General features: G+C 70.5%; 45 protein-coding genes, 1 pseudogene and 1 riboswitch. Of the genes and pseudogenes, 18 read left to right on the top strand and 28 right to left on the bottom strand.

Annotated features, from left to right (window positions below):
- Window positions 1-92: 92 nt before the first annotated feature.
- The 4 genes from ACWGST_RS10220 to ACWGST_RS10205 all read right to left on the bottom strand — a co-directional run bounded on the left by ACWGST_RS10220 (window position 93) and on the right by ACWGST_RS10205 (window position 5537).
- Window positions 93-1859 (bottom strand): dipeptide ABC transporter ATP-binding protein, encoded by a 1767-nt coding sequence (locus tag ACWGST_RS10220; protein ID WP_452046548.1) that lies wholly within the window; start codon window positions 1857-1859, stop codon window positions 93-95.
- Window positions 1856-2809, bottom strand: coding sequence for an ABC transporter permease (locus ACWGST_RS10215; RefSeq protein ID WP_452046547.1), 954 nt, complete (start codon window positions 2807-2809; stop codon window positions 1856-1858). The genes ACWGST_RS10220 and ACWGST_RS10215 overlap by 4 nt, the downstream gene beginning before the upstream one ends.
- On the bottom strand, window positions 2799-3728 hold the full coding sequence (locus ACWGST_RS10210) for an ABC transporter permease (RefSeq protein WP_452046546.1): 930 nt from the start codon (window positions 3726-3728) through the stop codon (window positions 2799-2801). Before ACWGST_RS10210 ends, ACWGST_RS10215 begins: the two co-directional genes overlap by 11 nt.
- 186 nt (window positions 3729-3914) lie before the next feature.
- Window positions 3915-5537, bottom strand: coding sequence for a peptide ABC transporter substrate-binding protein (locus ACWGST_RS10205; RefSeq protein ID WP_452046545.1), 1623 nt, complete (start codon window positions 5535-5537; stop codon window positions 3915-3917).
- 206 nt (window positions 5538-5743) lie between these two features.
- Between ACWGST_RS10205 and ACWGST_RS10200 the strand changes: the two genes are divergently transcribed.
- Entirely contained in the window at window positions 5744-6508 is a 765-nt protein-coding gene (locus tag ACWGST_RS10200) for a CPBP family intramembrane glutamic endopeptidase (protein ID WP_452046544.1), read from the top strand.
- On the opposite strand, the gene ACWGST_RS10195 is transcribed toward ACWGST_RS10200, so the two are convergent.
- Window positions 6454-6951 carry a hypothetical protein gene (locus ACWGST_RS10195; RefSeq protein ID WP_452046543.1) on the bottom strand — a complete coding sequence of 166 codons (498 nt, stop codon included), beginning with the start codon at window positions 6949-6951 and terminating at the stop codon, window positions 6454-6456. The two genes, ACWGST_RS10200 and ACWGST_RS10195, sit on opposite strands and share 55 nt — an antisense overlap.
- A 227-nt stretch (window positions 6952-7178) precedes the next feature.
- Here ACWGST_RS10195 and ACWGST_RS10190 point away from each other — a divergent pair, with 227 nt between their 5' ends.
- A complete protein-coding gene (locus ACWGST_RS10190; RefSeq protein WP_452046542.1) occupies window positions 7179-7400 on the top strand; it encodes a hypothetical protein in 222 nt (73 codons plus the stop codon).
- Between the two features lie 12 nt (window positions 7401-7412).
- Here ACWGST_RS10190 and ACWGST_RS10185 read toward each other — a convergent pair whose 3' ends face one another.
- The 3 genes from ACWGST_RS10185 to ACWGST_RS10175 all read right to left on the bottom strand — a co-directional run bounded on the left by ACWGST_RS10185 (window position 7413) and on the right by ACWGST_RS10175 (window position 9227).
- On the bottom strand, window positions 7413-7943 hold the full coding sequence (locus ACWGST_RS10185) for a COG4315 family predicted lipoprotein (protein ID WP_452046541.1): 531 nt from the start codon (window positions 7941-7943) through the stop codon (window positions 7413-7415).
- Window positions 7944-8022: 79 nt separating this feature from the next.
- Window positions 8023-8724: an anti-sigma factor family protein gene (locus tag ACWGST_RS10180; protein ID WP_452046540.1), complete on the bottom strand. Its 702-nt coding sequence runs from the start codon at window positions 8722-8724 to the stop codon at window positions 8023-8025.
- A complete protein-coding gene (locus ACWGST_RS10175; protein WP_452046539.1) occupies window positions 8721-9227 on the bottom strand; it encodes a sigma-70 family RNA polymerase sigma factor in 507 nt (168 codons plus the stop codon). The genes ACWGST_RS10180 and ACWGST_RS10175 overlap by 4 nt, the downstream gene beginning before the upstream one ends.
- A gap of 103 nt (window positions 9228-9330) precedes the next feature.
- Between ACWGST_RS10175 and ACWGST_RS10170 the strand changes: the two genes are divergently transcribed.
- Complete coding sequence (locus tag ACWGST_RS10170) at window positions 9331-9846, top strand: DUF2231 domain-containing protein (protein WP_452046538.1); 516 nt, start codon at window positions 9331-9333, stop codon at window positions 9844-9846.
- A 30-nt stretch (window positions 9847-9876) separates the two neighbouring features.
- On the opposite strand, the gene gcvP is transcribed toward ACWGST_RS10170, so the two are convergent.
- The 5 genes from gcvP to ACWGST_RS10145 form a co-directional block, all read right to left on the bottom strand.
- Window positions 9877-12795 carry an aminomethyl-transferring glycine dehydrogenase gene (gene gcvP / locus ACWGST_RS10165; RefSeq protein ID WP_452046537.1) on the bottom strand — a complete coding sequence of 973 codons (2919 nt, stop codon included), beginning with the start codon at window positions 12793-12795 and terminating at the stop codon, window positions 9877-9879.
- An 8-nt stretch (window positions 12796-12803) separates the two neighbouring features.
- Complete coding sequence (gene gcvH / locus ACWGST_RS10160) at window positions 12804-13175, bottom strand: glycine cleavage system protein GcvH (RefSeq protein ID WP_452046536.1); 372 nt, start codon at window positions 13173-13175, stop codon at window positions 12804-12806.
- Window positions 13176-13247: 72 nt separating this feature from the next.
- Window positions 13248-14459 carry a glycine cleavage system aminomethyltransferase GcvT gene (gene gcvT / locus ACWGST_RS10155; protein ID WP_452046535.1) on the bottom strand — a complete coding sequence of 404 codons (1212 nt, stop codon included), beginning with the start codon at window positions 14457-14459 and terminating at the stop codon, window positions 13248-13250.
- A gap of 162 nt (window positions 14460-14621) precedes the next feature.
- A riboswitch (glycine riboswitch) is annotated at window positions 14622-14757 on the bottom strand.
- Window positions 14758-14841: 84 nt separating this feature from the next.
- The gene (locus ACWGST_RS10150; protein ID WP_452046534.1) at window positions 14842-16797 is read right to left on the bottom strand and encodes a multicopper oxidase family protein; all 1956 of its coding nucleotides are present in this window, start codon (window positions 16795-16797) and stop codon (window positions 14842-14844) included.
- Window positions 16798-16840: 43 nt separating this feature from the next.
- Window positions 16841-17326, bottom strand: a complete 486-nt coding sequence (locus ACWGST_RS10145) for a DUF6220 domain-containing protein (protein WP_452046533.1) — start codon at window positions 17324-17326, stop codon at window positions 16841-16843.
- 220 nt (window positions 17327-17546) lie between these two features.
- On the opposite strand from ACWGST_RS10145, the gene ACWGST_RS10140 reads away from it, so the two are divergent.
- The 7 genes from ACWGST_RS10140 (at window position 17547) to ACWGST_RS10110 (ending at window position 25319) form a co-directional block, all read left to right on the top strand.
- On the top strand, window positions 17547-18314 hold the full coding sequence (locus tag ACWGST_RS10140) for an NUDIX hydrolase (protein ID WP_452046532.1): 768 nt from the start codon (window positions 17547-17549) through the stop codon (window positions 18312-18314).
- Window positions 18311-19744 (top strand): quinolinate synthase NadA, encoded by a 1434-nt coding sequence (nadA, locus tag ACWGST_RS10135; protein WP_452046531.1) that lies wholly within the window; start codon window positions 18311-18313, stop codon window positions 19742-19744. Before ACWGST_RS10140 ends, nadA begins: the two co-directional genes overlap by 4 nt.
- A gap of 1 nt (window position 19745) precedes the next feature.
- The gene (nadB, locus tag ACWGST_RS10130; RefSeq protein ID WP_452046530.1) at window positions 19746-21410 is read left to right on the top strand and encodes an L-aspartate oxidase; all 1665 of its coding nucleotides are present in this window, start codon (window positions 19746-19748) and stop codon (window positions 21408-21410) included.
- Window positions 21410-22264, top strand: coding sequence for a carboxylating nicotinate-nucleotide diphosphorylase (gene nadC, locus ACWGST_RS10125; protein WP_452046529.1), 855 nt, complete (start codon window positions 21410-21412; stop codon window positions 22262-22264). The genes nadB and nadC overlap by 1 nt, the downstream gene beginning before the upstream one ends.
- Complete coding sequence (locus ACWGST_RS10120) at window positions 22261-23421, top strand: cysteine desulfurase family protein (protein ID WP_452046528.1); 1161 nt, start codon at window positions 22261-22263, stop codon at window positions 23419-23421. The genes nadC and ACWGST_RS10120 overlap by 4 nt, the downstream gene beginning before the upstream one ends.
- Complete coding sequence (locus ACWGST_RS10115; protein ID WP_452046527.1) at window positions 23418-23561, top strand: hypothetical protein; 144 nt, start codon at window positions 23418-23420, stop codon at window positions 23559-23561. Before ACWGST_RS10120 ends, ACWGST_RS10115 begins: the two co-directional genes overlap by 4 nt.
- A gap of 300 nt (window positions 23562-23861) precedes the next feature.
- Window positions 23862-25319 carry a DHA2 family efflux MFS transporter permease subunit gene (locus ACWGST_RS10110; protein WP_452046552.1) on the top strand — a complete coding sequence of 486 codons (1458 nt, stop codon included), beginning with the start codon at window positions 23862-23864 and terminating at the stop codon, window positions 25317-25319.
- Window positions 25320-25392: 73 nt separating this feature from the next.
- Here ACWGST_RS10110 and ACWGST_RS10105 read toward each other — a convergent pair whose 3' ends face one another.
- A complete protein-coding gene (locus tag ACWGST_RS10105) occupies window positions 25393-27138 on the bottom strand; it encodes a VWA domain-containing protein (RefSeq protein WP_452046526.1) in 1746 nt (581 codons plus the stop codon).
- 235 nt (window positions 27139-27373) lie between these two features.
- Between ACWGST_RS10105 and ACWGST_RS10100 the strand changes: the two genes are divergently transcribed.
- Window positions 27374-28024: a phosphoribosyltransferase gene (locus ACWGST_RS10100; RefSeq protein ID WP_452046525.1), complete on the top strand. Its 651-nt coding sequence runs from the start codon at window positions 27374-27376 to the stop codon at window positions 28022-28024.
- Window positions 28025-28053: 29 nt separating this feature from the next.
- Here the strand turns inward: ACWGST_RS10100 and ACWGST_RS10095 are convergent, their stop codons facing one another.
- Window positions 28054-28881, bottom strand: coding sequence for a putative protein N(5)-glutamine methyltransferase (locus ACWGST_RS10095; protein ID WP_452046524.1), 828 nt, complete (start codon window positions 28879-28881; stop codon window positions 28054-28056).
- A gap of 219 nt (window positions 28882-29100) precedes the next feature.
- Here ACWGST_RS10095 and ACWGST_RS10090 point away from each other — a divergent pair, with 219 nt between their 5' ends.
- On the top strand, window positions 29101-31038 hold the full coding sequence (locus ACWGST_RS10090) for an anthranilate synthase family protein (RefSeq protein WP_452046523.1): 1938 nt from the start codon (window positions 29101-29103) through the stop codon (window positions 31036-31038).
- On the opposite strand, the gene ACWGST_RS10085 is transcribed toward ACWGST_RS10090, so the two are convergent.
- The 9 genes from ACWGST_RS10085 to ACWGST_RS10045 form a co-directional block, all read right to left on the bottom strand.
- Window positions 31016-31462 (bottom strand): nitroreductase family deazaflavin-dependent oxidoreductase, encoded by a 447-nt coding sequence (locus ACWGST_RS10085; RefSeq protein ID WP_452046522.1) that lies wholly within the window; start codon window positions 31460-31462, stop codon window positions 31016-31018. The two genes, ACWGST_RS10090 and ACWGST_RS10085, sit on opposite strands and share 23 nt — an antisense overlap.
- Window positions 31463-31510: 48 nt before the next feature.
- Window positions 31511-33184 (bottom strand): ABC-F family ATP-binding cassette domain-containing protein, encoded by a 1674-nt coding sequence (locus ACWGST_RS10080; RefSeq protein ID WP_452046521.1) that lies wholly within the window; start codon window positions 33182-33184, stop codon window positions 31511-31513.
- A gap of 49 nt (window positions 33185-33233) precedes the next feature.
- The gene (locus ACWGST_RS10075; protein ID WP_452046520.1) at window positions 33234-34022 is read right to left on the bottom strand and encodes a GNAT family N-acetyltransferase; all 789 of its coding nucleotides are present in this window, start codon (window positions 34020-34022) and stop codon (window positions 33234-33236) included.
- Window positions 34023-34114: 92 nt separating this feature from the next.
- Window positions 34115-34693, bottom strand: coding sequence for a GNAT family N-acetyltransferase (locus ACWGST_RS10070; protein ID WP_452046519.1), 579 nt, complete (start codon window positions 34691-34693; stop codon window positions 34115-34117).
- Window positions 34694-34739: 46 nt separating this feature from the next.
- Window positions 34740-35600: an Fpg/Nei family DNA glycosylase gene (locus ACWGST_RS10065; RefSeq protein ID WP_452046518.1), complete on the bottom strand. Its 861-nt coding sequence runs from the start codon at window positions 35598-35600 to the stop codon at window positions 34740-34742.
- A gap of 68 nt (window positions 35601-35668) precedes the next feature.
- A complete protein-coding gene (locus tag ACWGST_RS10060) occupies window positions 35669-37129 on the bottom strand; it encodes a hypothetical protein (protein WP_452046517.1) in 1461 nt (486 codons plus the stop codon).
- An 83-nt stretch (window positions 37130-37212) separates the two neighbouring features.
- Window positions 37213-37788, bottom strand: coding sequence for an RNA polymerase sigma factor (locus tag ACWGST_RS10055; RefSeq protein ID WP_452046516.1), 576 nt, complete (start codon window positions 37786-37788; stop codon window positions 37213-37215).
- A gap of 233 nt (window positions 37789-38021) precedes the next feature.
- Window positions 38022-38486 carry a hypothetical protein gene (locus ACWGST_RS10050; protein WP_452046515.1) on the bottom strand — a complete coding sequence of 155 codons (465 nt, stop codon included), beginning with the start codon at window positions 38484-38486 and terminating at the stop codon, window positions 38022-38024.
- Window positions 38487-38537: 51 nt separating this feature from the next.
- Window positions 38538-39383, bottom strand: a complete 846-nt coding sequence (locus ACWGST_RS10045; RefSeq protein WP_452046514.1) for a DNA-formamidopyrimidine glycosylase family protein — start codon at window positions 39381-39383, stop codon at window positions 38538-38540.
- A 75-nt stretch (window positions 39384-39458) separates the two neighbouring features.
- Between ACWGST_RS10045 and ACWGST_RS10040 the strand changes: the two genes are divergently transcribed.
- From ACWGST_RS10040 to ACWGST_RS10020, 5 genes are all read left to right on the top strand, one after another.
- Window positions 39459-39683 carry a hypothetical protein gene (locus tag ACWGST_RS10040; protein WP_452046513.1) on the top strand — a complete coding sequence of 75 codons (225 nt, stop codon included), beginning with the start codon at window positions 39459-39461 and terminating at the stop codon, window positions 39681-39683.
- Between the two features lie 55 nt (window positions 39684-39738).
- The gene (locus ACWGST_RS10035) at window positions 39739-40461 is read left to right on the top strand and encodes a hypothetical protein (RefSeq protein ID WP_452046512.1); all 723 of its coding nucleotides are present in this window, start codon (window positions 39739-39741) and stop codon (window positions 40459-40461) included.
- Between the two features lie 80 nt (window positions 40462-40541).
- On the top strand, window positions 40542-40886 hold the full coding sequence (locus ACWGST_RS10030) for a LysR family transcriptional regulator (RefSeq protein ID WP_452046511.1): 345 nt from the start codon (window positions 40542-40544) through the stop codon (window positions 40884-40886).
- A 33-nt stretch (window positions 40887-40919) separates the two neighbouring features.
- Window positions 40920-41357, top strand: coding sequence for a VOC family protein (locus ACWGST_RS10025; protein ID WP_452046510.1), 438 nt, complete (start codon window positions 40920-40922; stop codon window positions 41355-41357).
- 49 nt (window positions 41358-41406) lie between these two features.
- Window positions 41407-41856: a hypothetical protein gene (locus ACWGST_RS10020; protein ID WP_452046509.1), complete on the top strand. Its 450-nt coding sequence runs from the start codon at window positions 41407-41409 to the stop codon at window positions 41854-41856.
- Here the strand turns inward: ACWGST_RS10020 and ACWGST_RS10015 are convergent.
- On the bottom strand, window positions 41840-42205 hold the full coding sequence (locus ACWGST_RS10015; protein ID WP_452046508.1) for a zinc ribbon domain-containing protein YjdM: 366 nt from the start codon (window positions 42203-42205) through the stop codon (window positions 41840-41842). The two genes, ACWGST_RS10020 and ACWGST_RS10015, sit on opposite strands and share 17 nt — an antisense overlap.
- A 137-nt stretch (window positions 42206-42342) precedes the next feature.
- Window positions 42343-42543: pseudogene (locus ACWGST_RS10010) on the bottom strand (helix-turn-helix domain-containing protein); the annotation flags it as partial.
- 27 nt (window positions 42544-42570) lie between these two features.
- Here ACWGST_RS10010 and ACWGST_RS10005 point away from each other — a divergent pair.
- A complete protein-coding gene (locus ACWGST_RS10005; protein WP_452046551.1) occupies window positions 42571-43131 on the top strand; it encodes a tetratricopeptide repeat protein in 561 nt (186 codons plus the stop codon).
- Here the strand turns inward: ACWGST_RS10005 and ychF are convergent.
- Both ychF and ACWGST_RS09995 read right to left on the bottom strand, forming a co-directional pair.
- Complete coding sequence (ychF, locus tag ACWGST_RS10000; RefSeq protein WP_452046507.1) at window positions 43121-44194, bottom strand: redox-regulated ATPase YchF; 1074 nt, start codon at window positions 44192-44194, stop codon at window positions 43121-43123. The two genes, ACWGST_RS10005 and ychF, sit on opposite strands and share 11 nt — an antisense overlap.
- A 17-nt stretch (window positions 44195-44211) precedes the next feature.
- Complete coding sequence (locus tag ACWGST_RS09995; protein ID WP_452046506.1) at window positions 44212-44355, bottom strand: hypothetical protein; 144 nt, start codon at window positions 44353-44355, stop codon at window positions 44212-44214.
- Window positions 44356-44495 lie beyond the last annotated feature (140 nt).

The following is a 44495-nucleotide window of genomic DNA, read 5'->3' as shown; positions in this document are numbered from 1 at the left end:
CCGAACCTTTCACCGCGGCTCCGCCCGCGCGCGCCCGGCCTCCGAGTGATCGGATGCCGGGCGCTCGCGCTTGTTCGGTCGCCGGTCTGGCCCTACGCCCCGAGCTCGATGCTGGCGCCCGGAATCGCCGCGAGCAGATCCTTCGTGTACTGCTCTTGCGGGTGGTCGAACACCTCGTCGGTGGTCGCCGCCTCGACGATGCGGCCCTTCTGCATCACGCACACGTGGTCGGCGATGACGCGCACGACCGCGAGGTCGTGCGTGATGAAGAGGTACGTCAGGCCCAGTTCGGCCTGCAAGTCGGCGAGCAGACGCAGGATCTGCGCCTGCACGAGCACGTCGAGCGCCGACACCGCCTCGTCGAGCACCACGATCTCGGGCTTCAACGCGAGCGCACGCGCGATCGCGATGCGCTGGCGCTGGCCGCCCGAGAGTTCGTTGGGGTACCGGCTGATGAGGGTGCGCGGCAGCGAGACCTGGTCGAGCAGTTCGTAGACCCGCTCACGACGAGAGGCCTTCGTGCCGACCTTGTGCGTGAACAACGGTTCGGCGATGGTGTTGCCGATGTTGCGCAGCGGGTTCAGCGAACCGTACGGGTCTTGGAAGACCGGCTGCATGCGACTGCGGAGGTTGAAGAGCTCCTTGCCGGTGACGCTCGCGAGGTCGTGACCGCCGACGACGATCTTGCCGCTCGTGGTGTCTTCGAGCTTCAGCAGCATCTTCGCGACGGTCGACTTCCCCGAGCCCGACTCGCCCACGAGCGCCATGGTGGTGCCCTTGGGGATCTGGAACGAGACCTTGTCGACCGCGGTGAAGTCGCCCGATCCGCGGATCTTGAAGACCTTGGTGAGGTCTTCGACCACGATCGCCGGCGGCGCCTCGGGTGCGGCCGCGAGCGCCTCGGCACGAGCCTCGGCCGTGGCGATCAGATCGATCGTGTCGCCCGCGGGATCCACCGCACCATCGGTCGTCGACGACTCGGCCGCCGAGATCGAACCGGTCGCCTGGATGCGACGCGACGCGAGGCTCGGCGCCGCGGCCACGAGACGCTGCGTGTAGGGGTGCTGCGGGTTCTGCAGGATCTCGACCGACGGGCCCGACTCGACCACGCGGCCCTTGTACATGACCACGAGCTGCTCGGCGCGCTCGGCCGCGAGGCCGAGGTCGTGCGTGATGAACAGCAGGGTCGTGCCGAGTTCGCGAGTGAGCGATTCGAGGTGATCGAGGATGACCCGTTGCACCGTGACGTCGAGGGCCGACGTCGGCTCGTCGGCGATGAGCAGCTGCGGGTTCGCCGCGAGGCCCATGCCGATCAGCACGCGCTGACGCATGCCGCCCGAGAACTGGTGCGGGAACTGCCGCATGCGGCGGTCGGCATCGCCGAGGCCGGCCTGCTTCAGCACCTGGATCGCGCGTGCCTTGACCTCTTTGCGACCGGTCGCGATGCCGTTGGCCTTGATGGCCTCTTCGACCTGGAAGCCGATCGACCACACGGGGTTGAGGTTCGACATCGGGTCTTGGGGCACGAAGCCGATCTTGCGGCCGCGAATGGCCTCCATGTCCTTCTTCGACGCCTTCGTGAGGTCTTGGCCGTCGAGGAGGATCTGGCCCCCGGCGACGTGGCCCGTGCCCGGCAGCAGGTTGATGATCGCGTGAGCGGTCGTCGACTTGCCCGAGCCGGACTCGCCGACGATCGCGAGGCTCTGCCCGCGGTACAGCGTGATGTTCACACCGTCGACGGCCTTGACCACGCCGTCTTGGGTGTTGAACCCGACCTGCAGGTCTTTGATCTCGAGCAGTGGCCGTTCGGCGCTGCCGCGTTCTGATTGCACGTTCGATCCGTTCGAAGTCTCGCTCATCGCTGCGCCCTCGCCTTCGGGTCGAGCGCATCGCGCACGACCTCGCCGAGCATGATGAAGCTCAGCACGGTGACCGACAGCGCGATCGAGGGCAGGATCAGGGTCTGGGGCGCGGTGCGCAGCGAGGTCTGGGCCTGGCTGATGTCGTTGCCCCACGACATGATGTCGGTCGGCAAGCCGACGCCGAGGAACGACAAGGTCGCCTCGGCGACGATCGCGCCGGCGAGCGAGATGGTCGTGATGACGAGCACGGGTGCGATCGAGTTCGGCAGCACGTGGCGCAGCAGGATTCGGAACCGCGAGACGCCGAGCGCCGTCGACGCCATGACGAAGTCGGCGTTCTTCACCCGCAGGATCTCGGCTCGCAGGACGCGAGCCGTGGCAGGCCAGGCGAACAATCCGATCGCGAGCGAGATCACCCACACGTTCCGGTAGGCCGAGAGCACCGACATGATGACGACGGCGGCGAGGATGTAGGGAATCGAGAAGAAGATGTCGCCGAGGCGCGAGAGCACCGAGTCGAGCCATCCGCCGTAGAAGCCCGCGAAGGCGCCGAAGATGATGCCGAGCGACGCGACGAGGAACGTCACGATGAGGCCGACGGCGAGCGAGGTCGACGTGCCGTGGATGATGCGCGAGTAGATGTCGCACCCCTGCTTGGTGAACCCGAGCGGGTGACCCTCGGTCGGACCGCCGTTGCTGTTCGCGAGCAGGCAGTCGTTGTTCGGCGGCGTCTGCGTGAACAGGCCGGGGAACAGGGCGACGATCACGACGAGCAGGATCAGCAGTGATGAGATCCAGAACATCGGGCGCTTGCGCACGTCGTTCCACGCGTCGGTCCAGAGGTTCGAGGGCTTGCCCTCGGTCTTGACCGAGTCGATGGCGACGAGCGGCGTCTCTTCGAGCGGGGCGACGAAGTGCTGCTGGTCTGGTCTGGTGTTACTTGGCATAACGGATCCTCGGGTCGAGAACGGCGTAGAGAAGGTCTACCAGCAGGTTCACCACGAGGTAGATCAGCACCATGATCGTCACGAAGGAGACGACGGTCGGCCCCTCACCTCGGATGATCGCCTGGTAGAGCGTGCGGCCGACACCCGGCACGTTGAAGATGCCCTCGGTCACCGTCGCGCCGACCATGAGCGTGCCGAAGTCGACGGCGAGGTAGGTGACGACCGGGATGAGCGAGTTGCGCAGGATGTGCACGGGGACGATGCGATTGCGGGAGAGGCCCTTGCTCGCGGCGGTGCGAACGAAGTCCTGCCCGTCTGTGTCGATGACCGACGCCCGTGTCAGTCGAACGATCTGGGCGAAACTGATGCTGGCCAGCACGATGGCCGGCAATATCAAGTCTTGCGTTGGAGCACCTGTGCCCACCGTGGTTCTGAACCACCCCAGATAGATGCCGAAGAACCACTGCATCACGAACGCGAGCACGAAGATCGGCAGCGAGATGAGGATGAGGCTCACGACGAGTGCGCTCGCGTCGAAGATGCCGCCCTTGCGGAGGCCCGACACGAGGCCGATCGAGATGCCGGCGACCATTTCGATGAAGACCGCCATCGCCGCGAGGCGGAGCGTCACCGGGAACGTGGACATCAGGATCTCGGAGACGGGCTGACCCGAGAACGAGACGCCGAGGTCACCCCTGAAGATGTTGCCGAGGAAGATGAAGTACTGGACGATGAACGGCTTGTCCAGGTTGTACCGCTCGCGAAGGGCTTCGACGACCGACGGGGGCGGGGTCTTGTCGCCGAACAGCGCGACGATCGGGTCGCCGGGCATGGCGAAGACCATGAAATAGATCAAGAAGGTGGTGCCGAGCAGGACAGGGATCGCCTGCAGCAGTCGGCGCAGGATGTAGCCGGCCATGGATCAGGCCCTGCGTTCTGCGAATGTGGACATGTTGAAGAAACCTCACCGTTGTGCGAGTTCGATTCCACGATGCTACGCCGATCAGGCGAACACCGTGGATACGTGGGAGTGGGGCGGCAGCCTGCTCGGCTGCCGCCCCACGGGCGTCTCAGAGTCTAACCCCGAGCCGTCCTCGATCGAGAATTACTCGCTCTTGGTGATCTGGTAGTACAGCGGCACCGAGTTCCAGCCGAACTCGACGTCGTTGACCGACTCGCTCCACGCACCGTTGACCGTGGAGTACCACAGCGGGATGGCGGGGAGGTCCTGGAAGAGGATCTCCTGCGAAGCCTGGAACTTCTCGTTCGCGGCGGCGATGTCGGTCTCGGCGAGGCCCTCCTTGAGCAGCGCGTCGAACTCGGGGTTCGAGTAGTCGCCGTCGTTCGAGCCGGCACCGGTTCCGTAGAGCGGGCCGAGGAAGTTGAAGAGCGCCGGGTAGTCCGCCTGCCAGCCCGAACGGAAGGCCGTCTGGATGGTGCGGTCGGTGATCTTCGTGCGCGCCTCGGCGAACGTCGGGTACGGGTCGCCCGAAGCGTCGATGCCGAGCGTGTTCTTCAGGCCGTTCGCAACAGCGTCGACCCAGGCCTGGTGGCCGCCGTCGGCGTTGTACGCGATCTTGAAGGTGCCGTCCCACGGGGCGATGGCGTCGGCCTGAGCCCACAGCTTCTTCGCCTCTTCGGCGTTGAAGTCGAGGACCTCGGAGCCGGGGATGTCTTCCGAGTAGCCGTCGATGACCGGCGACGTGAAGTCGTGCGCCGGGGTGCGGGTGCCGGCGAAGATCACGTCGGTGATCTCGTCGCGGTTGATCGCCATCGAGAGCGCCTGGCGACGGAGGTTGCCCTCTTCACCCGAGAAGTGCGGCAGACGCGCCGGGATCGTGAACGACTGGAAGATCGCAGCGGCCTGGGTGACCGCGCGGTCGCCGAACTCGTCCTGGAAGGTGGCCAGAGCCGAGTCGGGGATCGCGTCGAGCACGTCGAGGTTGCCGCCCTGGAGGTCGGCGTACGCGGCGTCCTGCGAGGCGTAGAAGATGATGTCGAGGCCACCGTTGACGGCCGTCCGTCCACCGTCGTAGTCGGGGTTCACGACGAGGTCGATCTTCTCGTTGTGCTTCCAGGCGTCTTCGCCGTCGAGCATGTACGGGCCGTTGCCGACGGGGTTCTCACCGAAAGCGGCGAGGTCGTCGAAGGCCGACGCGGGCAGCGGGTAGAAGGCCGAGTAGCCGAGACGCAGCGGGAAGTCCGACTCGGGCTGGTTCAGCTCGACGGTGAACGTGGTGTCGTCGACGACCTCGAGGCCCGGAAGCTCGGGAACCGACTCGTCGTAGCTGAAGCCCTTGATGGACTCGAAGAAGTACTGCGAGAGCTGCTCGTTGGCAGTGTCGGCGCCGTAGTTCCACGCGTCGACGAACGAGGAGGCCGTGACGGGCTCACCGTTCGTGAACTTCTGGTCGGCCTTGAGCTTGATGGTGTAGTTCTGCGCGTCGTCGGTCTCGATGGACTCGGCGACGTCGTTGTGCGCTGCACCCTTGGCGTCGTAGTACACGAGACCTGCGAAGATCGCGTCGAGGATCTTGCCGCCACCGGTTTCGTTGGTGTTGGTGGGGATCAGCGGGTTCTGGGGCTCGGAGCCGTTGGTCGTGATGACCGCGGTGGCATCGCCGGCGGGAGCCGACGGGTTCGTGCCGCCGCTCGTGCAGCCCGACAGCGTCAATGCGCCGGCGGCAGCAAGAGCAATGGCTGCAACGCCGATTCTCTTGATCTTCAATGTTCCTCCTGTGAGATTTGCGACGTCAGCACGGCTCGTGGCCGCGCTGGAGCGCTGGTAGATCGAGACTATGAACCTGACCTTCGGTAAGCAAACCAGAAGGGCAAACCGTTACCGACGCGCAACCTAGCGACACGAGCGCCGCCGGATATCGTCGTGAATCCGCACGAATATTGCGTCTGCGCCCCACATGCGATGATTGCCGCATGTCTTCTGCACGACGGCTGCAGCTCGAGGTCGTCATCGTGCTCGGCCTCTCGCTCGGGGCGTCCGCCGTGTACTCGATCGTCTCGATCATCGCGAAGCTCACCGCCGAGACGCCGCTGGGCGAGCAATCGGTCGCCCTGAATCCCTCGCGCGCACCGCGCGAGTGGCTCGACTTCACCTACCAGTTCCTCGACGTGTTCTTCGGCCTCTTCGCGGTCGCACTCGTGCTGTACCTGTTGTGGGCGCCCGGCACGAACCCCTTCCGCCGTATCGGCCTCGACCTGACGAGACCGGGGCGGGACGCGGCATCCGGAGTGCTGCTGGTGGTCGCCATCGGCGTGCCCGGACTGGCGCTCTATGCGCTGGGTCGCGCGCTCGGCCTGACCGTGGCGGTCGAGGCGTCACCGGCCGACTGGCTGTGGTGGACGGTGCCGATCCTGGTGTTCAGGGCCCTCGAAGCCGCGCTGACCGAAGAGGTCATCGTCGTCGGGTATCTCTTCACGCGATTCAGGGAGCTCGGCGTCGGCCCGTGGGCGACGATCGCCTCGAGCGCGGTGCTGCGCGGCACCTACCACCTGTACCAGGGCTTCGGACCGTTCTTCGGCAACGTCGCGATGGGCATCGTGTTCGGCTGGTGCTATCAGCGTTGGGGTCGCGTGATGCCGCTCGTCATCGCGCACTGGATCCTCGACATCGCGTCGTTCGTCGGCTACCCGCTCGCGGTCGGCTGGTGGCCGGAGCTCTTCGCCGTCTCTGCCGATTGAGTCGAGGCCGATTGAGTCGAGGCCGGCTGAGTCGAACGCGCCGGTTGAGCGGTGCGAAGCGGATGCCGCGTGCGCGAGGTGTGCGGCACGTGCTCGCTTCGACCGAGCGCGACGACGGTCGTCGGCATCGGCGGCAGCGACTCCTCGGCGACTTCGACCCGCAGGTCGGCGTCGATGCCGCGCACCCGCGCCAGGTCGAGCCCGCTGCGCCGCGACGGCGAGCACACGGCGGAGTAGTAGCCCTCGTCGCCGAACACGCCGGTGCTCGCGAAGTCGGTGATCGACTGCGCTCGCCGGTAGGCCTCGGCGGTGGCGGGGTCGCGTCGTTCGAGAAGGCCGGCGCGCTTCTCGAGCCCGAGGCCGCGGCCTGAAAGCACGGACGTACCGACGAGGAACCCCACGAACCCGACGGTGGTCAGCACCGTGATGAGATCGATCGACATCTTGCCCCCTCTGCGTCGAGAGAACCCGGGCCTCTGACAGAACCCGTGGGTTATTTCGAGAGAACCTCAGTGTACTCCCGGGGGCGTTCTTCGGGGTCGCACTGATCCGCCGAATCGCGTAGCTCGCGACCATGGAGGCAGCCCTCGCACGAGGGCGCCGACCGGCATCGCCGGGCCGACCGCACCACCGGACACCGCGCGCCGGACACCAGAGACGGAACGGAACAATGTCACTCGCCGCAGCCTTCGGCGCAGGCCACCTCGCAGCCCGCGTCACCGACCGCCGCTTCCGCGCGACCGAAGCAGAGATCGCCGCGGCCCACGTTCGCGTCGCCGCTCGTCGCAGCGCCCTCATCGGGGTCACGGGCACCGCCGCGGTGCCCGCCGCGGTGCCCGCTCGTCGCGAGTACACGGAGCGCGGTCGCCACGCGGCACCGCGCCCCGCATAGACCGCCAGGCTGTCAGCCGCCGATCTTCTCCCCTGCGGGGCTCAGGACCCACCAGACGTTGTTCACGCCCTGGCCGTTCGTGTCGCCCGCGGCGCTGTCACCCGCGTAGGTGTAGAGCGGCCAGCCGTTCAGCGTCACCTGGGTCGAGCCGTCGACCCCCGTGATGGTGCCGACCTCGCCCGTGACGCCCTCGACCTTCGGGGCGGCCGAGTCGGTCGTGACGGCGGGCCAGTTGGCCGCGCACTGGCCGGCGCAGCTGCTCGCCCCGCTGCCCTGGGTGTCGGTGTCGAACATGTAGACGGTCATTCCCGTGCCGTCGACGACGATCTGGCCGAGCGACGAGTCCGTGACACCGAGCGCCGCACCCGTCGAGTCCGAATTCGAGCCCGAACTCGCGGCGGGCGTCTGGGCCGCGGTCGACGGCGCCGCGCCGTACCCCGATCCGCCGGACGAGCCGTCCGACCCACCGGACGTCCCCGTGCAGCCCGCGAGTGCGAGCGCGACGGCGATGACGGCGGCTCCTGTTGCAATGCGCAGTTTCATGCGAGTTCCCTCTTCTCCTGCTTCGGCCGCGGTCGCGACCTCTCCAGTAGCACGAGGCGCGGCCTCGAATGGTTCACGCTCAGTCGAACTCGCTCCGCATGAGCACGTCGCCGCTGCCGATCGCCCGGATCTCGAGCGACGCGATCTCGTCGAGGTCGAGAGCGGCGCCCGCAGAGAGCCGCGCCGCCGCCCCTGGACTCGCCCGCCAGCTCGAGACATCCGTGCGCTCGCCGTCGCGACCGACGACGACGAGCGCATACGGCCAGCCGCCGGCCGGGCCATCGGCCGCCTCGGCGTCGGCGTAGCGGCAGTCGAGCTCGATCCTCGTGCCCCACGCGACCTGGGTGAGCGTCGCGGTGGCCGAGAGCGGCACCTCGGCGACGGCCTCGAAGGCGACCGATTCGGAGATCACCGGTGGGCGGATGACCGCGAGAGGCACCGCGATCGCGACGATGACGATGACTGCCGCTGCCGCGGAGGCGACCCACCACGTGCGAGCGCGACGGCGGCGTCGCCGTCGATCCTCCAGCCGCACGACGTCGAGGAGGTCACTGCGCGGCGCCGGCGCGGAGCCGTCATCCGGTTCGCCGAGGAGCGCCTCGGCACGTTCGGGAGAGAGCCGTGCGAGCAGCCCCGGCATCGGGGTCAGCTCGGCGACCGATCGACGGCAGAGCTCGCACGACTCGAGGTGCTGCTCGAACTCGCCGCGCTCGGCGGGTGAGAGCGCGCCGAGCACGTAGGCGGAGTCCCAGTCGGCGAAGCGCGGGTGGTTCGGGTTCATCGCGTCACCCCTTTCTCCTGCAGCGCGAGCCGCAGGGCCCGAAGCCCGTAGTGCAACCGGGACTTCACCGTACCCTCGGGGATGCCGAGGCGTCGGGCGACTTCGGCCACGCTGCATCCGCCGTAGTAGGCGTGCACGATCACGGCACGGTGCTCCATGCTCAACGTCGCGAGCGCCTCCTCGACGAGCAGGCTCTCGAAGAGTGCGTCGGTCGCATCGTGCTCCGCGCGCTCCGGCGTCTCGGCGACGCCGATCTCGTGCCGGCGGCGTGCGCTGCGCGCCTCGTCGATCACGAGGTTCCGGGCGACCGTGATCATCCACGATCTCGTCGATGCGGGTTCCTGGGCCATGATCTTGGGGCTGCGCCATGCGCGGAGCAGGGTCTCCTGCACGATGTCGTCGGCGCCGGCGGCGTCGCCGGTGAGATGCACGACGTACCTCCACACCGACGGTCCGTGCGCGTCGTAGAGCGCGACCAGACGGCTGTCGTCATCGAGCGGCATCCATCACCTCCTGCTGTTCTCTTCCCTGAGAACGACAACGCGCTCGGAATGGTTCATTCGCAGCGCGGGTGAACTCGGGCGGCATCGGCGTCGTGTTCACGGTATGGATCCCACGAATCTCGCACCCATCGCCTCGGAGGACGTCCTCCAGATCGCGGGGCTGCCCCTGCACCCGCTCGTCGTGCACGCGGTGGTCGTGCTCACGCCACTCACGGTACTCGCCCTGCTGCTCGGCGCGTTCTGGCCGGCGGCCCGCCGGCGACTCGGCATCGTGACCCCGCTCGGCGCGGCAGCCGTGCTCGTGCTCGTGCCGATCACGGTCGCGGCCGGGCAGTCGCTCGCCGAACGGATCGGGCCGGTTCCCGCGGTCACGCGGCATCAGCAGTTCGGCGAGATGCTGCTGCCGTGGGCGATCTCGCTCTTCGTCGTCGCCGCGGCCCAGTGGGCGTGGTTCCGCTACGGCGACGAGCGGATGCGCCGCGGCTCGCCCGGCGCGGCACGGGCGGCGCGCATCGGGCTCGCCGCGGCATCCGTCGTCGTCGGGGCGGGCACCGCCCTGCTGCTCGTGCTGATCGGCGACTCAGGAGCCCGCGCCGTATGGGGCGGGCTCCTGAGCTGACCGGCTGTGTGTGCCGAGCCGAAGCGCTCCCTACGCGAACGCCTCGATCGGCGGGCAGGCGCACACGAGGTTGCGGTCGCCGTAGGCCTGGTCGACGCGGCGCACGGGCGCCCAGTACTTGTTGCGCACGAGCGAGTGCACGGGGTAGACGGCCTGCTCGCGCGTGTAGGGGTGGGTCCACTCCCCCGCGATGACCGACTCCGCGGTGTGCGGCGCGTTCACGAGCGGGTTGTCGTCGGCGGGCCACTCGCCCGCGGCCACCGCGTCGGCCTCGGCCTTGATGGCGACCATCGCCTCGACGAAGCGCTCGAGCTCGGCGAGGTCTTCCGACTCGGTCGGCTCGATCATGAGCGTGCCCGCGACGGGGAACGACATCGTCGGCGCGTGGAAGCCGTAGTCGACGAGGCGCTTGGCCACGTCGTCGACCGTCACGCCCGTCGCCGCCGTGAGCGGGCGCAGGTCGAGGATGCACTCGTGCGCGACGAGGCCGTTCTCGCCCGTGTAGAGCACGGGGTAGTGCTCGCGCAGGCGCGAGGCCACGAAGTTCGCGGCGAGCACCGCGGTCGCGGTCGCCTGCTTGAGGCCCTCGGAGCCCATCATGCGCACGTAGGCCCACGAGATCGGCAGGATCGACGGGCTGCCGTACGGCGCGGCCGAGACCGGTCCGCCGTCGTGCGTGACGCCGCCCGAGTGGTCGGCGCGCTGGGCCATCGGGTGGCCCGGCAGGTAGGGCGCGAGGTGGGCCTTCGCCGCGACGGGGCCGACGCCCGGGCCGCCGCCGCCGTGCGGGATGCAGAACGTCTTGTGCAGGTTCAGGTGCGAGACGTCGCCGCCGAAGTCGCCGAAGCGGGCGAAGCCGAGCAGGGCGTTGAGGTTCGCGCCGTCGACGTAGACCTGGCCGCCGGCGTCGTGCACGGCCTGCGTGATGGTCTTCACCTCGTGCTCGTAGACGCCGTGCGTCGACGGGTAGGTGATCATGAGGGCGGCGAGGCTCTCGGCGTGTTCGGCGATCTTCGCCCGCAGGTCGTCGAGGTCGACGTTGCCGAGCTCGTCGGTCGCGACGACGACGACGCGCATGCCGGCGAGCACGGCGGATGCCGCGTTGGTGCCATGCGCGCTCGACGGGATGAGGCACACCGTGCGCTCGGTCTCGCCGTTGGCGTGGTGATAGCCGCGGATCGCGAGGAGGCCCGCGAGCTCGCCCTGGCTGCCCGCGTTGGGCTGCAACGAGACGGTGTCGTACCCCGTGACCTCGGCGAGCCAGGTCTCGAGCTGCTCGATCAGGCCGAGCGTGCCGACCACATCGGCCTCGGGCGCGAAGGGGTGCAGGTTCGCGAACTCGGGCCAGGTGACCGACTGCATCTCGGTGGCGGCGTTGAGCTTCATCGTGCACGAGCCGAGTGGGATCATGCCGCGGTCGAGCGCGTAGTCGCGGTCGGCGAGGGTCTTCAGGTACCGCATCATCTGCGTCTCGGAGTGGTGCGTATTGAAGACGGGGTGCTCGAGGTAACCGCTCGTGCGCCGCAGCTCGCCGCTCGCGACGGCAGGCAATGACGTGAGGTCGATGGAGATTCCGGTCCCTGAGCCTGTCGAAGGGGGCAGCCCGAACGCCTGCGCGACGAGCGAGAGCTCGGCCTCGGTCGTCGTCTCGTCGACGGACACGTGCACGGTGGCGTCGCCTGCCTCCCACACGTTCACGCCGAGGGCGCGGGCGCGCTCGACGATGTTGCCGGCGAGACCGGGCACGTGCACCCGGATCGTGTCGAAGTAGCTGTCATGCGCGAGGGTCAGGCCGTAGCCGGTGAGCACCTCGGCGAGCGCGGTCGCCTTCGCCGCGGTCGAGACCGCGATGTGACGGATGCCGCGGGGCCCGTGGTACACGGCGTACATCGACGCCATGACGGCGAGCAGCACCTGCGCGGTGCAGATGTTCGACGTCGCCTTCTCACGGCGGATGTGCTGCTCGCGGGCCTGCAGGGTCAGGCGGTACGCGGGTGCGCCCACGGCGTCCTTCGAGACGCCGACGAGGCGGCCGGGCAGCTGCCGCTCGAGGCCCGTGCGCACGGCCATGTAGCCGGCGTGCGGTCCGCCGAAGCCCATGGGCACGCCGAAGCGCTGCGAGGTGCCGACGGCGACGTCGGCACCGAGCTCGCCGGGGCTCGTGATGAGCGCGAGCGCGAGCAGGTCGGCCGCGACGACGGCGAGGGCTCCCTGCGCCTTCGACGCCGCGATGACGGATGCCGGGTTCCACACGCGGCCCGAAGCGCCCGGGTACTGCACGAAGAGGCCGAAGTGCGAGCCTGCGGCGGCGACATCCGTGCCCTCGACGAGGTCGGCGACGACGAGCTCGATGCCCACCGCCTCCGAGCGCGACTCGAGGAGCGCGAGCGTCTGCGGCAGCACGTCGGCGTCGACGATGAACCGGTTCGACGTCGACTTCGAGGCACGGCGCGCGAGCAGCATGCCTTCGACGACCGCCGTGCCCTCGTCGAGCATCGACGCGTTCGCCGTGTCGAGTCCGGTGAGGTCGGTGACCATCGTCTGGAAGTTGATGAGCGCCTCGAGGCGGCCCTGCGAGATCTCGGGCTGGTACGGCGTGTAGGCCGTGTACCAGCTCGGGTTCTCGAGCACGTTGCGCTGGATCACCGACGGCGTGACCGTGCCGAAGTAGCCGAGGCCGATCATCGAGGTGCGCACGGTGTTCTGCTCGGCGAGTGCGGCGAGCTCGGCGAGCGCCTCGCGCTCGGTGGCTGCGGCGGGGATCGCCGAGTTCAGCACCTCCCCCATGCGGATCGACGTGGGCACCGCGGCGGCCATCAAGGCGTCGAGTGAGTCGTAGCCGAGTTCGGCGAGCATGAGCCCGTGGTCGCTCGGGCTGGTGCCGATGTGGCGGCGCCCGAAGGCGTCGAGGTCGAATGCCGAAGAGGTGGGGGTGGTGGGGGTTTCCATCGTGGTGCTTACTCTCCGACCAGTGCGCGGTACTCGGCGTGCGTGAGGAACTTCGGCAGGCTCGACGCGTTGACCTTGATGAGCCAGCCCTCGCCGAAGGGGTCGCTGTTGACGAGCTCGGGCGAGTCGACGACGGCCTGGTTGGCCTCGACGACCTCGCCGCTGACGGGGGCGAAGAGCTCGCCGACCGACTTCGTCGACTCGATCTCGCCGACGACGGTGCCCTCGGTCACGGTCGTGCCCGCGCCGGGCAGCTCGACGAAGACGACGTCGCCGAGCTTCTCGGCGGCGTAGTCGGTGATGCCGATGGTCGCGACGTCGCCGTCGAGGGCGATCCACTCGTGCTCTTCGGTGTAGTGCAGTGCGGTCTGGTCGGTCATGGTGTGCTCCTTGAATGGTTTCGATTGCCGAGTCGCCCGAATTCGTACAACGTCGGTCGACTCGAGGTCAGGTCAGGCGGTTGCGGTTGCGGTGCGCTTGTAGAAAGGCAGTGCGACGACGGATGCCGCGACTCGCGTGCCCCGGACGTCGACGAAGAGCTCGCGGCCCGGCTCGGCGACGTCGCCCGACACGAAGGCCATGGCGATCGGGTGACCGAGCGTCGGCGAGAGCGCGCCGCTCGTGACGATGCCGACTCGCGCGGCATCGGCACCCTCGCCGTCGAAGACCTCGTAGTCGGCACGAGCCGCACGACGGCCCTCTGCTGCGAGGCCGACGAGCACCGGGGCATCCGCTGCCGGCCCCTGTTCGACGGCCCCGCGACCGATGAACGCCTCGGGCTTGGCGAGCGCGACGACGCGGCCGAGGCCGGCCTGCACGGGCAGGATGTCGCGGGAGAGCTCGTGCCCGTAGAGCGGCATGCCCGCCTCGAGGCGCAGCGTGTCGCGGCTCGCGAGCCCGCAGGGCGTCACGCGGGGGCCGCCGGTCTCGGCGAGCGCCTCCCAGAGGCGGGCCGCGCGCTCGGGCGCGAGGTAGAGCTCGAAGCCGTCTTCGCCGGTGTAGCCGGTGCGCGCGACGAGCACGGGCTCGCCCTCGAAGGTGGCCGGGAAGGCGCGGTAGTACTTCAGCGCCTCGAGCTTCGCGTCGAAGTCCTCTTCATCGTTGCCCGGGCCGTCGACCCCGAAGCCCGGCGTTTCGAGCAGCACGGCGCGCGCGTCGGGGCCCTGGATGGCGATGAGGGCGATGTCGTCGCTCTCGTCGGAGACGAGCGTGTCGAAGCCGGCCGCACGTGCGCGCAGTTCGTCGGCGACGACGGCGGCGTTCGACGCGTTCGCGACGACCATGTAGCGGTCGTCGCCCGTGCGGTAGACGACGAGGTCGTCGATGATGCCGCCGTCGTCGGCGAGCAGCAGCGAGTACTTGGCCTGCCCGATCTCGATCGCCGAGAGCTTTCCGGCGAGCGCGTGGTCGAGCGCGGCGGCGGCCTGCGGGCCGATGAGCACGATCTCGCCCATGTGCGAGAGGTCGAAGAGGCCGGCCGCTGTGCGCACGGCGTGGTGCTCGGCGAGGTCGCTCGAGTAGCGCACGGGCATCTGCCAGCCGGCGAAGTCGGTGAAGCTCGCGCCCGCCGCGCGGTGCACCGCGTCGAGAGGGCTGCGCCGTTCGGGGCTCGAGGCTTCGGTGCTCGATGCGTCGTGGCTGGCGGTACCGGGTTCGTTGGTCACGAGAGTTCTCCAGACGTGCCGGCGTGCGCCGGCGTTGTCACGGTCGCGAACGCGGGCCGTGTGGGAACTCCCCCTCTGTCATGAGCCTGAGAGTTTCACGCGGGTGCGCTTTCACCGTGGGCGGGAGACCGCAGTCGCGCGGAATCCACTTTTCAGAGCGGCCTCGTCATCGCGGTGTAGTGACCTGAGAGATTGGCAGGGAGGCTTGCTCCTTCGGTGCCGGCTCGGCGCTGTCAGCACTGGTCTGATTGCTCAGCACTGGTCTGATTGCTCCGGCCGGCTCTCCCGCGACGCGTCGATGGCCCGGTATGAGGTTGTGCTGCCGATCTTAGCAGCGGGCGGGGCGGATGCCGCGTGGCGGGCCCCGCCCGCTCGGTTCGCGTCACTCGGGCCGGTTCGCGTGGGCGCCGCCGTGCTCGAACGGCGTCGTCACCCCCGTGTAGGCGAGGGTCATCATCATGCCCTGCGCGGCGTGCTCGAGGTCGTGGCAGTGGTCCATCCAGATGCCGGGGTTGTCGGCACGCAGCGCGACCTCCCACACCTCGCCCGGCCGCACGTCGACCGTGTCGAGCCGGAGCGGCGCGCCCGTCGCAGCGACCCCGTCGCGCGAGAGCACGAGCACGTGGTGGCCGTGAACGTGCATGGGGTGCACGTCGAAGCCTCGATTGACGACGGTGATGCGCACGAGATCGCCCTCGTGCACGGTGATCGGCTCGATGTGCGGAAAGACCTGCCCGTTGACCGTGTAGGCGTAGTTCGGCGCGCCGCCGACGAAGCGCGGCATGCGGTCGAGCACGAGGGTGCCCTCTGACGTGAACGGGCCGAGTTCGGGGCTCGGGCCCTCGCCGTAGGAGAGCAGGTCGAGTTCGGGGGCGTCGGCGATCGCCGTGGGCGCGTCGCTCGCGTCGCCGCCGGGCGGTGCCAACACGAGAGTGGATGTCTCCGAGGCATCCGTCTCGAATCGAATCGGACCCTCGGGCACGGTGACGACCAGGTCGGCGCGGGCGCCCGCGCCGAGCCGCACCGACTCGCCGCGCACCTCGGCACCGCCGGCGAGGTCGCGGCCGTCGACCGCGGCGACGCGGAAGGGTGCTCCCGCGATGGTGACCCGCAGGGGCGACTGGTCGGTGTTCGCGACCCGCAGCCGCACGGTCGAGCCCGCCTCGACGTCGAGTCGCTGCGGGCCGTCGGTCTCACCGATGAAGAGCGAGCCGCCGAACGTGTGCACCGGCACCGCGAGGTCGAGGTCTTCGGCGATGCCGCCCGCGGGCTCCACGACGAGCATGCCGTAGAGGCCGCGCCGCACGCCCTCCGACGCGGCCTGATGCGTGTGGTACCAGTAGGTGCCGGGGGTGTCGGCGACGAATCTCGAGGTGAAGGTGCCGCCGGGTGCGACGGCGTCCTGCGTGACGCCGGCGACGCCGTCTTCGCCGTTCGGCACGTCGTAGCCGTGCCAGTGCAGGGTGACGCCGCTGTCGATGTCGTCGTTCGTGAGCACGGCCTCGACGAGGTCGCCCTCGGTGACGCGGATCTCGGGGCCGGGCAGTGCATCGCCGCCGAAGCCCCACGCCTCGACGGTGCCGCCGCCGGCGAGTTCGACGTCGTGCTTCGCGGCCTTCAGTTCGAAGCGACGCACCGCGCCGGGTGCATCGGCCGGGGTGCGCAGCGTGTCGACCGATCGGGCCGTGCCTGCCACGGCCGGGACCGCCGTGGCGGTCGGTGTCGCAGGGGCGGCTGCAGCGCCGTGGCCGTGGCCCGAACCGGCCTCGATGCTGGGTGCTGCCGTGTCCGAGAGCCACGACCAGCCGACGCCGGCGACGAGGAGCAGGGCGAGCATGCCGGCGAAGCCCACGACCACGCGGCGACCGCGACCCGCGAGCATCGCCCATGCGACGCCGGTGGCGAGCAGCACGGCGGCCACGAGCACTGCCGCCGCGACGGGTTGCGGCGGGTAGCCGATGAGCCAGCTCGCTCCGGCGCCGGCCGTGGTGGCGAATCCGGCGACGAGCAGCAGTGTGCGGTCGAGCGGCGACGCGGCGACATGACCACGCCAGCCGACGAGGCCGATGACGCCTGCGACGCTGCCCACGATGGCGAGCGGCAGGCCGATCGTCGCCTTCTCGGCGATGAACCACCAACCGCGGTCGGCCAGGAGCACCGTGACGAGGGTCGCGCCGGCCACTGCCGCGACGGCGCACAGAGCGAGCGTCGCGACGAGGCGGAGCTCACGGCGTTGCGGGTGCGCGGCGCCCGCTGCAGTGAACCCCGCGCCGAGCCACAGCCCCGCCGCGGCGAGCGTGAGCACGGTGTGCACGGCGAGGAGCGCCGATGTGGTCATCATCGCCTCCTCGCCGTGTTCGCGTTCGCGCCGGCTTCGCGGGTCAGCGCACGACCTCGGGAACGGTCGCGTCGGCCGGGGCCTCCGCCGACGACGAGGCGCCGCGGCGCGGCATCGGCTCGCCCATCAGTCGCTTGGCGCGCACCGCGAGCCATCCGCTGATCAGTAGGATCGCGGCACCGTTCAGGCCGTGCAGCGCGATGAAGAACGTCGCACCGATGGGCGGGTTCGCGTGGTCGTCGGGGCCGAGCCCGAAGATCATGCCGCCGACGATGAAGATGACCGTCTGCATGAGGATGAGCACGAGCGGCAGCACCGAGAGCCAGATCAGGCGCTTGCCTGCGCGGGCGAGGGCGGCCGTGATGATCGTGAGCAGCGCGAGGATCGGCAGGATCATGCGACCGTTCGTGCCGTGCAGCGCGAACAGTTCGTCGTCGGGGTTCGAGAAGACGCCGACGGCGGCGAGGTAGAGCTGCGTCGCGACCGATGCGGTGAGCAGCAGCGTGACGACGAAGTAGAGCTTGCGCATGGTGCGCCTCTTTTCTGGGAGCGGGAGCGGGCGTGCAGGGGTTGAGGCTTCCGATCGTGCTCCCGCCGTGCGCTCGGTACATCCGTGGCATCACGCATTCCTGCTCAGCGTGTGCACTGACGCCGGGTGCGCCGAATGCGCCGTACGCGTTCTGGTCAAAATGACTGTAAGCTGGCGTTCTGCAGAGTTCGAGTCACGATGACCAGAAGAAGGCGAACGGATGTCGCAGCTGAATGCCCCCCTCGGGGACACGTCGACCCGCCTCGCCGTGTCGACCGTCGTCTTCGCGTTGCGCCCCGACCACTCGGGGCACCCGGTGCTCTGGACTCCGCTCGTGCGCCGCACCCGCCAGCCCCAGCTCGGCCTCTGGGCGCTGCCCGGGGGCTGGCTGCCGCCGGGCGAAGAGCTCGAGGCGGCCGCGGCACGCACCCTGCGGCTCACGACCGGCCTCGCCCCCACCTATCTCGAGCAGCTCTACACCTTCGGCGAGGTGGGCCGCTCCCCCGGCGCCCGCGTGGTCTCGGTCGTCTACTGGGCACTCGTGCAGAGCGCCGAGGCGGCCCGCGCGGTGGTGGGCCCGAACGTGCGCTGGGTGCCGGCCGACACGCTGCCCCAGCTCGCCTTCGACCACAACCGCATCGTCGAGTACGCGCTCTGGCGGCTGCGCACGAAGCTCGAGTACGCGCAGATCGCGCACGCGTTCCTCGCCGAGACCTTCACCCTCGCCGAACTGCGCGAGGTCGTCGAGGCGGTGCTGCAGCGCCCGCTCGACCCGGCGAACTTCCGGCGCACGATGCTCGCATCGGGCCGACTGCACGAGACCGGCGAGCGCCTGGCCGGCGCACGCAACCGACCGCCGAAGCTCTACCGCTACGATCCCGCCGACCTCACGGCGGCGACCGGCGAACCGACCGCGCGAACCGAGTCCCTCGCGCGAACCGAACCACTCGGGCGAACCGAACCACTCAGGGAGCGACCGGCATCATGACCATCTCGATCGAAGATCTGCAGTCCGACGACACGCGCACCGGCGACGGCACGCGCGCCGCGGCATCCGTCGACCGCACGATTCGTCTCATCGCGACGGGCGCCGCCGGCGGCGAGTCGTGCTCGCCCGAACTCGCGAAGGGGCCGTGGGAGTTCGACGCCGGGCCCGCGGCATACGGCCCGGGCTCCTCGATGGGCGACGTCATCCCCACCGGGTCGCCGCGGCAGGGCGCCCTGCCCGAGTCGTACCGCACGGCCTCCGCCGACGAGTTGCACGCGCGCATCCGCGCCGCGAAGGCGACCCTCGGCGACCGAGCCGTCGTGCTCGGCCACTTCTACCAGCGCGACGAGGTCATCGAGCACGCCGACTTCGTCGGCGACTCGTTCCAGCTCGCGAACGCGGCGCTCACCCGGCCCGATGCGGAGGCCATCGTCTTCTGCGGCGTGCATTTCATGGCCGAGACCGCCGACCTGCTCGGGGCACCCGAGCAGGCGGTGATCCTGCCGAACCTCGCCGCCGGCTGCTCGATGGCCGACATGGCCGATGAGAGCTCGGTCGAGGAATGCTGGGAGCAGCTCGAGTCGGTGTACGGCGACCTCGCGGCGACCGACGCCGACGGCCGGGTGCCCGTCATCCCGGTCACGTACATGAACTCGTCGGCGGCGCTCAAGGGATTCGTCGGCCGGCACGGGGGCATCGTCTGCACCTCCTCGAACGCGAAGACGGTGCTCGAGTGGGCGTTCGAGCGCGGGCGGCGGGTGCTGTTCTTCCCCGACCAGCACCTCGGCCGCAACACGGCGAAGGCCATGGGCGTGCCGCTCGAGCAGATGCCGATGTGGAACCCGCGCAAGGCGCTCGGCGGCAACACGGCCGACGAGCTCGACAACGCGCGGGTCGTGCTCTGGCACGGCTTCTGCTCGGTGCACCGGCGGTTCACGGTCGACCAGATCGCGCAGGCGCGTATCGACCATCCCGGCGTGCAGGTCATCGTGCACCCCGAGTGCCCCATGCCGGTCGTCGACGCAGCGGACGCCGCGGGTTCGACCGACTTCATCGTGAAGGCGATCGCGGCGGCACCTGCCGGCTCCACCTTCGCGATCGGCACCGAGATCAACCTCGTGCAGCGTCTCGCAGCCGAACACCCCGAGCACACGATCTTCTGCCTCGACCCCGTCGTGTGCCCGTGCTCGACGATGTACCGCATTCACCCCGGCTACCTCGCCTGGGTACTCGAAGAGCTCGTCGAAGGCCGTGTCGTCAACCGCATCACGGTCGCCGACGACGTGGCGGAGCCCGCGCGCGTCGCCCTCGAGCGGATGCTCGCGGCGAAGCCGCCCGCATCGGCCGCCCCGGGTCTCGATGCGCTCGCCGGCGCTCGCACCTCGACCACCGGCGCGTTCACCGGGGCGTTCACCGGCGCGGGAGCCTGACATGGCGCACGTGCTCGTGATCGGCGGGGGCATCGCGGGACTCTGGGCCGCGGTCAGGGCCGCCGACACCGGGCACACCGTGGAACTCGCGACCAAGACCGAGCTCGCCGAGGGCAACACGCGCTATGCGCAGGGCGGCATCGCCGCGGCACTGTTCCCCGACGATTCGGCCGAACGACATTTCGCCGACACGATCGAGGCGGGCGCCGGACTCGCCGACCCGGCCGCGGTGCGCGTGCTCGTCGATGAGGGCCCGGCGCGCGTGCGCGACCTCATCCGCTTCGGCGTCGCGTTCGATCGCGGCGAATCGGGCCTCGAACGCGGGCTCGAGGCCGCGCACTCGCGAGCGCGCATCCTGCACGCGGGCGGCGACGCCACCGGTGCCGCGATCGAGCGCGCGCTCGTCGACACGGTGCACCGCAGGGCGGTCGCGGTCGACGAGCAGTCGATGCTGCTCGACCTCGTCGTCGAGGGCGGTCGCGTCGTCGGGGCACTGCTGCTCGCGGCATCCGGAACCGTCGCTGTGCGACGCGCCGACGCCGTCGTGCTGGCCACCGGCGGCAGTGGATGCCTCTTCCGGCATACGACGAATCCCGCGGTGGCGACCGGTGACGGCGTCGCCGCGGCGTGGCGCGCCGGCGCGCACGTCGCCGATCTCGAGTTCACGCAGTTCCATCCGACGGCGCTCGCTGCACCGGGCACACCCCTCATCTCCGAGGCCGTGCGCGGCGAGGGCGCGGTGCTGCGCGATGCGACCGGTCGCCGCTTCATGGTCGACGTCGACCCGCGCGGCGAACTCGCCCCCCGCGATGTCGTGGCCCGCGCGGTGTGGCGTCGCTCGCTCGAACAGGGCGGCGCGCCCGTGCTGCTCGACGCGACGGCGCTCGGCCGCGCCAGTCTGGACCACGCCGGGCTCGCCCGGCGCTTCCCCGGCCTCGACGCCGTCGTGCGAGCGGCCGGCTTCGACTGGGCCCGCGAGCCGATTCCCGTGACCCCCGCCGCGCACTACGCCATGGGCGGCGTCGCGACCGACCTCGACGGGCGCACGAGCCTGCCCGGCCTCTTCGCGGTCGGCGAGGTCGCTCGCACGGGCGTGCACGGAGCGAACCGCCTCGCGTCGAACTCGCTGCTCGAGGCCGCCGTCTTCGCCGATCGAGCCGTCCGCGCCCTCTCGACCCCGCATGCGGTGTTGCCCGTTCAGGGGAATCTGCCCGACACGCCGCGTGCCGGGGCGCCCACGCGGCGCGGCGCGCCACATCCCCTGATCCGGCAACACGACGAAGCGCGGCGCGAGGGGGCGGCGGTGCATCAGGGGGCGGTGGTGCGTCACGGGGCGGCGGTGCGTCACGGGGCGGTGGTGCGCGACGCGGTGGTGCGCGACGAGCTGCGAGCGCTCATGTGGCAGCACGTCGGGCTCGAGCGCGACGAGCAGGGGCTCGCCGCGGCATCCGCCCGGCTCGATGCCTGGCGCGCGCCCGAACCGACCGACCGCCGCACCGCGGAAGACCGCAATCTGCTCGACCTCGCGCGGCTCACCGTCGCCGCAGCGCAGGCTCGGCGCGCGAGCTGCGGCGCACACTTCCGCAGCGACGACGACTCCGCGGCCGCCGGCAGCGAGAGCACGAGCACCAGCCGCGCGACCACCCCCGATCGAGAGGCCGCCTGATGACCGACGTACGAGAGATCGACCGCATCGTCGGCGCAGCGCTCGATGAGGATGCCCCGTGGGGCGACCTGACCTCAGAGGTGCTGATCCCCGCCGACGCGACGGCGAGCGCGCTGCTCGTGGCCCGCGAACCCGGCGTGCTGAGCGGCATCGACGTGTTCGCCGCCGCGTTCCGGCTGGTCGACCCCGCGGTCGTCGTCGAGCCGCTCGCGGCCGACGGCGAGCCGTTCGAGACCGGCGCGGTGCTGTCCAGGGTCGGCGGGCCGGCCCGCGGGATCCTCCGCGCCGAGCGCGTCGGCCTGAACCTCGTGCAGCGCATGTCGGGCATCGCGACGCTCACCGCCCGCTACGTCGCCCAGACCGCGGGCACGAGCGCGCGCATCGTCGACACCCGCAAGACGACGCCGGGGCTCCGCAGCCTCGAACGCCAGGCCGTGCGCGACGGCGGCGGGCGCAACCACCGCCGCTCGCTCTCCGACGCGGTCATGGCGAAAGACAACCACCTCGCCGTGCTGACGGCCGGCGGCGCCGACCTCGGGGCGGCGCTGCGGGCGGCGCGCGAACGGATGCCGCACACCGCCCACCTCGAGGTCGAGGTCGACCGGCTCGACCAGATCGAGGCCGTGCTCGCGGGCGGCGCCGACACCGTCATGCTCGACAACTTCACGCCCGACGGGTTGCGCGCGGGCGTCGCGCTCATCGCAGGGCGCGCGATCGTCGAGGCGTCGGGCGGCGTCTCGCTCGCGACCGTGGGCGAGATCGCCGCGACGGGCGTCGACGTGATCTCGGTGGGCGCGCTCACGCACTCGGTGCGCTCGCTCGACCTCGGCCTCGACGTGGCGGTCGCGACGTGATCTACCTCGATCACGCGGCGACGACGCCCGTGCGGCGCGAGGCGCTCGAGGCGATGTGGCCGTTTCTCTCGGGCTCGATCGACTCGGGCTCGTTCGGCAATCCGTCGAGCCGGCACGCGTTCGGCGACGAGGCGGCCCGCGCGCTCGACGCCGCGCGCGCGACGGTCGCCCGGGTCGTCGGCTGCCGCCCCGGCGACGTCGTCTTCACGAGCGGTGGCACCGAGGCCGACAACCTCGCCGTGAAGGGCCTCGCCCTCGCCAACCCGCGCGGGCGCCACCTCGTGGTCTCGCCGATCGAGCACGAAGCGGTGCTCGAATCCGCCGAATACCTCACCCGGGTGCACGGTTTCGAGGTCTCGGAGGTCGCGGTCGATGCGGGCGGCCTCGTCACCCCCGCGGCGCTCGTTCGGGTCGTGCGGCCGGACACCGCGCTCGTCTCGGTGCAGCTCGCGAACAACGAGATCGGCACGGTGCAGCCGATCGCCGAACTCGCCGCCGTCGCGCACGCCTCAGGAGCCCTCATGCACACCGACGCCGTGCAGGCGGCCGGCTGGCTGCCGCTCTCGCTCGACGCGCTGGGCGTCGACGCCCTCTCGCTCGCGGGCCACAAGGTCGGCGCCCCGAAGGGCACGGGAGCGCTCGTCGTTCGCGGCCGGCTGCCCCTCGAACCGGTGCTGCACGGCGGCGGTCAAGAGCGCGGCCGCAGGTCGGGCACCGAGAACGTCGCCGGGGCGGTCGCGCTGGCCACCGCGTTGCGGCTGGCCGATTCCGAACGAGTGGATGCCGCGGCGCACGTCTCGGCGATCGCCGCCGATTTCACGGCGACGATCGCGGCCGGCGTGCCCGGTGCGCAGCTCACGGGCGACCCCGAACGCCGCCTGCCGGGCACGGTGTCGTTCGTGTTCCCGGGCACGAGCGGCGAGGCCGTGCTGCTCGAACTCGAACGCGAGGGCGTGATCTGCTCGAGCGGATCGGCGTGCGCGGCCGGCAGCGACGAGCCCTCGCACGTGCTCACGGCGATCGGCCTGCCCGCCGAGCTCGCGCAGACGGCCGTGCGGTTCACGTTCGGCCGGCATACGACGGCGGGTGAATCAGCGGGCGCCGCGGCATCCGTCGCTCGCGCCGTGTCGGCCGTTCGCGGTATCGTGACGCTATGAGCGATTCGACACCTGCGCCCGACGACGCCGACGCCGCCGAAGAGCGGCGCATCGAGAACGAGCTCGCTCCCGAAGAAGGGCTCCTCGAGGGCTGGCTCCCTCGTCCGACCCCGACCGAGGGCCCGGCTCCGGCTCCGTAAGCCGCCCCGACCGACCGAGTTTCCACGCGACCGGCGCACGTTCGGCGCGCGCGGTTCCATACGTTCCGATCGATGTCGGAATCGGGGAATAGCGAGTCACCCGACACGGGTTGACCCACGTATTCGACGCAATTCACCGGCGCGATGCTGTGCCGACCTGGCGCAGTGCCGTGCCGCGTCGACGCACTCCCGTGCCGACATCGAAACTCCGTGCCGATATCGATTGGACCCAATTCCTTGACCGAACGCGCCCTTCCCGAAATCCGCGACCCCGACCTCACCGTGCCGGTCGAACGCACGATGCACGAACACTCCGACGTCGAGGCGCTGCACGGCGCCCGCAACAACCGGGTGATCTGGCTGCTGCTCGCCGCCTCCTTCGTCGTCATCCTCAACGAGACGATCATGGGCGTGGCGATCCCGCACCTCGTCGACGACCTGCACATCTCGATCTCGGCCGCCCAGTGGCTGACCACGGCGTTCATGCTGACGATGGCCGTCGTCATCCCGATCACGGGCTACCTGCTGCAGCGCTTCGCGACGCGGCCGATCTTCATCGCCGCGATGAGCCTGTTCTCGACGGGCACGCTCATCGCCGCCCTGGCGCCCGGCTTCGAAGTACTGCTGGCCGCGCGGGTCGTGCAGGCCAGCGGCACCGCCATCATGATGCCGCTGCTCATGACGACGCTCATGACCCTCGTCGCGCCGAGTGATCGCGGACGGCTCATGGGCCGGGTGTCGATCGTGATGTCGGTCGCCCCGGCGATCGGTCCGACGATCTCGGGCCTCATCTTGAACACCCTCTCGTGGCGCTTCATGTTCTGGCTCGTACTGCCGATCGCGCTCGCGATGCTCCTCATCGGCATCCGCAGGGTCGAGAACGTGAGCGAGCCAAAGATGATCCCGATCGACACGTTCTCGGTCGTGCTGTCGGCGTTCGGGTTCGGCGGGCTCGTCTACGGCCTCAGCCTGATCGGCGCCGCGAGCGCGGGCGGTGCTTTCGGCGCCGTGCCGATGTGGATCTCGCTCGCCGTCGGTGCGCTCGCGATCGGCGGGTTCATCTGGCGCCAGATCTCGCTGCAGCGCGACGACCGTGCGCTGCTCGACCTGCGCACGTTCCGCACCCGCAACTTCTCGATCTCGATCGGCCTCATGGCGATCATGATGGCGGCCCTCTTCGGCACGATCATCCTGCTGCCGATCTACCTGCAGGACGTGCTGCACCTCGAGCCCATCATGACCGGCCTGCTGCTCTTGCCCGGCGGCCTCACGATGGGCCTGCTCGGCCCGCTCGTCGGCCGGCTCTTCGACCGGCTCGGGCCGACCCCGCTGCTCGTGCCCGGGGCCGTCGTCGTGAGCGGCGTGCTCTGGTCGCTCACGCTCGTGACCGACACGACGTCGCCGTGGCTGCTGCTCGCCGCCCACGTCGTGCTCTCGGCCGGCCTCGCCTTCATGTTCACGCCGCTGTTCACCTCGGCGCTCGGCTCGGTCGAGCCGAGGTTCTACTCGCACGGCGCGGCGACGGTCGGCACGGTGCAACAGGTCGCCGGCGCGGCGGGCACTGCGCTGTTCGTCACGATCATGGCGTCGCGCGCACTGACCGTGACGGCGACCGGCGCGACGGCCGAGGCCGCCGCGGCCGCCGGCATCCGCTCGGCGTTCCTCGTGGGGGCGATCCTGTCGCTCCTGGCGATCGTCGGCGCCGCCTTCGTGCGCAAGCCCGCCGACATGATGGAGGGCACGCCGACGGGGCACTGACGCTCGGCACTGCGTGCAGTCGACGAAGGGGGCCGGGCAGATGCCGGGCCCCCTTCGTCGTACCGTCGCGACGTCAGCCGCAGTTCGGGCGGCAGCTGCGCTGCGAAAGCGCGTCGACGAGCACGATGCCGAGGTCTTCGGGCTTCGACGCCGAGTAGGCGGCGCCCTTCGTCGCCTGGGCGATGCGCTGCATCGCGGCCAGGTCGGTGTCGGGCCCGAAGCCGATCATGATGACGGGCACCGGCTTCGAGGGGTCGTCGATCTTCGCGAGCTCGGCGAGCAGCGTGTCGAGGTCGATGCCGTTCTCGTCTTCGTTCTTGCCGTCGGTGAAGAGCAGCACCGAGTTGACCTTCTCGGGGTCGTAGGTCTCGCGCACGCGCTGCACCGCGGCGAGGGTGGTGTCGTAGAGCCCGGTCGCGCCGCCGAGCCTCGCCGGCAGCGACTGGATGATGCCGGCGATCTCCTGCGAGTGCGCGGCATCGCCGAGCGGAGCGATGGGCGAGAGGTCTTCGTAGTCGAGGTCGCCGTTGCGGGCGGTGGAGAAGACCCAGACGCCGAGCTCGACCTCGCCCGAGAACTTCTGCATCGCGCCCACGGCGGCCTGCTGGAAGATGTCGATGCGGCGCAGGCCGTTCTCGGCCGGCTCCTCCATCGACCCCGACACGTCGATCACGGCGAGCATGCGCGAGCGCAGCGTCAGCACCGACCAGGCCCGCAGGATCTCGAGCTGCGCGGCGCCGTCGAGGGCGCCGCTCGCCGTCGGCGCCTCGGCCGCGAGGCCCGGGATGTCGAGCGCTCCGGTGCCGTCGGCCGCCCGGAAGCCCTCGGCCGCCAGCACCTTGGCGCCCTTGCGAACGGATGCCTCGAAGGCGTCGAGCAACTCGGCCCTGGACGCCGACGCCGTTGCCGTGCCCTCGTCGTCTGCAGCGCCCGCGTCGTCCGCGCCCGCGTCGTCCGCGCCCGCGTCGGCCGCGGCATCCGACGCCGTCATGCGCACGAAGGGGTAGTCGAGCGATACGGTGCCGTCGACGGGGTACGCGGCCACGAGGGTCTCGGCGGGCTCGTCGGAGTTGTACGCGGCGACCTGCGCCTCGCTCGTCACGACGACGGCCGGCTCCTGCGCGGCGCTGACCGTGCCGAAGGCGGCGCTCGTCGAGGCGGGGATCGACTTGCCGAGTTCGATCATGGCGCCGGCGAACTGGCGCGGGTCGTCGGGCGAGGAGTGGCCGCGCAGGGCGAGCAGGCCGGCGAGGCTCGCAGCGGATGCCTCGGGGTCGGGCAGGATCGTCGGCAGCGTGCCGCCCAGCACTCGGGCCCAGCTCACCGGTTCGGCCGCGAGTTGGGTGGCCTTCGTCGTGGCGCCGGCGAAGACGACGGGCGAGGATGCGATGGACTCGCGCACCTCGACCTCGGGCAACGACTGCCCGAGCGAGGTGGCGGTCGCGTTCATGCGGTCGATCCAGACGCTCGATTCGGGCACCCAGGCGTCGATCTCGGCACCGCCGGAGGCGACGACGGCAGCGGTGTCGGCCGAATCCTGCGCGGTGATCTCGGTCGAGACGCACAGCTCGGAGTTCTCGTCGAACCTCTCGGCGAGCTTCGTGAGGGCCGGGGCGATCGAGGTGTCGGCGACGACGACGAGCTCTTCGGTCGCAGCGCAACCGGTGTCGGCCGAGGCGAAGAGCGGGTTCAGATAGCCGCCGGCCCACACGAAGACGCCGGACGCGACAACGCCGACCACGACGACCGCTCCGATGATGGACAGGGTGAGCTTGCGGCTCGGCTGCTTCGCCGATGCCGCGACACTGTGACGTCCCACGGACACTCCAAGCCGACGGCAGGGGGCGCCGTCGAATCCTCAGTTCGGGTTCCCCAGATGGGGAAGGATTTCGTTCAGTGTAGGCGACGAGTTCCAAGACGCGAACTTCACTCGAATTCCGCCGCCGCGTCCAAGTGGCCCCGACCCCTTTGCGTCCGGGCGCGACGGTGCGAGCATGGAATCGGCTCGTTCGGGTCGCGATCGGCAACCTGACGAGCATGCACGGACGCACGACATGGACCACTTCAGCACTCGCGCCGACGCCGGTCGGCGCCTCGCAGCAGCACTCGAGAGCGTCGACCTCGAGCGCGTGGTGGTGCTCGGCCTGCCACGCGGCGGTGTGCCCGTCGCCGCGCCGATCGCGAAAGCGCTCGGCGCCCCGCTCGACGTGCTCGTCGTGCGCAAGCTCGGCGTGCCCGGCCAGCCCGAGGTCGCGATGGGCGCGATCGGCGAGCAGGGCGCTCGAGTGCTGAACGACGACATCGTCGCTGCCGCCCACGTCTCCCCCGGCGAACTCCGCGACATCGAACGACGCGAGCGCGCCGAGCTCGACGCACGGGTGACCCGCTTCCGCGGTGATGCCCCGCCGATCCCACTCGACGGCCGCACGGCGCTCATCGTCGACGACGGCATCGCGACGGGCGCGACGGCCCGAGTCGCCGCGCACGTGGCGAAGGCGCGGGGCGCGGCGCGCGTGGTGCTCGCCATGCCCGTCGGGGCGCCCGACGCCCTCGGCTCGCTCGCCGCCGACCCCGCCGTCGACGAGATCGTCTGCCTCTCGGCGCCGCACGGCTTCATGGCGGTCGGCATGCACTACCTCGACTTCGCGCAGACGAGCGACGACGAGGTCGCGGCGTTGCTCGTCGCTGCGCGCGACGAGCGCTGAGCGGGCGCCGAGCGCCGGGCGCCGAGCGCTCAGCGAACCGCGGTGCGCACTCCGACGACGAGGGTCGCATCGGCTTCGTCGTCGTGCACGATGCGAGCGTCGAGTCCGGCGGCTTCGAAGAAGGCGGCGGCGACGGCCGCCTGGCGCACGCTCGTCTCGATCAGCAGTGCGCCGCCGGGTGCCAGCCACGAGCGAGCGGATGCCGCGACTCGCCGATGCACGTCGAGCCCGTCTCCCCCGCCGTCGAGTGCCAGGCGCGCCTCATGGTCGCGCGCCTCGGGCGGCATCATGGCGATCGCCTCGCTCGGCACGTAGGGGGCGTTCACGGCGAGCACGTCGATGCGTCCGCGAAGCTCGCGCGGCAGCGCGTCGTAGAGATCGCCCTCGACCACGATGCCGCCGAGCGGTTCGAGGTTCGATCGCGCCGCCCGCACGGCGACGGGATCGAGGTCGGCGGCGACGAGGTGCACGGGCCCCGCGGCATCCGCGAACGCCGTGGCGATGGCCGCACCGATCGCGCCGGCGCCGCAGCAGAGATCGACGACGACCGGAACGTGGGCGGGTGCGCCCGTCGCGGCCCCCGCGGCCGCGACCGCCGCGTGCCGCGCAGCCTCGGCGGCGAGGAACTCGGTGCGGCGGCGCGGCACGAACACGCCTGGAAGCACGCGGATCCGCAGCCCCGCGAACGCCGCCCAGCCGAGCACCTGCTCGAGCGGCTCGCCGGCGACCCGGCGTTCGACGAGCGAGTCGAGCTCGTCGCCCTCGGCACCGGCCTCGAGCAGCAGCGCCGCCTCGTCTTCGGCGAACACGCATCCGGCGGCCCGCAGGCGGGTCACGATCTCAGTCTCGGTCGGCATCACTCGAAGCGTATCGGCGCTGCCGTCGTCGGCGCTGCCGTCGTCGGCGCTGCCGTTCGAAGCCGAGCTGATGCTAGAGTCCTCGACATGACCTCGTCGAACCAGAGCTGGTGGCCCGCCTCCTAGGCGGCCATTCGTTTCGACGACCTGACGACCGCCCGAGGGCGGTCGTTTTCGCGTATGCGGAGGGCGGCGCCCGAGGGCCGACCGGAGAACCCCATGACGCGACTGCTCGCCGCCCTGCTCGACGCCACCGACCCCGCGCCCTTCGCCGTCGTGCGCCGTGAACACGAACCGACGCTCGACGTGCTCGTCGGCGACGTCGTCGACGTCGACCGCCTCGCCGACATCCCGCTCGACGGTGCCGAGGTGCTCGCCCTCGTGCCATTCCGCCAGGTGCGCGAGCGCGGCTTCGTCGCATGCGACGACGGGGCGCCGCTGCGCTGCCTCGTCGTGCGCGAACGGGAGACGATCGACGTCGATGCGGCGATCGGCATGCTGCCGAAGCATCCGATCGCCGTCGACGACCTCGGCGTCGACGTGAGCGATGCCGAGTACGCAGGCCGCGTGCGCCGGGTGATCGACGAGGAGATCGGCCGCGGCGAGGGTGCGAACTTCGTGATCCGCCGCGAGTTCACGGGGCGCATCGAGGCATCCCCTGCGCACGCCGTGCTCGGCTGGTTGCGGGCGCTGCTCGAGCACGAGGCCGGCGCCTACTGGACGTTCGCGGTGCACACGCCCGGTCTCTCGGCCGTCGGCGCGACGCCCGAGCGGCATGTGTCGTCGATCGGCGGGGTCGTCTCGATGAATCCGATCAGCGGCACGTTCCGTCACCTCGACGGGCCGCCCGCCGCCGCCGAGCTGGTGGCGTTCCTCGATGATGTGAAGGAGCGCGAGGAGCTCGTGATGGTCGTCGACGAGGAGCTCAAGATGATGAGCGCGGTGTGCCCCGACGGCGGCCGCATCCGTGGTCCGTTCCTGAAGCGGATGTCGCGGCTCACGCACACCGAGTACCTGCTCGAGGGGCGCAGCGACCTCGACCCCCGTGAGGTGCTGCGCCGCACGATGTTCGCGCCGACCGTGACGGGTTCGCCGATGGGCAACGCGTGCACGGTGATCGCGCGCCACGAGTCGACGCCCCGCGGCTACTACGCGGGCGTGCTGGCGCGGTTCACGCCTCGGTCGGATGGCTACGACCTCGACGCGCCCATTCTCATCCGCGCAGCGTACGTCGACGGCGACGGCGGCGTGCGGGTGCCGGTGGGGGCGACGCTCGTGCGGCACTCCGACCCCGAGAGCGAGGTGGCCGAGACGCACGCGAAGGCGGCGGGAGTACTGACGGCGCTCGGCGCGATTCCGCGGCCGGTCGCGCCGGTCGCAGTCGCGGTCGCTTCGACGGTCGAAACGGATGCCTCGTGCCGCGACCACGACCGCATCGCCACGCTGCTCGACGCCCGCAACGACCACCTCGCGACCTTCTGGAGTTCGCCGCAGGCCGCGCACGCCTCGCGCGGGGCGACCGCGGTCGTCATCGATGCAGGCGACGACTTCACGACGATGCTCGCCCATCAGTTGCGGCACCTCGGCGTCGACGCGCGGGTCGTGCCATGGAGCGACGCGGGCCCCGAGGCATCCGACGACCTGGTGATCTTCGGCCCGGGGCCCGGCGACCCCCGCAACGCCGCCGACCCGCGCGTCGCCCGCCTGCGCGAACTCATGGTCGAGCGCCTCGCGAGCGGCCGACCGATGCTCGCGGTGTGCCTCAGCCACCAGGTGCTCGCCGACCTCGCCGGGCTGCCGATCGCACCGCTGCCCGCACCGCGACAGGGCGTGCAGCTCGACGTCGACCTGTTCGGCGAACCGGCGGCCATCGGGTTCTACAACACCTTCGCGGCGACCGCAGCGAATCGCTCGCGCACCCCGCACCTCGGGCTCGAGGTGGCGGCCGACGCGACGACGGGCGTGGTGCACGTGCTCCGCGGGCCGGGCGTGGCGTCGGTGCAGGGCCACCTCGAGTCGGTGCTCTCGCCCGACGGGCTCGCCGTGCTGTCCCGGCTGCTCGACGAGCTCCTCGGCGGGCTGCCCAGCGTCGAGGCACTGCCCCCGGTCGACCTCGCGGCGGGTCCGACCCCGGTCACCGCTCGAGGTGCAGTCTGACCATCGGGATCTCGGGGTCGGCCTCGCCGGTGGCATCCTGAATCGAACGCTGCAGCACCGCCCACGCGGCCGGCCGGCGCTCGGCGTACCGCTCGAGCAGTGACCGGCTCTCGTCGGGGCCGAGCATCTCGGCGCGCGCCGGCACGCGGCGACGCCACCCGATGCTCACGCCGCAGCGCGGCTCGGCCTCGAGGTTGCGGTACCACTGCGCCTGCGGGCCGAAGCCCGACGCCACGACCACGCGGTCGGGCGCCTCGCGATCGGCGGCCTCGATCACGACGAATCGCGATTCGCCGCTCGTGCGGCCACGATGCTCGAGCAGCAGCAGGCGCCCGCCGAAGACGAAGCCGAAACCCGCCCGGAAGATCGGGATGGGCAGTCGTACCATCCACCGTGTCGTGAGGAACTTCGCGCCGAGGTCCATGCACTCCAGCTTTTCACACGGGCGCGGTCGACGCAGAGGCGCCGGTGCTCAGTCGTCGACGACCTGCCCGGCCTCGACGTGCCAGCGCCGGTCGAGTCGCACGTTCTCGAGCATGCGCCGATCGTGGGTGACGAGCAGCAGGGCGCCCTCGTATGCCTCGAGGGCCTCTTCGAGCTGCTCGATCGCGGCGAGGTCGAGGTGGTTCGTCGGCTCGTCGAGCACGAGCACGTTGACCCCGCGCGCCTGCAGCAGTGCGAGCCCGGCGCGAGTGCGCTCACCGGGCGAGAGCGCGTCGACCGGGCGCAGCACGTGGTCGGCCCGCAGCCCGAACTTCGCGAGCAGGGTGCGCACCTCGCCCGCCGTGTACTCGGGCACGAGCGCCTCGAACGCGTCGGCCAGGGGCGTTTCGCCGGTGAGCTGCGTGCGTGCCTGGTCGATCTCGCCGATGGCGACGGATGCCCCGAGGCTCGCCGTGCCCGCGTCGGCCGGCCGCCGCCCGAGCAGCAGCGAGAGCAGCGTCGACTTGCCGGCGCCGTTCGGGCCGGTGATGCCGATGCGCTCCCCCGCGTCGACCTGCAGCGACACCGGGCCGAGCGTGAAGTCGCCCTGTTGCACGACAGCCGCGTTGAGCGTCGAGACGACCGAGCTCGAGCGCGGCGCCCGGCCGATCGTGAACTCGAGCTGCCACTCCTTGCGCGGCTCTTCGACCTCGTCGAGCCGCGCGATGCGGCTCTCCATCTGCCGCACCTTCTGCGCCTGCTTCTCGCTCGACTCGGTCGCGGCCTTGCGCCGGATCTTGTCGTTGTCGGGCGACTTCTTCATGGCGTTGCGCACGCCCTGGCTCGACCACTCGCGCTGCACGCGCGCCCGCGAGACGAGGTCGGCCTTCTTCGTCGCGAACTCCTCGTACTCGTCGCGCGCCTGACGCCGGGCGGTCGCACGCTCTTCGAGGTAGGCGTCGTAGCCGCCGCCGTAGATGCGGTTCGAGTGCTGGGCGAGGTCGAGTTCGAGCACACGGGTGACCGAGCGGGCGAGGAACTCGCGATCATGGCTGACGAGCACGACGCCCCCGCGGAGGCCCCGCACGAACGCCTCGAGCCGTTCGAGCCCGTCGAGGTCGAGGTCGTTCGTCGGCTCGTCGAGCAGCACGAGGTCGAAGCGCGAGCAGAGCAGCGCCGCGAGACCGACGCGGGCGGCCTGACCTCCGGAAAGCGAGGACATGAGCGAGTCGGCCGAGAGGTGTGCGTCGCCGCCGATGCTGAGCCCGAGTTCGGCGAGCACTGCGGGCAGCCGCTCGTCGAGATCGGCGGCACCCGAGGCGAGCCAGCGATCGAGCGCCACTGAGTACTCGTCGGCCGGGTCGGGTGCACCGGGCGCAGGGGCATCCGTCGACCCCAGTGCCAGCGCGGCGGCATCGAGCCGAGCGGATGCCTCGGCCGCACCGGTGCGGCGCGCGACGTAGGCCGCGATGGTCTCGCCCTCGAGCCGCTCGTGCTCTTGCGGCAACCAGCCGACGAACGCATCGGCCGGCGAGAGGTGCACGGTGCCGGCCTGCGGTTCGAGTTCGCCCGCGAGGATGCGGAGCAGCGTCGATTTGCCCGCGCCGTTGACGCCGACGATGCCGACGACGTCGCCGGGGGCGACCGTGAGGTCGAGGCCGTCGAAGAGTGTGCGGTGGGCGTATCCACCGGCGAGGCCCTGGGCCACGAGTGTTGCAGTCACCGGTCAACCCTAGTCAGCGGGCGCTGTGAGTTCAGCGGGTGCTGTGCGCTCAGCGCCGCCAGCGGTAGGGCGTCGTCGTCGAGACCCTGATGAGCCCCGACCGTTCGAGGATCGGCCGCGAGTACTCCGTCGAGTCGGAATTGATGAGCCGCTTGCCCGAGGCGATCGCCGACCTCGCACGCGCCGCGGTCAACGCCCGGTAGACACCGCGGCCGCGCCATTCCGCACGGGTCGCGCCGCCCCAGATGCCCGCGAACTCGGTGCCGGGCACCGGGTCGAGCCGGCCGGCGCTGACGACGCGACCCTCGGCCTCGGCGACCCAGAGCTCCAGGCCGTCGCCACGGACGAGGCGTGCGAGCACGGCATCGGCCGTCGCCTCGGAGTGCGAGTCGCCGAACACCTCGCCCTGCATGCGGCACATGGCGCGCACCTCGGGTTCCGCTGTGATGCGTCGCACCGTCACGCCGTCGGGAAGCGGCACCTCGGCGACGAGGGCGCTCGCTTCGCCGATCATGATCGATTCGACGTCGTCGGCCTCGAAGCCGTTGGCGAGCAGGGTGCCGTGCAGTCCCGGCGCGGCGTCGTGGCCGCGGGTCTTCCACTCCACTCGCGTGACCTCGGGATCGGCCGCGAAGTGGGCGAGTGCACCGACCACCAGGCCCGCGATCTCGGTCGCGGTCGCGCCGCCGAGGTCGCGGTAGGTCACGAATCCGCGGCCGCCGGCGAACGTGACGAGGCGCAGCGGGCCGAGCCGCTCGACCGCGATCGCGCCCGGCGTCTCGGCATCGGTGCGAAGTTGGTCGTCGTAGGCGCGCAGCAACTCGTCAGCGAGAATCATGGCCCCCATACTGGGGGCGCGACCTGCCGATCTGCAACATTTCGAGGAATGCTCGCGCGAATCCGGCTCGCTCGACGAATGAACGGCACCGATCAGCGAGCCGCTCGCCACTCCTCGGCGAGCATCGCGTAGGTGTACCCGTCGATCCAGCCGAGCTCCGCGTGCCAGGAGTCGCGCACGCCGTGCTGCTCGCGCCGCATGCCGAGCTTCTCCATGATTCGCCACGATGCCGTGTTGTCGGCGAAGCATCCGCCCGTCACCCGGTGCACGCCGAGCTCGCCGAATGCGAGATCGAGCAGCGCGCGGGCGATCTCGGTGGCGTAGCCGTTGCCCGCGTGAGCGGGATCGAGGATGTATCCGATGCCCGCCTCCGCCTGACGCCACGGCCCGTCGTCGACGTGCGACTGCCCCATCGCGTCGGTGATCCAGAGCGAGCCCGTGCCGACGACCTCGTCGCCGAGCACCGCGACGACGGAGTGGTCGTTCGGGTCGGCGACACCGTCGAGCCAGGTCTTTCGGAACGCCTCGGGGGCGACCTGCGTGCGTATCAGCCATCGGGTCACCTCGGGGCGGTTGCGCCATTCGAGAATCCGGTCGAGGTCGGCATCCGTCGGCTGGCGCAGTTCGAGAGGCCCTGCCGGGCGCGGCCACTGCACATCGGGCGTCGTCATGAGGCCTGTCTAGCAGGCGCGCGCGTCGACGCGCGAATCGGCGGAATCACTTCACGAGGCGCGACAGCACACGATCGGCGAGCGGCTTGCCGCCGGTCTGGCACGTCGGGCAGTACTGGAACGTGGAGTCGGCGAAGATCACCTGCCGGATCGTGTCGCCGCACACCGGGCACGACTCGCCGGTGCGGCCGTGCACCTGCAGGGTGCGGCGCTTGGCGTCTTTCAATTCGGCCGGCGGGCGACCGGATGCCGCGGCCACCGCCTCGGCGAGGGTGTCGCGCATCGCGTGGTACAACCGCTCGACCTGTTCGGGTGAGAGCTTCGCGGCGAGCGCGTAGGGCGACATCTTCGCCGCGTGCAGGATCTCGTCGGAGTAGGCGTTGCCGATGCCCGCGAACACCGATTGGTCTCGCAGCACGCCCTTGATCTGCGTGCGCCGACCCTCGAGCACGGCGGCGAAATCGGCGAGGGTGAAACCCGGCGCCGTCGGATCCGGCCCGAGCCTCGTGATGCCCGGCACCTCGGCAGGGTCGCGCACGACGTACACCGCGAGCGACTTCTTGGTGCCCGCCTCGGTGAGGTCGAAGCCCGAGCCGTCATCGAGCCGCACCCGCAGGGCGAGCGGCGACCTGCCGGGTTTGACGGGCGTCTTCGGCACCTCGTCGTACCACCGCAGCCACCCGGCGCGGGCGAGGTGGAACACGAGGTGCAGCCCGCCGCCGTCGAGGTCGACGAACTTGCCGTGACGTCGCACGCGTTCGATGCGTTGCCCCTCGAGTGCCGACAACGGCGGGTCGAAGGTCTTCAGCGCCGAGATCGCCGCGACCCGCAGCGAGGCGAAGGCGTGCCCGACCGCCCGCTCGTCGAGGAACGCGGCGAGCGCCTGCACTTCGGGAAGCTCGGGCACACAGACATCCTGCACCCCACCGCCGTCAGTCGCACCTGTGCGACGCTCATCCGTCGCTCACTGCGAGCTCACTCCGTCGCGAAGTCGAGCATGGTGTCGGCGACGGCGATGACCGACCAGGTGCCGCCATTCGCGTCGGTGAACTCGTACGCCGGAACGACGACGACGCTGCCGTCAGGCTGCCATTGGGTCGAGAGACCCAGGCGAGCGCTGACGATCTTCACGTCGTTGACCGGCCACGACACGGCGCTGCCCTTCGTCGGGGTCGCCGGCGGCTCGGTGGGCGGCACCCACTCCTCGACCATCGCGTCGGCGCGAACATCGGCCGCAGCGAACGGCATCGCCGTCATCTGCGCACCGAAGCGCGGGTCGGAGAGGCGCTCGAAGCCCTCCTGCTCGCTCACGACGTCGTACTGGCCGAGCGTCACGAGGTCGGCCAGAGTGCCGTAGGCGTTGACGATGCCCTCGTTCGTGAGCTCGACCGACCACGACTGATCGATGCGCTGACCGTCGACGACCGGCCAGGCCTGCGCGGTGCGCGTCACGGCGCCCTCCCACGTCTCCGAGGCGTACTCGAAGGCATCGGCGTCACGCCCGGCGGCCGTGATGATCGACCGCATCGCGTCGATCGCCGCCCCCTCGCTGGGAATGTCGGCGGTCGGCGTCTCGCACATCGGCACGCCCGGCATGATCGTGGGGCCGTCCGTCGTCGCGTCGGGAACTGCGGGCACCGGCTCGACCGTCGCCGTGCACATCCACGGGTTGATTCGCGAATCGGAGTACGAGAATCCGAGCGTGCCGTCGAGCCCGACGTAGAGCGTGGCGCCCGTGCCGTCTTGCGGGCCGACGGTCCAGCCGCCGTTCTGCAGCACGGGGGCCCCCTCGACGCCGAGGGCCCCGGCGAGCGCGGCGACGGTCTCGGTGTTCGATGCGGCCCGGGCGTCGTAGGCGTACGCCGGCGCGCGACTCTCTGCGGTGGCGAGCCCCGATGCACTGAAGCTGTTGCGGCCGAACCCGTAGGGGTACATCAGGCTCGACGTGCCCGGCGCAGCCATCTTGCCGTCGGCGGCGAACGCCTGCGAGCCCTCCAGCGCGCCGTTCATCGCGCCGTTCTGGGCACCGTTCTGGGCCTGGCCGTTCAGCGGGGAACCGGCCTGCAGCGTGATCGGCGACGCAGCGCCGCTCGCGAGATCTGCGCCTCCGGTGACCGATCCCAGGCCGAATCCGACGCCGCCGACGACCGCGAGCGATGCGGCGACCGCGGCGATCGGCACCCAGCGCGGGCGGCGCCGAGCGCGCTCGACGGTGAGGTCGGCTACCTCGGCCGTCGCTTCCGAGGTGTTCGACGGGTCGGGGGTCGGTGTGTTCGCGTTCGACGCGTTCACGTTCGACGCGCTCGATGTGTCCGCGTTCGATGCTGTGGTCTGCGCGAGCACGTCATCGGTGAATCCCGCGCGGGCCTCGACGCCGGCCGCGGGGTCGGCGGCGCGCAGTCGTGCGATCGGATCGCGGTCGTTGTCGTCGTTCATGTCGAACACCCTTCGTGCGTGCGGTTCACTCAGGGATATGTGCCGAGCGGGTCGAATCTTGCAGCAGCGCTCACGCGCAGACGCTAGAACGACATCCGCTCGCCCCAGGCCTCACGCAGGCGCTTGCGGGCCCGGGAGAGTGCGGCGTCGGCTCCGGAGCGGGAGATGCCGAGCACTTCCGCGAGTTCCCCACCGCCCAGCCCCTCCCACGCATGCAGGAGCAGGATGCGCCGGTCGCGCTCGCCGACGCTCTCGAGCGCTCCGCGCAACTCGGCGTCGAAGAGCATGCTGAGCTCGGGATCGTGCTCGATGCGCACGCTGCCGCTCTCGGGCACCTCTTCGACGGGCAGGTCGACGTGCTTCCGGCGGCTGTTGGCGAGCGTGAAACCCGCCGTGCGGTAGAGCCACGGCAGCACCGCTTCGCGCGGTACATCGGCTCGGCGACGCCACGCCGTCACGAAGACGTCTGCTGCGAGGTCCTCCGCGTCCTGGCGGGGCCCTCGTCGGGCGAAGTAGCGAACGAGGGCGGTCGAGTGCTCGCGCACGACCTCGGTGAACCAGGCCGCGTCGGCGGCGGTCACCGCTTCGTCGGCGGTCACCGCCTCGCCTGCAGCAGGCTCGTTCGAATCGGGCTCGTCGGACCCTGCGGGCGCGGGCATCGCCACCTCCTCGGCTGCATCGACGGGTGCTGTGGCGTTGGCGATCCTCACACCGGGTATATGTCGCGTCAGCCGCGAGTCTTGCACGACTCGCACGCGAATGCGCGCCACGCTCGCCGCCCGCGCCGCTCGCGCCGCACTCCCGCGACGGTTTGCGCCGTGGAGGACACGCCGCAGATGTCCTCCACGGCGCAAACCGTCGTCGGAAGCATGATCGCGATCGTGCGCGCGACTCAGCCGGCCGCGCCGACGACCTCGATCACGACGGGCCCGGCCTCCTGCGGGCCGCCGCACTCCTCCGTTCCGCCGACGCGTCGCCACTCGAGTGTCGCGGTCGTGGTGCCCAGCGGCGCATCGCCCGCCCCGAAGGCCTCGAGGGTCACCTCCGACGGCGCTGCAGAGAGGAGGTCCGCCTGCCACCTGCCGTCGTCGACCTTGTCGGCCGAGGCGATCGGCTCAACGGACGACGCCGATCCCGACGCCGACCCCGAACCCGATGCCGGCGTCGACACCGCGATGCGCACGACGTCGGCTGACGCCGCCCCCTCGACGACGATCTCGATCGTGCTCGGGTAGCCGATCGCCGCGCACGCCAGCGGCGGCACCCCGGCGACGCACCCGGCGCCCCCGACGGCGATGGCGAGGCCCAACACGACGACGCCCACGCCCGCGCCCGGGCCCCCACCGAAGATCCTCACACCCGGCATGTGTCGCGTCGGCCGTGAATCTTGCGCACCGCGAGCGAACTGCTATTCCGCCGCCCGCAGCGGCAGGTGCTGCCCACCCGTCTGGCACGTCGGGCAGTACTGCGCCGTCGTGCTCGCGAACGAGAAGTCGAGCACGGTGTCGCCGCAGACCGGGCAGGCCTCACCGGCACGGCCGTGCACGCGCATCGACGCGATCTTCGCCGCCTTCAGCCGATCGATCGGCACGCCGCGCTGGTGCTCGATCGCGCCCCTGATCGTGCCGATCGTGGCATCGAAGAGCCGGTCGAGCTCGGCCTCGGTCAGGGCGGCGGCGTGCACGACGGGCGAGATCTTCGCGAGGTGCAGGATCTCGTCGGAGTACGCGTTGCCGATGCCGGCGAGCGACTCCTGCTCTTGCAGCACCGCTTTGACCTGCTTGCGACGGCCGGCGACGACCCGGTCGAAGTCGGCGCGCACGAACCCCGGGTCGGCGGGGTCGGACCCGAGCTTCGCAATGGCCGGCACGTCGCTCGCCGAGTCGACGACCCAGCATCCGAGCGACACCCAGCCACCGGCATCCGTCAACTCGACGACCGTGCCGTCATCGAAACTGAAGGCGACCAGCGTCGGCGGCGCCTCGGCGACCGAGGCATCCGCCTCGTCGCTGGCATAGCGCGCCCAGCCGTGGCGGCCGAGCGAGACGATGAGGTGCGCGTCGCCGACGGCGAGGTCGACATGCTTGCCATGACGGGATGCCGCGCGCACCCGCTCACCCTGCAGCGACGACGGCGGCCGCGCTCGGGTCTTGGACGCACGGAACTCCACGACGTCGACGCCGGTGATCTCGCGGCCCGTCAATCGGGTGCCGAGATCTTCGACGAGCGCCTCCACCTCGGGCGACTCGGGCATGCCGCCAGCTTCGCACACCGGCCCGTGGTGCGGTACCCGTGAACGGATGTCGGCGGGTGCTGAGACACTCTCACTATGACGACGATCGAACTGCGAGAGACCCGGCACCTCGCCGTGGGCGACACGCTCGTCAACGTCTCCGGCACCCACTACGAGATCACGAAGCTCGCGCGCGTCGGCCGCGGCATCCGCGTGCACTACATCGACCACGACGGCACCGCCGGCCGCTTCACCGCCGCACCCGAGGCCATCAGCCGCGTGCTCGGGGGGCCCAACTCTGCGACGCAGCACGTCGCCTGATCCCACTCGGAATTCGCGGGCGCGTTGCGCGGCCGCAGCGCCGTATGATCTCGTCGTGGAATCCATCGCCGCCCGCGCCGCCCTGAACCTCGACCCGGTGCTCATGTTGACCCCCGAGAGCATCGAGGCGGCGTATCGCACCGCCGCCTGGGCGCGGCACCCATCGCGCTACCCCGATGCCGAGGGCCGTGCAGCGGCGGAAACGTGGGCGACGACGTTGGGGCAGGCGCGCGCGACCCTGCTCGCCGAGAGTGCCGCCGCCGGCACCGCGTTCTCGGTGCACCCCGCTCCGCGACCAGGTCTCTCCACGGGCTGTATCGTCGGCATCGCCGCGGGTGCGTCGGTTCTCGTGATCGGCCTGATCGTCGGGCTCGCCTTCGGGGTCACGGCGCTCACCGAGCGCGTCACCGAGCTCGCCGAGCAGCCGTTCGACGACGGCTCGAACGCGGAGCCGATCGAGCACTACTCGGCCGAAGAGACGGCCTTCACGTTTCCCGCCGCACTCGAGTACTACCCCGACGGCCGCTACGCCGACCAGTGCTCGTACGAGTTCGAGCAGGGCTGCTGGATGGCCGCCGTCATCCCCGAGGCTCAGTGCGACACCCTGATCGTCACGGTGAGCTTCGCGACCACCCTCGATCAGCAGACCTCCGATTACGACCAGACGCTCCGCTTCTTCGACGTCGCCGCCAGCGAGACGACGCCCGTCGTCTATGGCAACGACGACTACGCGTCCTCCTGGATCCAGGACGTCACGTGCAACGAGACGACCACGTAGTCGCAGCCGCACCTTCATGCATCGACTCGCGTAGCCTGAGGAGCGCGCCGAGATTCGTGCGTGCCGACGAAGGGCTCCCCGTGAACATCACCCTGCTTCGACGTTTCGTCGTGGTCGCCGAGGAGTTGCATTTTCCACGCGCGGCGGACGCCCTCGGCATCCCGTTGGCTTCGCTCTACTCATCGATCGAGAAGCTCGAGGCGGAGGTCGGCCATCCGCTGTTCACCCGGACCGGCGAAACCCGGCTCACCAAGGTGGGCGCACTCTTGCTTGACGAGGCCAGGGCGGAGATCGCCGCGGCGCCGGCCCCGACCGAGAAACCGGTGGCGAAGGCCGGCGGCAAGGCGAAGGCCTCGAAGGGCAAGGGCCGCGCGCCCATCGTGAAGGGGCAGCCGAAGCCGTACAAGAAGCGTCAGAGTCGCTGACCGCGCGCGACGTGCTCTCGGTAGGGTGACCCCATGACCGTGAGGATGGACAACGTCGGCATCGTCGTCGAAGATCTCGCCGCGACGATCGAGTTCTTCCGTGAACTCGGGCTCGAGCTCGAAGGGCAGACCGTCGTCGAGGGCGACTGGGCCGGACGCGTCACCGGGCTCGGCGATCAGCGCGTCGAGATCGCGATGATGCGCACGCCCGACGGCCACAGCCGGATCGAGCTCTCGCGCTTCATCGAGCCGCGCGTCGTCGCCGATCATCGAGACGCCCCGGTCAACGCGCTCGGCTACCTGCGCGTCATGTTCGCCGTCGACGACCTCGATGAGACGCTCGACCGACTTCGCGAGCATGGCGCCGAGCTCGTCAGCACCGAAGTGGTGCGGTACGAAGACGTGTACCGGCTCTGCTACGTGCGCGGGCCGGAGGGCATCCTCATCGGACTCGCCGAGGAGCTCGGCTGAGCCGCCGAAGCGTCACCTCACGGCGGGAGAACGCGCGTACCGTGTACATATGACCCGCGAGCCTCGACCCGGTGCGTCGGATCTGATCGTCTACATCGATCACTCCGACATCCATGAGGGTCGCCTCGAAGAACTCAAAGCAGGCATTCGTCAGCTCGTCGACGTCATCGAGGTGCGCGAGCCCCGCCTCATCGCGTACGGCTTCCATCTCGACGAAGAAGCCCGCCGCATGACGGTCACCGCCGTTCACCCCGACAGCGAGTCACTCGAACTGCACTTGGAGATCGGCAGGCAGGAGTTCCGAAAGTTGGGAGAGCTGATCACGCTCACGGCGATCGAAGTCTACGGATCGATCAGCGACCGGGCCGGCGAGATGCTGGAACAGAAGTCGGCGATGCTCGGAGGCGGCAGCCTGACGGTGACCGAGCGGTTCGAAGGCTTCGCCAGGACGAAGGTCCGGCCGGCCGGACCGGCCGAACCGGTCAGACGACCTTCTTGACGACGCTCGACTTCAGCTGCATCTGGCCGAAGCCGGGCACCTTCGCATCGATGTCGTGATCTCCGACGCCATCGGTGATCAGTCGGATCCCGGTGACCTTCGTGCCGACCTTGACGACCCCGCCGCCGGCGCCCTTGACCTTGAGGTCTTTGGCGATGGTGACGGTGTCACCGTCAGCGAGCACGTTTCCGACGGAGTCCTTCACGACACGATCGGCCGCGGCGTCACCGTCGGCGGTCTCGTCGGCGGTCGACCACTCGTGGCCGCACATCGGGCACACGAGCAGCGCGCCCATCTCATAGGCGTGTTCGCTGCCGCACTCGGGGCACAACGGGATCTGCTCAGACATAGAACCTGAACCTTACCCGAACGGCTCGCCGCTCGCTCAGGCACGCTCGATCGCGAACCAGAGTTCGCACGTCGCCGTGCTGGAGTCCGGCGCCCGGTGGATCATCGCGACGATCGAGGGTGGGCTCGGTACCGCTGATTGCGACGGATGTCTCCGTGACTGACGCCGTGCACGGCTCGGAACGCTCGCCCGAAGGCCTCCACCGAGCCGTAGCCGTACCGCACGGCGATCGTGAGCAGGTCCTCGTCTCCGACGAGGTCGGCCGCGGCGACGGTCATGCGTCGGCGCCGCACGTCGTCGGACACCGGCATGCCGGCGAGCGACGAGAACATGCGACGCGTGCCCCGCCCGACTTCTCAGGTTCGATGGTGTCGGGTGCCGACGGGTCGCGTCGTGGCAGAGTTGGTGCCATGACACTCGGAGTTGACCAGTGGGAAGCCGCCGTCGCCGATCTCTGGGAGCGCTTCGACTCATTCGGTCGAGATGACGGCGTGGCTGCGATGCGCGAGTTGGCCACGGCATGCCCGGCCACCGACGGCAGGGCGGCGTTCGAGCTTGCCGGCATGTACGACTCCATGGGATTCGAGGCTGAAGCCGGTGCCGAGTACGAGCGCGCTCTCGAACTCGGCCTCGACGCAGCCAGGCATGCACAACTCGCCGTCCAGTACGGATCGACGCTGCGCAATCTCGGCCGCCTCGACGAGGCGATCGCCGTCCTGCAAGCCGCGCCGACGCATGATTCGACGGGCTCCGCACCGCGCATCGTATTGGCCCTGGCTCTTCATAGCGCCGGACGCAAGGATGAAGCACTCCGGGTCGCGATCGAAGCGCAGATAGCAACGTTGCCCCGCTACCAGCGTTCGATGCGCAACTACGCCGCCGCCCTCACCGAGTCGAGGGCTTCCGACGATTCCGCTAGACGTTGAACCGGAACTCCACCACGTCGCCGTCCTGCATGACGTAATCCTTGCCCTCCATACGGGCCTTGCCCTTCGCGCGGGCTTCGGCGACCGAGCCGGTCTCGACGAGGTCTGCGAACGAGATGACCTCGGCCTTGATGAAGCCGCGCTCGAAGTCGGTGTGGATCACGCCGGCCGCCTGCGGCGCCTTTGCACCCTTCGGGATCGTCCAGGCGCGCGACTCCTTGGGGCCCGCCGTGAGGTAGGTCTGCAGGCCGAGCGTGTCGAAGCCGATGCGGGCGAGCTGGTCGAGCCCCGATTCATCCTGACCCGTCGAGGCGAGCAGTTCGGCGGCGTCGGCGGGGTCGAGGTCGATGAGCTCGGACTCGATCTTCGCGTCGAGGAACACGGCCTCGGCGGGCGCGACGAGCGCCGCAAGCTCGGCCTTCTTCGCGTCGTCGGTCAGCACGGCCTCGTCGACGTTGAAGACGTAGATGAAGGGCTTGGCCGTCAGCAGGCCGAGCTCTTTGATGGGCGCCAGGTCGACGGATGCTGCCGAGAGGGGCGTGCCCTTCTGCAGCTCCTCTTGCGCGGCCTTCGCCGCCTCAAGCACCGACGGGTCGAGCTTCTTGCCCTTGATCTCCTTCTCGTAGCGCGGGATGGCGCGCTCGAGGGTCTCGAGGTCGGCGAGGATCAGCTCGGTGTTGATGGTCTCCATGTCGGACTTCGGGTCGACCGTGCCCTCGACGTGCACGACGTCGGCGTCTTCGAAGCCGCGCACGACCTGCGCGATCGCGTCGGCCTCGCGGATGTTCGCGAGGAACTTGTTGCCGAGCCCCTCGCCCTCGGAGGCGCCGCGCACGATGCCGGCGATGTCGACGAACGAGACCGCGGCGGGCAGCAGCCGCTCGGAGCCGAAGATGCCGGCGAGGGTCTCGAGCCGCGGGTCGGGCAGGTTCACCACGCCGATGTTCGGTTCGATCGTCGCGAACGGGTAGTTGGCCGCGAGCACCTGGTTCTTGGTCAGCGCGTTGAACAGGGTCGACTTGCCGACATTCGGGAGACCGACGATTCCGATGGTGAGTGCCACGGAGGTCTATCGTACCGTCACGTGAGCCGCGGCATCCGCTCGCCCGTCGATCGCCCGCGACGGGCGACCCGAAGCGTCAGGTAGACGCCGACGAGCACGAGCGCCCCGCCCGCCATCGCGACGGGTTCGAGCGATTGGCCGAGCGCCACCGCGATGAGCACCGTGAAGACCGGCAGCAGGTTCAGGAAGATCCCGGCGCGGGGGGGGGGGCGGGCCGGCGCCCCCGCGGGGGGGGGGGGGGGCGGGGGACCCGGGGACAAAAGCCCAAACAAGTAGAGAGCGCCGCGAGAACCCCCCGCGG

The organism is Agromyces sp. NPDC055520, assembly GCF_053619715.1.
The sequence above is the reverse complement of the archived record's forward strand: the minus strand, read 5'-3'. Positions and strand labels throughout refer to the sequence as shown.

Excerpts from the sequence above, each read along its gene's own strand:
- ACWGST_RS10100 (WP_452046525.1), top strand. The coding sequence starts at position 27,374 with ATGGACCACTTCAGCACTCGCGCCGACGCCGGTCGGCGCCTCGCAGCA.
- ACWGST_RS10015 (WP_452046508.1), bottom strand. The coding sequence starts at position 42,205 with ATGTCTGAGCAGATCCCGTTGTGCCCCGAGTGCGGCAGCGAACACGCC.
- ACWGST_RS10215 (WP_452046547.1), bottom strand. The coding sequence starts at position 2,809 with ATGCCAAGTAACACCAGACCAGACCAGCAGCACTTCGTCGCCCCGCTC.
- ACWGST_RS10195 (WP_452046543.1), bottom strand. The coding sequence starts at position 6,951 with ATGTCGATCGATCTCATCACGGTGCTGACCACCGTCGGGTTCGTGGGG.
- ACWGST_RS10045 (WP_452046514.1), bottom strand. The coding sequence starts at position 39,383 with ATGCCCGAGTCGCCCGAGGTGGAGGCGCTCGTCGAAGATCTCGGCACC.
- ACWGST_RS10060 (WP_452046517.1), bottom strand. The coding sequence starts at position 37,129 with ATGAACGACGACAACGACCGCGATCCGATCGCACGACTGCGCGCCGCC.
- ACWGST_RS10070 (WP_452046519.1), bottom strand. The coding sequence starts at position 34,693 with ATGACGACGCCCGATGTGCAGTGGCCGCGCCCGGCAGGGCCTCTCGAA.
- ACWGST_RS10110 (WP_452046552.1), top strand. The coding sequence starts at position 23,862 with ATGCACGAACACTCCGACGTCGAGGCGCTGCACGGCGCCCGCAACAAC.
- ACWGST_RS10075 (WP_452046520.1), bottom strand. The coding sequence starts at position 34,022 with ATGATTCTCGCTGACGAGTTGCTGCGCGCCTACGACGACCAACTTCGC.
- ACWGST_RS10025 (WP_452046510.1), top strand. The coding sequence starts at position 40,920 with ATGACCGTGAGGATGGACAACGTCGGCATCGTCGTCGAAGATCTCGCC.
- ACWGST_RS10140 (WP_452046532.1), top strand. The coding sequence starts at position 17,547 with ATGTCGCAGCTGAATGCCCCCCTCGGGGACACGTCGACCCGCCTCGCC.
- ACWGST_RS10095 (WP_452046524.1), bottom strand. The coding sequence starts at position 28,881 with ATGCCGACCGAGACTGAGATCGTGACCCGCCTGCGGGCCGCCGGATGC.
- nadC (WP_452046529.1), top strand. The coding sequence starts at position 21,410 with ATGACCGACGTACGAGAGATCGACCGCATCGTCGGCGCAGCGCTCGAT.
- ACWGST_RS10090 (WP_452046523.1), top strand. The coding sequence starts at position 29,101 with ATGACGCGACTGCTCGCCGCCCTGCTCGACGCCACCGACCCCGCGCCC.
- ACWGST_RS10055 (WP_452046516.1), bottom strand. The coding sequence starts at position 37,788 with ATGCCCGCGCCCGCAGGGTCCGACGAGCCCGATTCGAACGAGCCTGCT.
- ACWGST_RS10200 (WP_452046544.1), top strand. The coding sequence starts at position 5,744 with ATGTCTTCTGCACGACGGCTGCAGCTCGAGGTCGTCATCGTGCTCGGC.
- ACWGST_RS10115 (WP_452046527.1), top strand. The coding sequence starts at position 23,418 with ATGAGCGATTCGACACCTGCGCCCGACGACGCCGACGCCGCCGAAGAG.
- ACWGST_RS10175 (WP_452046539.1), bottom strand. The coding sequence starts at position 9,227 with ATGCCGCTCGATGACGACAGCCGTCTGGTCGCGCTCTACGACGCGCAC.
- ACWGST_RS10190 (WP_452046542.1), top strand. The coding sequence starts at position 7,179 with ATGTCACTCGCCGCAGCCTTCGGCGCAGGCCACCTCGCAGCCCGCGTC.
- nadB (WP_452046530.1), top strand. The coding sequence starts at position 19,746 with ATGGCGCACGTGCTCGTGATCGGCGGGGGCATCGCGGGACTCTGGGCC.
- ACWGST_RS10220 (WP_452046548.1), bottom strand. The coding sequence starts at position 1,859 with ATGAGCGAGACTTCGAACGGATCGAACGTGCAATCAGAACGCGGCAGC.
- gcvH (WP_452046536.1), bottom strand. The coding sequence starts at position 13,175 with ATGACCGACCAGACCGCACTGCACTACACCGAAGAGCACGAGTGGATC.
- ACWGST_RS10150 (WP_452046534.1), bottom strand. The coding sequence starts at position 16,797 with ATGACCACATCGGCGCTCCTCGCCGTGCACACCGTGCTCACGCTCGCC.
- ACWGST_RS10040 (WP_452046513.1), top strand. The coding sequence starts at position 39,459 with ATGACGACGATCGAACTGCGAGAGACCCGGCACCTCGCCGTGGGCGAC.
- ACWGST_RS10185 (WP_452046541.1), bottom strand. The coding sequence starts at position 7,943 with ATGAAACTGCGCATTGCAACAGGAGCCGCCGTCATCGCCGTCGCGCTC.
- ACWGST_RS10085 (WP_452046522.1), bottom strand. The coding sequence starts at position 31,462 with ATGGACCTCGGCGCGAAGTTCCTCACGACACGGTGGATGGTACGACTG.
- ACWGST_RS10145 (WP_452046533.1), bottom strand. The coding sequence starts at position 17,326 with ATGCGCAAGCTCTACTTCGTCGTCACGCTGCTGCTCACCGCATCGGTC.
- ACWGST_RS10005 (WP_452046551.1), top strand. The coding sequence starts at position 42,571 with ATGGTGTCGGGTGCCGACGGGTCGCGTCGTGGCAGAGTTGGTGCCATG.
- nadA (WP_452046531.1), top strand. The coding sequence starts at position 18,311 with ATGACCATCTCGATCGAAGATCTGCAGTCCGACGACACGCGCACCGGC.
- ACWGST_RS10210 (WP_452046546.1), bottom strand. The coding sequence starts at position 3,728 with ATGGCCGGCTACATCCTGCGCCGACTGCTGCAGGCGATCCCTGTCCTG.
- ACWGST_RS10170 (WP_452046538.1), top strand. The coding sequence starts at position 9,331 with ATGGATCCCACGAATCTCGCACCCATCGCCTCGGAGGACGTCCTCCAG.
- ACWGST_RS10020 (WP_452046509.1), top strand. The coding sequence starts at position 41,407 with ATGACCCGCGAGCCTCGACCCGGTGCGTCGGATCTGATCGTCTACATC.
- gcvP (WP_452046537.1), bottom strand. The coding sequence starts at position 12,795 with ATGGAAACCCCCACCACCCCCACCTCTTCGGCATTCGACCTCGACGCC.
- ACWGST_RS10180 (WP_452046540.1), bottom strand. The coding sequence starts at position 8,724 with ATGAACCCGAACCACCCGCGCTTCGCCGACTGGGACTCCGCCTACGTG.